54 protein-coding genes and 1 pseudogene (2 of these 55 cut by a window edge) are annotated in these 57,671 nt (G+C 37.0%); 15 read left to right on the top strand and 40 right to left on the bottom strand.

The features are described 5' to 3' along the window. The 5 genes in view from C7N65_RS09170 to C7N65_RS09150 are tightly spaced (at most 2 nt apart) and all read left to right on the top strand, a layout consistent with a single transcriptional unit that may run on beyond the window. Positions 1–155, top strand: partial view of a thiamine phosphate synthase gene (locus C7N65_RS09170; RefSeq protein WP_105994178.1) — the final stretch only. The gene continues 409 nt to the left of window position 1, outside the view; 155 of the gene's 564 nt are visible here — the last part of the coding sequence; its start codon lies beyond the left edge, outside the window; it ends in the stop codon at positions 153–155. A gap of 2 nt (positions 156–157) precedes the next feature. Continuing rightward, complete coding sequence (locus C7N65_RS09165) at positions 158–1,288, top strand: NAD(P)/FAD-dependent oxidoreductase (RefSeq protein WP_105994177.1); 1,131 nt, start codon at positions 158–160, stop codon at positions 1,286–1,288. Beyond that, a complete protein-coding gene (thiS, locus tag C7N65_RS09160) occupies positions 1,272–1,472 on the top strand; it encodes a sulfur carrier protein ThiS (protein ID WP_105994176.1) in 201 nt (66 codons plus the stop codon). The genes C7N65_RS09165 and thiS overlap by 17 nt, the downstream gene beginning before the upstream one ends. 1 nt (position 1,473) lies before the next feature. Then, positions 1,474–2,241: a thiazole synthase gene (locus C7N65_RS09155; protein WP_105994175.1), complete on the top strand. Its 768-nt coding sequence runs from the start codon at positions 1,474–1,476 to the stop codon at positions 2,239–2,241. Beyond that, entirely contained in the window at positions 2,241–3,269 is a 1,029-nt protein-coding gene (locus C7N65_RS09150) for a ThiF family adenylyltransferase (RefSeq protein WP_105994174.1), read from the top strand. Before C7N65_RS09155 ends, C7N65_RS09150 begins: the two co-directional genes overlap by 1 nt. 124 nt (positions 3,270–3,393) lie before the next feature. On the opposite strand, the gene C7N65_RS09145 is transcribed toward C7N65_RS09150, so the two are convergent. Beyond that, a complete protein-coding gene (locus tag C7N65_RS09145) occupies positions 3,394–3,579 on the bottom strand; it encodes a hypothetical protein (RefSeq protein ID WP_105994173.1) in 186 nt (61 codons plus the stop codon). Between the two features lie 329 nt (positions 3,580–3,908). On the opposite strand from C7N65_RS09145, the gene C7N65_RS09140 reads away from it, so the two are divergent. Beyond that, complete coding sequence (locus tag C7N65_RS09140) at positions 3,909–4,361, top strand: arginine repressor (protein WP_105994172.1); 453 nt, start codon at positions 3,909–3,911, stop codon at positions 4,359–4,361. Between the two features lie 98 nt (positions 4,362–4,459). Here C7N65_RS09140 and C7N65_RS09135 read toward each other — a convergent pair whose 3' ends face one another. From C7N65_RS09135 to C7N65_RS09110, 6 genes are all read right to left on the bottom strand, one after another. Continuing rightward, entirely contained in the window at positions 4,460–5,131 is a 672-nt protein-coding gene (locus C7N65_RS09135; RefSeq protein WP_105994171.1) for a Crp/Fnr family transcriptional regulator, read from the bottom strand. Between the two features lie 210 nt (positions 5,132–5,341). Further along, positions 5,342–6,766, bottom strand: a complete 1,425-nt coding sequence (gene arcD, locus C7N65_RS09130) for an arginine-ornithine antiporter (RefSeq protein WP_105994170.1) — start codon at positions 6,764–6,766, stop codon at positions 5,342–5,344. Positions 6,767–7,039: 273 nt separating this feature from the next. Continuing rightward, positions 7,040–8,275: an arginine deiminase gene (arcA, locus tag C7N65_RS09125; RefSeq protein WP_105994169.1), complete on the bottom strand. Its 1,236-nt coding sequence runs from the start codon at positions 8,273–8,275 to the stop codon at positions 7,040–7,042. Between the two features lie 481 nt (positions 8,276–8,756). Next, the gene (locus tag C7N65_RS09120; RefSeq protein WP_105994168.1) at positions 8,757–9,443 is read right to left on the bottom strand and encodes a hypothetical protein; all 687 of its coding nucleotides are present in this window, start codon (positions 9,441–9,443) and stop codon (positions 8,757–8,759) included. Beyond that, positions 9,444–10,595 (bottom strand): thiolase family protein, encoded by a 1,152-nt coding sequence (locus tag C7N65_RS09115; protein WP_105994167.1) that lies wholly within the window; start codon positions 10,593–10,595, stop codon positions 9,444–9,446. It abuts the gene before it with no gap. After that, the gene (locus C7N65_RS09110; RefSeq protein WP_105994166.1) at positions 10,595–11,971 is read right to left on the bottom strand and encodes an AMP-binding protein; all 1,377 of its coding nucleotides are present in this window, start codon (positions 11,969–11,971) and stop codon (positions 10,595–10,597) included. The genes C7N65_RS09115 and C7N65_RS09110 overlap by 1 nt, the downstream gene beginning before the upstream one ends. A gap of 270 nt (positions 11,972–12,241) precedes the next feature. Here C7N65_RS09110 and C7N65_RS09105 point away from each other — a divergent pair, with 270 nt between their 5' ends. From C7N65_RS09105 to C7N65_RS09095, 4 genes are all read left to right on the top strand, one after another. Next, positions 12,242–12,829, top strand: coding sequence for an HTH domain-containing protein (locus C7N65_RS09105; RefSeq protein ID WP_234019075.1), 588 nt, complete (start codon positions 12,242–12,244; stop codon positions 12,827–12,829). A 55-nt stretch (positions 12,830–12,884) separates the two neighbouring features. Further along, positions 12,885–13,127 carry a hypothetical protein gene (locus tag C7N65_RS12730; protein ID WP_234019074.1) on the top strand — a complete coding sequence of 81 codons (243 nt, stop codon included), beginning with the start codon at positions 12,885–12,887 and terminating at the stop codon, positions 13,125–13,127. Positions 13,128–13,465: 338 nt separating this feature from the next. Then, positions 13,466–14,794, top strand: a complete 1,329-nt coding sequence (locus C7N65_RS09100; protein ID WP_105994165.1) for a YSIRK-type signal peptide-containing protein — start codon at positions 13,466–13,468, stop codon at positions 14,792–14,794. Between the two features lie 315 nt (positions 14,795–15,109). After that, entirely contained in the window at positions 15,110–16,933 is a 1,824-nt protein-coding gene (locus C7N65_RS09095) for a YSIRK-type signal peptide-containing protein (protein ID WP_158698115.1), read from the top strand. 103 nt (positions 16,934–17,036) lie between these two features. Here the strand turns inward: C7N65_RS09095 and C7N65_RS09090 are convergent, their stop codons facing one another. From C7N65_RS09090 to C7N65_RS09070, 5 genes are all read right to left on the bottom strand, one after another. Continuing rightward, positions 17,037–17,816, bottom strand: a complete 780-nt coding sequence (locus C7N65_RS09090; protein ID WP_105994163.1) for a glucose 1-dehydrogenase — start codon at positions 17,814–17,816, stop codon at positions 17,037–17,039. 17 nt (positions 17,817–17,833) lie between these two features. Next, positions 17,834–19,102 (bottom strand): MFS transporter, encoded by a 1,269-nt coding sequence (locus C7N65_RS09085; protein WP_105994162.1) that lies wholly within the window; start codon positions 19,100–19,102, stop codon positions 17,834–17,836. After that, on the bottom strand, positions 19,103–20,713 hold the full coding sequence (locus tag C7N65_RS09080) for a xylulokinase (RefSeq protein WP_105994161.1): 1,611 nt from the start codon (positions 20,711–20,713) through the stop codon (positions 19,103–19,105). A 267-nt stretch (positions 20,714–20,980) separates the two neighbouring features. After that, positions 20,981–22,096, bottom strand: coding sequence for an ABC transporter permease (locus C7N65_RS09075; protein ID WP_105994160.1), 1,116 nt, complete (start codon positions 22,094–22,096; stop codon positions 20,981–20,983). Then, a complete protein-coding gene (locus tag C7N65_RS09070; RefSeq protein ID WP_105994159.1) occupies positions 22,086–22,826 on the bottom strand; it encodes an ABC transporter ATP-binding protein in 741 nt (246 codons plus the stop codon). The genes C7N65_RS09075 and C7N65_RS09070 overlap by 11 nt, the downstream gene beginning before the upstream one ends. 166 nt (positions 22,827–22,992) lie before the next feature. On the opposite strand from C7N65_RS09070, the gene C7N65_RS09065 reads away from it, so the two are divergent. From C7N65_RS09065 to C7N65_RS09055, 3 genes are all read left to right on the top strand, one after another. Further along, positions 22,993–23,250, top strand: a complete 258-nt coding sequence (locus C7N65_RS09065; protein ID WP_105994158.1) for a hypothetical protein — start codon at positions 22,993–22,995, stop codon at positions 23,248–23,250. Positions 23,251–23,360: 110 nt separating this feature from the next. Next, the gene (locus C7N65_RS09060) at positions 23,361–23,657 is read left to right on the top strand and encodes a hypothetical protein (RefSeq protein ID WP_105994157.1); all 297 of its coding nucleotides are present in this window, start codon (positions 23,361–23,363) and stop codon (positions 23,655–23,657) included. Positions 23,658–23,672: 15 nt separating this feature from the next. Further along, entirely contained in the window at positions 23,673–23,930 is a 258-nt protein-coding gene (locus tag C7N65_RS09055; RefSeq protein ID WP_105994156.1) for a hypothetical protein, read from the top strand. Between the two features lie 57 nt (positions 23,931–23,987). Here C7N65_RS09055 and C7N65_RS09050 read toward each other — a convergent pair whose 3' ends face one another. The 13 genes from C7N65_RS09050 to dhaK form a co-directional block, all read right to left on the bottom strand. Beyond that, complete coding sequence (locus C7N65_RS09050; RefSeq protein WP_105994155.1) at positions 23,988–25,133, bottom strand: glycosyltransferase family 2 protein; 1,146 nt, start codon at positions 25,131–25,133, stop codon at positions 23,988–23,990. Between the two features lie 313 nt (positions 25,134–25,446). Further along, complete coding sequence (locus C7N65_RS09045) at positions 25,447–26,934, bottom strand: aldehyde dehydrogenase family protein (RefSeq protein ID WP_105994154.1); 1,488 nt, start codon at positions 26,932–26,934, stop codon at positions 25,447–25,449. Positions 26,935–27,141: 207 nt separating this feature from the next. Further along, positions 27,142–28,074, bottom strand: a complete 933-nt coding sequence (locus C7N65_RS09040) for a ketopantoate reductase family protein (protein WP_105994153.1) — start codon at positions 28,072–28,074, stop codon at positions 27,142–27,144. Positions 28,075–28,234: 160 nt separating this feature from the next. Continuing rightward, positions 28,235–29,560 carry an APC family permease gene (locus C7N65_RS09035; protein WP_105994152.1) on the bottom strand — a complete coding sequence of 442 codons (1,326 nt, stop codon included), beginning with the start codon at positions 29,558–29,560 and terminating at the stop codon, positions 28,235–28,237. Between the two features lie 524 nt (positions 29,561–30,084). Next, the gene (locus C7N65_RS09030) at positions 30,085–31,185 is read right to left on the bottom strand and encodes an acyltransferase family protein (RefSeq protein WP_105994151.1); all 1,101 of its coding nucleotides are present in this window, start codon (positions 31,183–31,185) and stop codon (positions 30,085–30,087) included. A 243-nt stretch (positions 31,186–31,428) separates the two neighbouring features. Next, positions 31,429–33,927, bottom strand: a complete 2,499-nt coding sequence (locus tag C7N65_RS09025) for a CDP-glycerol glycerophosphotransferase family protein (RefSeq protein ID WP_105994191.1) — start codon at positions 33,925–33,927, stop codon at positions 31,429–31,431. Positions 33,928–34,167: 240 nt separating this feature from the next. Next, complete coding sequence (locus tag C7N65_RS09020; RefSeq protein ID WP_105994150.1) at positions 34,168–35,895, bottom strand: glycosyltransferase; 1,728 nt, start codon at positions 35,893–35,895, stop codon at positions 34,168–34,170. Positions 35,896–35,920: 25 nt separating this feature from the next. Then, a complete protein-coding gene (locus tag C7N65_RS09015; protein WP_105994149.1) occupies positions 35,921–37,603 on the bottom strand; it encodes a CDP-glycerol glycerophosphotransferase family protein in 1,683 nt (560 codons plus the stop codon). A 239-nt stretch (positions 37,604–37,842) separates the two neighbouring features. After that, positions 37,843–38,868, bottom strand: a complete 1,026-nt coding sequence (locus tag C7N65_RS09010; protein ID WP_105994148.1) for a zinc-binding dehydrogenase — start codon at positions 38,866–38,868, stop codon at positions 37,843–37,845. Further along, on the bottom strand, positions 38,861–39,577 hold the full coding sequence (locus C7N65_RS09005) for a D-ribitol-5-phosphate cytidylyltransferase (protein WP_105994147.1): 717 nt from the start codon (positions 39,575–39,577) through the stop codon (positions 38,861–38,863). The genes C7N65_RS09010 and C7N65_RS09005 overlap by 8 nt, the downstream gene beginning before the upstream one ends. Positions 39,578–39,849: 272 nt before the next feature. Beyond that, positions 39,850–40,212, bottom strand: coding sequence for a dihydroxyacetone kinase phosphoryl donor subunit DhaM (gene dhaM / locus C7N65_RS09000; protein WP_105994146.1), 363 nt, complete (start codon positions 40,210–40,212; stop codon positions 39,850–39,852). Between the two features lie 4 nt (positions 40,213–40,216). Continuing rightward, positions 40,217–40,795: a dihydroxyacetone kinase subunit DhaL gene (gene dhaL, locus C7N65_RS08995; protein ID WP_105994145.1), complete on the bottom strand. Its 579-nt coding sequence runs from the start codon at positions 40,793–40,795 to the stop codon at positions 40,217–40,219. Between the two features lie 18 nt (positions 40,796–40,813). Continuing rightward, a complete protein-coding gene (gene dhaK / locus C7N65_RS08990; protein ID WP_105994144.1) occupies positions 40,814–41,779 on the bottom strand; it encodes a dihydroxyacetone kinase subunit DhaK in 966 nt (321 codons plus the stop codon). Positions 41,780–41,963: 184 nt separating this feature from the next. On the opposite strand from dhaK, the gene C7N65_RS08985 reads away from it, so the two are divergent. Continuing rightward, positions 41,964–42,215 (top strand): hypothetical protein, encoded by a 252-nt coding sequence (locus C7N65_RS08985; protein ID WP_105994143.1) that lies wholly within the window; start codon positions 41,964–41,966, stop codon positions 42,213–42,215. Between the two features lie 61 nt (positions 42,216–42,276). Here the strand turns inward: C7N65_RS08985 and C7N65_RS08980 are convergent, their stop codons facing one another. From C7N65_RS08980 to C7N65_RS08965, 4 genes are all read right to left on the bottom strand, one after another. Next, positions 42,277–42,627: a zinc ribbon domain-containing protein YjdM gene (locus tag C7N65_RS08980; protein WP_105994142.1), complete on the bottom strand. Its 351-nt coding sequence runs from the start codon at positions 42,625–42,627 to the stop codon at positions 42,277–42,279. A gap of 109 nt (positions 42,628–42,736) precedes the next feature. Continuing rightward, positions 42,737–44,329, bottom strand: a complete 1,593-nt coding sequence (locus tag C7N65_RS08975) for an ABC transporter permease (protein WP_105994141.1) — start codon at positions 44,327–44,329, stop codon at positions 42,737–42,739. A gap of 1 nt (position 44,330) precedes the next feature. Further along, positions 44,331–45,230, bottom strand: a complete 900-nt coding sequence (locus C7N65_RS08970) for an ATP-binding cassette domain-containing protein (protein WP_105994140.1) — start codon at positions 45,228–45,230, stop codon at positions 44,331–44,333. Positions 45,231–45,467: 237 nt separating this feature from the next. Next, positions 45,468–46,118 (bottom strand): NDxxF motif lipoprotein, encoded by a 651-nt coding sequence (locus tag C7N65_RS08965; RefSeq protein WP_105994139.1) that lies wholly within the window; start codon positions 46,116–46,118, stop codon positions 45,468–45,470. A gap of 314 nt (positions 46,119–46,432) precedes the next feature. Between C7N65_RS08965 and C7N65_RS08960 the strand changes: the two are divergent. Beyond that, positions 46,433–47,813 (top strand): annotated as a pseudogene (locus C7N65_RS08960) (amino acid permease). Positions 47,814–47,938: 125 nt separating this feature from the next. Here C7N65_RS08960 and C7N65_RS08955 read toward each other — a convergent pair. The 11 genes from C7N65_RS08955 to C7N65_RS08905 all read right to left on the bottom strand — a co-directional run. After that, positions 47,939–48,931: a D-lactate dehydrogenase gene (locus C7N65_RS08955; RefSeq protein WP_105994138.1), complete on the bottom strand. Its 993-nt coding sequence runs from the start codon at positions 48,929–48,931 to the stop codon at positions 47,939–47,941. A gap of 523 nt (positions 48,932–49,454) precedes the next feature. Next, positions 49,455–49,925 carry a Na+/H+ antiporter subunit G gene (locus C7N65_RS08950; RefSeq protein ID WP_105994137.1) on the bottom strand — a complete coding sequence of 157 codons (471 nt, stop codon included), beginning with the start codon at positions 49,923–49,925 and terminating at the stop codon, positions 49,455–49,457. After that, the gene (locus C7N65_RS08945) at positions 49,903–50,199 is read right to left on the bottom strand and encodes a monovalent cation/H+ antiporter complex subunit F (RefSeq protein ID WP_105994136.1); all 297 of its coding nucleotides are present in this window, start codon (positions 50,197–50,199) and stop codon (positions 49,903–49,905) included. The genes C7N65_RS08950 and C7N65_RS08945 overlap by 23 nt, the downstream gene beginning before the upstream one ends. Then, positions 50,196–50,684, bottom strand: a complete 489-nt coding sequence (locus C7N65_RS08940; protein ID WP_105994135.1) for a Na+/H+ antiporter subunit E — start codon at positions 50,682–50,684, stop codon at positions 50,196–50,198. The genes C7N65_RS08945 and C7N65_RS08940 overlap by 4 nt, the downstream gene beginning before the upstream one ends. Beyond that, a complete protein-coding gene (locus tag C7N65_RS08935) occupies positions 50,684–52,180 on the bottom strand; it encodes a Na+/H+ antiporter subunit D (protein ID WP_415918792.1) in 1,497 nt (498 codons plus the stop codon). The genes C7N65_RS08940 and C7N65_RS08935 overlap by 1 nt, the downstream gene beginning before the upstream one ends. Further along, on the bottom strand, positions 52,167–52,514 hold the full coding sequence (locus C7N65_RS08930; protein ID WP_105994133.1) for a Na(+)/H(+) antiporter subunit C: 348 nt from the start codon (positions 52,512–52,514) through the stop codon (positions 52,167–52,169). Before C7N65_RS08930 ends, C7N65_RS08935 begins: the two co-directional genes overlap by 14 nt. After that, the gene (locus C7N65_RS08925) at positions 52,511–52,936 is read right to left on the bottom strand and encodes a monovalent cation/H+ antiporter subunit B (protein WP_105994132.1); all 426 of its coding nucleotides are present in this window, start codon (positions 52,934–52,936) and stop codon (positions 52,511–52,513) included. The genes C7N65_RS08930 and C7N65_RS08925 overlap by 4 nt, the downstream gene beginning before the upstream one ends. Further along, positions 52,923–55,406 (bottom strand): DUF4040 family protein, encoded by a 2,484-nt coding sequence (locus tag C7N65_RS08920; RefSeq protein ID WP_105994131.1) that lies wholly within the window; start codon positions 55,404–55,406, stop codon positions 52,923–52,925. The genes C7N65_RS08925 and C7N65_RS08920 overlap by 14 nt, the downstream gene beginning before the upstream one ends. A gap of 47 nt (positions 55,407–55,453) precedes the next feature. Beyond that, entirely contained in the window at positions 55,454–56,002 is a 549-nt protein-coding gene (locus C7N65_RS08915) for a tyrosine-type recombinase/integrase (protein WP_322107537.1), read from the bottom strand. Positions 56,003–56,167: 165 nt separating this feature from the next. Then, a complete protein-coding gene (locus C7N65_RS12550; protein WP_158698114.1) occupies positions 56,168–56,854 on the bottom strand; it encodes a hypothetical protein in 687 nt (228 codons plus the stop codon). 11 nt (positions 56,855–56,865) lie between these two features. Further along, positions 56,866–57,671, bottom strand: the 3' portion of a protein-coding gene (locus tag C7N65_RS08905; protein ID WP_105994128.1) for a hypothetical protein. Its footprint extends 55 nt past the window's final position; only the last 806 of its 861 coding nucleotides appear in the window; the start codon falls outside the window, past its right edge; it ends in the stop codon at positions 56,866–56,868.

Genomic DNA, 57,671 nt, shown 5'->3' with positions numbered 1-57,671 from the left:
CAGTTTTAACCGTAGATATTCCAGTGATTGCGTTAGGCGGTATCAACTTCGATACTTTATCTGAAGTGCCTCAAGGCTTCTCAGGTATCGCAGCAATTTCACTCTTCGCACATCACGATTTACACACACTAAGTTCATTAAAGGAAGGTGAATAACTATGTATGATGCAGCAATTATCGGTGCTGGTGTAATGGGTATGTCCATTGCACGTCATTTAAAAGACAGCGGTCTGAGTATTGCATTAATAGATAGAGATATTGAAGGCAAACATGCATCTTATAAAGCCGGAGGCATGTTAGGGGCACAAAATGAATTTACCGAAGACAGTCCCCTGTTTCGTCTAGCACTCGCATCACGTTCAAAATTCGGTGCCTTAAGCAAAGCTTTATTGGCTGAGACCGGTATTGATATCCAGTACCAGAAAAACGGTTTAATCAAATTAGCCGCGACTAAAGCAGACATCCCATCACTTCAACAACAATATGCATTCTTGCACGACAATGATCCGGATGTCTGTACACTATCAGAATCAGACTTAAATCAATTAACGCATGGTTTAGTCAAAGGTGCAGAAGCAATGATGTTTGTGCCGCATGACCATCAAATTAATGCGAATCATTATACGAAAGCACTGCATGCCTCATTGAAAGATGAGCCGAACATCGACCGTTTCACCAACACCAATGTCACTGCCATCCACCGTGTCGGCGACGGTTATGAAATCGAAGCAGAACGTAATGGCCGCCGCACAATTACACGCGCCTATAAAATTATCGAAACAGCAGGTGCATGGGCAGGCAATGTTACTGAACAGCCTGACATTCAAGCAACTGTCAGCGGTGTTAAAGGCGAAGTCTTATTAGTCGAAAATGAAAGTTTAGATTTGAAACAAACTTTGTTTATGACCAACGGCTGTTATATCGTACCGAAACCGCCCCACCGTTTCCTAATCGGTGCCACAAGCTATTTCGATGATTATTCTGTCGGTGTATCTGATCAGGGCAAAACATGGCTGTTGAATCAAGCCATAGAACGTGTTCCAAAACTTAAACACAGCAAAGCACTCAAACATTGGTCAGGTGTCAGACCATGGACAGAAGGCGAACAGCCGATTATGGATGAAGTCCAAGACAACTTATGGATTATCACCGGCCATTACCGCAACGGTATTTTATTATCACCGATTATCGGAGAATTGATGGCAGAGTGGATTATCACAGATACTTGTCCAAAAGCTTTAGAACCATTTCATAAAAACAGGAGGGAACATTATGAAGTGCATCATTAACGGCGACCCTTTCACATTCGATGAAGCTTTAAGCATTCAAAGTATTTTAGAACAGCTTGAACTTGATCCGAAACGTGTGATTGCGGAGCATAACCAAAACTTAATACAACGTGATGACTTTGCGCATCAAATGGTACGCGAAGATGATCGTTTAGAATTATTAGAATTTGTTGGAGGCGGATAAAATGTTAAAAATCGGACCTTATGACATGGAATCAAGATTATTACTCGGAACTGGAAAATTTGATAATGAAGAAGTACAAACAAAAGCAATCGAAGCTTCAGGCACAAACGTACTGACATTTGCGGTACGTCGCATGAACTTATATGACAAAAACCTGCCTAACCCGCTTGCGAATGTCAACTTGAAAGATTTTGTGACTTTCCCGAATACTGCTGGTGCTAAAACAGTTGAAGAAGCAGTACGTATCGCAGAAATTGCCAAACATGCGGGTGTGTGCGACATGATTAAAGTTGAAATCATCGGAGATGACGAAACATTATTGCCTGACCCGATTGCGACATACGAAGCATGTAAAATCTTATTAGAACGCGGCTATATTGTATGTCCTTATATCTCAGAAGATCCTGTACTCGCAAAACGTTTAGAAGAATTAGGTGTACACGCTGTAATGCCGTTAGCTTCACCTATTGGTACAGGCCGCGGTATCAATAACCCGCTTAACTTAAGCTATATCATTAAAAATGCGAATGTACCGATTATCGTAGATGCTGGTATCGGTTCTGCTAAAGATGCAGCTCAAGCAATGGAACTTGGCGCAGACGGCATCTTATTAAACTCAGCTGTTTCACGTGCAAAAGATCCTGTGAAAATGGCAGAAGCGATGAAACTTGGTGTTGAAGCCGGGCGTTTAAGCTATGAAGCAGGCCGTATTCCAGTTAAATATACAGCACAAGCTTCAAGCCCTAGCGAAGGTTTAGGATTCCTATGATGCATCAGTCAGACAATACGCCTGACATCGATGAACGATATAGCCGCCAATCCCGCTTTGCGCCCTTTGGCGCACAAGGTCAAAAGGCACTTGAACAGACACATGTCATGGTGATGGGTGCCGGTGCACTCGGAAGTCATCTCGCAGAATATCTCGTACGCATGGGTGTCGGCACATTAACTATCGTCGATATGGATATTGTTGAAATGTCCAACCTGCATCGTCAAACACTCTTTGATGAAGCAGATGTGAAGGAAATGCGCCCTAAAGTCTTCGCACTCGAAAATAAATTAAAAGCGATTAATTCAAATGTAAAGATTCATCCCATCTACCAAGAAATTACGACGACCAATATCGAACGTATGATTTCAGAAGCACAGCCTGATATTTTAATGGATGGTATGGATCACTTTGCGATTCGCTTCTTATTCAATGAAGTCTGTCACAAACTGAACTTGCCTTGGATTTACGGCGCAGCTGTCGGAGGTAAAGGTTCTGTTTATGCGATTGACTATACAGGGCCTTGCTTGCGTTGTTTAATGGAAGAAGCACCAGAAACCGCAGAAAGCTGTGCAATCAACGGCGTTATTCCGCCTGTGATTATGCAAGTCGTCAGCTATCAGATCGCAGAACTGATGCGCTTTGTTTCAGGCAAAGGCTTCTCAGGCAAACTAATTACCGTGTCACCTTTTGATTTGAAGCAGCAAAGTATGGATGTCAGCCGTATGAAAAACCCAGATTGTCCAGTATGCGGTAAAGGGCAATATGACTATCTAGGCCAACATCAGCCTAAAAACATTGAAGGCAGCTGTGGAGACACGTATGTCTTTCGTTTCAAACCAGAACACTTTGACCATGCGGAATTATTTCCCGGGAAAATCAATAAAGCCAATCCTTACGTTAAACAATTAGAGGTCAATGGCTATCACGCAACATTATTCAAAGACGGGCGTATGAATGTACATCATTTAGAAGATGACAACACCGCAGAATCGTTATATCAAAACTTACTAAAAACAATGAAATAATTTTTTAAAGAAGTGTACATTAAAAACCAAGGTGTGCACTTCTTTCCTTTTATTAAACCACTATAATTAATACCTCAACTTAAAAATATGTATAAAAAAAGCACCTTAACCATTTGTTAGATGCTTATTTGGGCTTTACTCCGAAAAAAATGTATTGTATTTCTTCATCGGTTAAATGATATGCTTCTTCAGGTAATTTTGGGTATTCAAACGGTGCATCTTCTATAAATCTATCTTTTGTAGAATTAGCCGCTTCCTCAATTATTTTTGACAACCTATCAAGTTTTTCGTAATCAAGTTCATTATTCATTACTATCACCTCATATCTTCGATTTAATTATACCTCTTTAAATTTTATAAATACAATCCTATACAGGTGACTTAAGTGACCGTTTTGTTTATTCCAATAAAGACTTATAATATAACAAGCCATCATAATGTTACCAAGTATGGAGTATCCTATAATACATAGTCGAAATTTATAACCATTTGTTCAAGCAAAGTGATTTTCTATAAGTCAGCTGCATAAACAATGAAATACTTAGTAAAAATATTGATGTTATATGTGAAAATGATTTGAGTTCATTCACCTTATAGAATACAATTAAACTGTATAATTATTAATTGAGGGATGAAGCTATGGAAAGAGAGAAACGTCTTGAATTAATTAAATTATTGCTAAAGAACAATCGTATTTCGACAGTGCGTGAGCTTGCAGAAATCATGGAAGAACAATATAACTTGATTTTCAGCATGACGACAGTCGCAAAGGACCTGCAGCAATTAAATGTGACTAAGGTTCCTAACGGCTCTGAACCATCTTATTATGTGTTGCCTGAAAAGAGCGCTGCGAATACGTTTCGAGAAGCTTTCAAGAAATATCGTGATGACAGTATCAATTCCATTATTGTGAAAGACAGCTATATTTTAATTAAGACAGAACCTGGTTTTGCGCGTACGATTAATTACTGCATCGACCAAATGCAGCTGCCGCATGTACTTGGCACAGTCAGCGGCAATGACGTCATTATGATGTTGATGAAATCACATGAAGAAGCAGAATATATCCGCTATTTATTGTTAAAACCATAAAAGCAAAGGAGGATCAGATGCACACTTATGCACCTGATCCTCCGTTTTATTGTCTCATTGTTTTACTGTTTTCTTATTTCATCATTATATTGTGTTGTTTATAGTGATTTACTAACTGTCCACGTTTGATGATTCTTCAGTACCAGATTTCTCTTGCTTAAATCTCTGATGATATGACTCGCTTTTTCTCGTGATACGCCTGCTAATTCACTCAACAATGTGACAGTCATAATTTTATCCATTTCATAATAAGCGCCATGATCGGTACCTACTGTTTCGCACATAACACGCAATGTATTGACGACCTTTTGTTCAGCATTGCGTCCAAGCAGTGCCATATTGCGCTCGATACTTTGCTGTGCTTCCATACGCATTAAGTCATAGATTTTAATAAACGTATCTTCATTATTCTTGCACAGGTATTCGATGACGTTCTTTGGTACTCTGACGATTAAACTGCTCGTTAAAGCGGTACAAGATTCATGGTAATGGTCTGAATGGAATAAATGATTCAATGGAAACATAGTGACCGGCTTATTTAATAATAGGTAGTCATCTCCGTTTTCATTGAGCAGCTCTCTAGAAACATATCCCTCTAATAGTAAATAAATGCTGTCTGCTTCTGATCCTTGATAGTATATCACTTGTCCCTTTTCATAATTTCTCACATAAATCTCAGAAAGATGAGGAACAATCAGTCCTGAGGGTACTTCTAGTATTTTAGATAGTGCTTGTATCGATGTTTGGTAAGCTTCAGTACTATTGCTCATACACGTTCACCTCATCTCTTTATCGTTTAATAATGAATGTGCGTTCGTTTTTTCGCAAAGGCTCAAAAAGCCTTGCAAGCATTGTTATTATTGTATCATATTCAAAGCAGTCCACACATTCTTATGTATAAAAACAGCAGCCTACAGGAGGTGGAGTAACCTGTAAGCTGCCATTTCTGATGTTATATCAGGATCATGCGCAAGGGAGCTTTAAAAGACACTTACCGCACCGCTGAATAATCTTATTAAACCTAAGATGGCAAAGATTACAATGAATCCCATTAACACATAGTCTCTTGTGATAAGTTTGATACCGTTGTTCTTTTGAACAAACATGTAAACGAAAAGTCCTGGTACATATAACAGCATTGTCAACAGCAAGTAGTCCACACCCGCTGCGTAAATGAGCCAGATAGCATATATAGATGCGATAATACCTACGGCCATTTGCACTGTGCTGTTGTGATCTTGTTGTAATGTATATTTGAATTGATAGAATGCACTGAATGCGTAAGGTACCAAGATGGCACTAGATGCGAGTGAGAATGCGAATTGGTACGCACTATCAGTGAATAACATACTTACTAAGAATAATTGTACTAAGATATTCGTGATTAATAATGAGTTGACAGGTGCGCCGTTTGCGTTTTGTTTCGCAAACCATTTAGGGAACATTTTATCTTTTGCAACGATGAATGGTAATTCACCTGCAAGCAATGTCCAACCTAACCAAGCACCAAGTACTGAGATGATTAAACCAATGTTTGTCACAACTGAACCCCAAGGGCCGACGATGTGTGCTAATAATGCTGCCATTGATGGGCTGCTTAATTCAGAGATTTGGTTTTGTTCGATAACACCTTGTGCAAGTACTGTTAATAAGAAGTAGATGACTAATACAATCAATAGACCAAGTACTGTTGCTGTCCCTACGTCTTTTTTAGTTTTCGCACGGCCAGAGAATACGACCGCACCTTCAATACCTGTAAATACCCAAACAGTGATCAACATTGTACTCTTAACTTGTTCCATGATATTAGAGAAGTTAATCGGTAATGCAATGTTGTCTTTCATTCCTGCAAATCCAGCCATAAAAGTGTCAAAGTTGAATGCGACAATCATACATACAATCGCAAGGAAGATAGGAATCAATTTAGCCACTGTTACGATACTGTTGATTAATGCGGCAGTTTCGACTCCGCGCAAGATTAGGAAGTGTACACCCCATAGTAAGATGGAGGCTACGATAATACTAGGTAGTGTGTTGCCGCCTTTGAATACCGGGAAGAAGTTGCCGACTGCTGACATCAGCAACGTAGCATAAGCGACGTTTCCTAAGAATGCTGCGAACCAGTATCCCCATGCACTAGAGAAACCGACGAAGTCACCGAAACCTGCTCGTGCGTAACTGTAAATACCACCGTCTAAATCCGGTCGTTTATTTGTTAAATTCTGGAAGACGAATGCGAGTGATATCATACCGACTGCGGTAATAATCCAACCGATAATAATCGCCAATCCGCCGGCATTGCTGCCCATGTCTGAAATAATATTGAAGGCACCGCCGCCGATCATTGAACCAATGACCAAACCGATTAAAGCCGTTTTATTGAGTTTATTTTGTTCTCCGCTCATTTTCAAAACTCCTTTAATGCTCGAGATTGCCTCAAAGCATGTCTTGTCAATTTATTAAATTTTTTGACGCTATACTGCTTTAATTGATGTTAAGGGCATGTGCCTCTTGCTTATTTTCAAAATCATAGGCCATGTTTTAAACACGTTGCCGTGAATAGGTATCATTTTTATTTCAAAGCAGTATTTCAATCTAAAGGCAAAGCTTTAAGTGATGACGTCGAACCACTTCTATTGATGCAATCCTTACCACTTAAAGCGTTGCTGTATTCAGATTTAGATATCTTCACGGTATAGCGGTTGACTCATGCAACGTGGGCCCCCGCGTCCGCGAACCAATTCACTACCAGTGATTTCGATAACTTTAATACCTTTGTCGCGTAATAATTGGTTTGATACATAGTTACGGTCATAAGTGACAACAACACCTGGACGGATAGTTAATGTGTTAGAACCATCATTCCATTGTTCACGAGGACCAACGATTGGGTCGCCGTTACCAGTAGGAATAAATTCGATGTGATCTAAGTGCAATGCGTCTTTTAATGTTTCTTTCAAGTCTGTAGTACGTGTGATAGTAATATCTTTTCCATCTTCTGTTGGTTCAAGAGTGAAGATATTCATATCGTCGCCTTTTTTCTCGATAGCTGAGTGAATTGTGAATTTATCGTAGTCAATCATTGTGAATACTGTGTCTAAGTGCATGAATGCACGTGTATTCGCAATTTCGATAGCTACAACTTTTTTGATTTTAGATTCAGGGTTCGCAAAGATTTGGCGTGCTAATTTTTCAATTGCTTGTGCTGATGTTCTTTCAGAGATACCTACTGCTACAACTTCTTCAGAAAGTACTAATTCGTCTCCGCCTTCAATGTTGTAATCAGAGTTTCTGTCTAACCATACAGGTACATCTGCATCTTTGAATCTTGGGTGATGTTTTAAGATATAAGTGAAGAAGATAGATTCTCTGCGACGTGCCGGCCAGAACATACGGTTGATTGTCATACCATTTCCGATTGATGCTTGCGGGTCACGTGTGAAATAAAGGTTAGGCATTGGGTTCATATAGAATGGATAAGAGTCATCTAGGTATTCCACTAAGTGTGATTTACCAGTTTCAACTTCTTCTTTACGTACACCTGCCATTACTTTTTCAACTAAGTCTTTGTTATTTAAACCATCGAATAATTTTCTAACTGCATCTTCATGTCCTAATAATGTGTCTTCAGATTCAGCTAAAACGTCTTCAATGAATTGTTTACGCACTTCAGGATCTTCAATCGCTTCTGCTGCTAAGTCTTCTAGGTATACAACTTCTACACCTTCATCGCGTAGCACTTGTGCAAATTTATCATGCTCTTCTTGTGCTACTTTCAAGTACGGGATATCATCAAATAACAATCCTTCTAGATACTCAGGTACTAAATTTTCTAATTCTTTCCCAGGGCGTTTAAGCAATACCGTTTTCAATTTACCGATCTCACTGTTTACTTTAATTGGATGTTCATTCATTTGTGAAACCTCCTTGTTTTATTTATCTATATTGTAAGCCCTTTCAACTAATGCTCATGTGAATTAAATCACATTATAAGTGTTATATATTTCACACTTATTCTTTTATTCATTGCATGTTTTTGCATATTTAATACATTTTCATGGGTTTTACATGCATAAAACCGAATAATCCCTTGATTTACAGAGTCATAATTCTCAAATAAAATATTTTATTCATTTTTTAGAGAATATATGCATTATCCTTATTCGATTTCACTTATGTGGCTGAATCAACACCATAAACCCACAATCCTAGTGAGGGCACAAGAATAAAATTGAGCATTACTTTATAAACAACCCCTCCTAATGTGGCTATACCCTGCTAACGCAGAAATACAGATAATTTACATTATTTTAAAATTGCACATTATATAGCTTAAAAAAACAAGAAAACCACATGTGTAATTTTCTTGTTGAATCTTTCCTATTGAATTGTATGTCACACTTTAATCCACACTTCAACACAAGTCTCCGCTGCTTGATTAACGATTTGAATCTTAATCAATGAACGCTCTTCTTTCACGTTCATCCATAATTGATCTGTTCGATGCATCATCTGCTTGAATTTCACTTCTATTTCTTGAACAGTGTTTAAACTTTCTTGACGCTTAGACAATGTCTCTAATGCGGCCATCACAACATAGTCGCCCGGAAGAATGTGGTTATGAAGATGAATCGGGTTATAATCATTCACTTGTTTCAAATAATCTAATACATCTTCCCAGTCTATAACTAAAGGAATATATTGTGATGATATTGTTGAAGGGTTGCTTGGTTGTTTGGCCTTTTGTTCTATTTTAGATGATGAATCAGTCTGTTCAATGAATGTTGTTGTTATTTCCATACATGTTTTATTGTCACGCAATGATATCATTGTAAGTACATAGCAGTAGTGTATAAACTGTCGAAGTTTCTTTTGTGATCTGCATATTAATTCTGCTTTGTAGCTTTCCCCTTCAATTAAAGGTGCATATTGGCAGATGACTTTGTTTCTTAAAATCAAAGGTGCTTGGTGCTTTTGTTGAAATGCATCAAAAGCATGCCAAATCTTGGTCAGATAAAAGGCATCTAGATTTAATGAACGATGCACTGATTTCGGCGATTGCCATATCAATGTTTGTTTCATTTAATCTTCCGCCTTTTTAAATAAGGTTGCGATACCTAAACCGCCGCCGATACCGATTGCGGCCAACAATTGATTGCCTGGGGAATAAGCTTGAATAGAAAGCAGACGTGCTACTAAATTTGCACCGCTGGCACCGTAAGGATGCCCTTCTGCTAAAGCACCGCCGAATGGATTGACTTTTTGTTTATCTAATCCTAATAAATCTATAGAAGCTAATACTTGCGAACTGAATGCTTCATTAAATGCAGTCCAATCTATATCCGCAACTGACAAATTGCGACGCATCAATAATTGTTCTGTTGCTGGAACAGGACCAATTCCGAGTAATTTTGGATTCACCCCTGCCGTTTGTGCATCTGTAAATTTAAGTAAAGGCTTTAACCCTAAAGCCTCTGCTTTTTCTTGCGACATAACCAGCACTAGCGCGGCACCATCGCTTTTCGGACATGCATTCCCTACTGTAATAGTTCCGTCTTTAAATAATGGTTTTAAACGTGATAAACGTTGTACTGTCATCTTTTGTTTTGGTGATTCATCTTGCGTTACTTCTTTTCCATGAACCGTTAACGGTATGATTTCTTGCTGGATTTGTGATTGATAGGCAAAGTATTGATGATGACTGCGTGCAGCCCATGCATCTTGGCGTTCTCGCGAAACTTGATAAACTTGTGCGACATTTTCAGCTGCTTCTAACATACTCGGATCTCCCATAGTTTCTGGTGTGAACGGTGCACGTTCATAAATCTCTGGAGGATGTTTCTCATACAGTGATTGCGGTTTTTGAATTTTCCAAGGTGCACGACTGACAGACTCGACACCGCCAGCTAAATAGATGTCGCCTGCGCCAGCTTGTACCATTCGGCATGCGATATTAACAGCTTCTAAACCTGAACCGCATTGGCGATCTACTGTCATACCAGGGATATGATATGAAAGCCCTGCATGCAGCAGTGATTTGCGTGCGATATTACCGCCGTTGCCGACTGTATTACCGATAATGACATCATTAATATTTTCTGCAATAGCAGGATGCAGCTGTGTCATATGCTTTATCAGAGGTTGAAGCAAGTCTTCTGGTTCTAAGTGTTTGAATAGGCCTCCGTATTGCCCTATAGGCGTACGTTTAGCCTCAATAATCACTGCTTCTCTCATTATGATTGCCTCCCGTATTTTTCAATCATTTGCTGACGTGCAACTTTACCGCTGGAAGTCCAAAGCATTTCTGGAACTTTAATAAATCGCATCGGTACTTTGTAACGTTCTAAATGACTGCGTAATATTTGTTTCACTTCACGAATCTCTAAATCTGTTTCTGATTGATAGTAAGCAATCAGTACTTCTCCAAGTTCATAATGCGGCACACCAATCACCATAACATGTTGAATCGGTGTCGTGTCAGTAATCACACGTTCTACTTCTTCTGGATAGACGTTCATACCGCCGACAATCACCTTATTATTTACACGACCTTCTAAAATCAGTTCTTGGTCATCTGTCATTCTGGCATAGTCTCCTGTCGCAATGGTATCTCTGCTTGAAATAGATTCAGCACCTACATAACCTGAAAAGACCATTTCGCTTTGTACGTGCAGCTGGCCAACTTGTTTTGAATCAGGCAATTGTTTTCCGCTATCATCTGTTAAAATGACTTTCACGCCTTTAAATAACTTGCCGACATTTTTCGGTGCGTAATCTGTTACATGATGATATGAAATAAAACTCGCTTCACTTGTCCCGAAGAATTCTATTACTTGCGCATTCGGCAGTTTCTGTTTGAATTTTTGAATCGTATGCGGTTCTAACTTTGCGCCTGAAGATAAAAACGTTACTGACACTTCGGTTAATTGTTTCGCATCAAACTGTAATAGCTGTTCTAGTACCGAAGGTACAATAAAAACAGCCGCACCATTTTGTGCTTGTAATTGATGCAGCAGCTGCACAGGGTGATAATCCATCTGCATATAGCATGTCAATTCTGAATGATATGCATACATCATCGCATAAAGCGTTAAAGAATGGGCCAATGGTCCCGGTGCGATAATACAAGAAGGCTTCGTCTCTAAAATTGCATCGTTGGCATCATAACTGACATCCCATGAATGACGGTTGCGATAATAGGCTTTAGGCATGCCAGTTGTGCCTGAAGTAAAACCAATGTGCAATAAACCATCTGGCGGCATATGCAATTCATGCAGTTCCTCTGAACCCTCTGCTTCATTTAATTGTTCCAGTCTGACTGTATGTACATCTTCAATCTGTTTATCCGCAATCACTTGCGTCACTTCGTAATGCGCTAAAATTTCATGCAGCTGTTCTGATGTCCATTTTGAATCTAATACCACAGGCAAATGGCCTGCTCCTTGAATTGCTTGATAAACACGCATAAATTGAGCAGGATCTTGTATTAAAATACCGATACGTTCATGTATTGCCCATTGCTGTATAAACGGTACATCTGATTTCAAGTAATGAATCAGCTCTGACTGTGTTAATCGGCTTGCTTCAGTTTGAACCACATTCAAAGACATGGTCGTTCCACCTTTCTCTTTGTTATAAAATAATCATTTTTATTTTAGCATATTCCCTTTAAATCAATCTTAATTAGTACAAAATTTAATATAAAATACTTTTGATTCCTTATATCCACGTCACTAAAACTATTGTATACTAACCTTGAATAAGAATTTAGCAAAAGTGTTTTTACAAATAAAATAAGATGACCCACATCCTATTTCATTCACATACAATGTTTTATCCTCTCAAACTAGAAGTATCATCTTAAGAAATGGAGGTCGTTTATGGAACAAGCACATAGAATATTGAGCATCTATACACGTCTGATTCAGCAAAAAGTGGTTAATAAGCACGAACTTTCAAATGAATGGGGTGTCTCTTCGAGAACAATACAGCGTGATATCGACAATATTCGGAATTTTCTATATGACACCGATGAATGGCATGGTTACCGAAAAGAAATCACCTATAATCATAGAATGGGAACCTATGAAATGGACAGTTCGATTTCCAACCACGAAGTTTCACTATATTTCTTGCTGGCGCTATTAGAAACCGTTTCACCTGAAATCGATCAGCATCTCTACAATTATTTAGAATTACTGATTAAAACCTTCCATACCCAACATGAAACAGAATTACGTACACATTTATCCAAACTAAAGGTTGTTAAGCGGTATGAACAGTTAAGTAATATTGTACTTGCTTCTAGAGCGATTCACACCTCTCGCAAGCTCTATGTGGATTCAGATAAAGAAATCACTCCTATCGGAATCCAGTATAATAACTTCACTTTCAAATTAATGTATAAGATAGACGATCAAATTCAATCCACAGATTTAAACCAAAAAAAATATCACTCTGAGTCCTAACCATTTCCATGCTCAATCTATTTATAACACGATTCACTGGGTTACGTTTGAACTTGTGCCTGAGCTTTACCAATTAATCCGTCATAAATATCCGCATGAAATTATTAAATTAGTAGATAAAAAGTATTATGTCATCCGTATCAAAATGTGTGTAGAAGACGCGATTAACTTTTGTTTCACTGCAAGAAATCAAGCACGGCTCATAGGACCAGAAAGTACGTATCAAATTGTGATGAAGGAATTATTAAAACTCCAAGAGTCTTATCTGTTTACGCGTTTAAGCAACAGCGAATATTAATCTGCTAGCTGCAAGTACTCAAACCAATGAGTATCTGCAGCTTTTTTCATTTTCAGTTCTTTCCTATATATATGTAATATTTTTATATTTATCTGCCACATAAACGTCAGAGACACTGTTAATACACCATTATTAATCATCAGGTCATCTGATGACATTATGTGTCATGCTATGTGGATAAGAGCAAAACAATTCAATAAAAAAACGCATTCATTTTTCTAATAAATGAAAATACGTGTCTATAGGCGTTGTGTAGAATTAATACATAAGCAATTTATATTTATTTCATCTTTGTAAGTCTATCAATGTATACTCACTTTATTTAGGAGGATTGGAAAATGAAAAAGAAACAAATATTTTCTTTACGCAAATTTTCTGCGGGCATTGCATCAGTTTCATTAGGGACACTTGTATTTTTAGGGGGAAGCCAAGCTGTAAATGCGGAAACACAAGACTTGAACCAAGCAACTCAAGAAGCTTACAACACGATCAATAACTTGCCTAGTCTGTCTGACGCACAAAAAGATGCGTACAATCAGCAAATTTTAGTTGAAAGCGGACAAAACAGTACACAAAAATTTGATGCTATCTTAGCTGACGCGCAAAACATGAATTCACAAAATGCACAAGCACAACAAGCTGCAGCTGAAGAATTAAATCAAAAAACAGCTGATGCTTACGCAGTCATCAACAACTTGCCTAGTCTGTCTGATGCACAAAAAGATGCATTCAACCAGCAAATCTTAGTTGAAAGCGGACAAAACAGCACGCAAAAATTTGATGCTATCTTAGCTGATGCTCAAAACTTGAACGATCAAAACGCACAAGCACAACAAGCTGCAGTTGAAGAGTTAAATCAAAAAACTGCAGATGCATACGCAGTCATCAACAACTTGCCAAACTTGTCTGATGCACAAAAAGATGCATTCAACCAGCAAATCTTAGTCGAAAGCGGACAAAACAGTACACAAAGATTCGATGCTATCTTAGCTGATGCTCAAAACTTAGATGCACAACAAGCACCATCTGAAGAACAAGCTCCAGCCGAAGAACAAACACCAACTGAAGAGCAAGCACCTGCTGAAGAGCAAGCACCTACAGAAGAACAAGCACCTGCTGAAGAGCAAGCACCTGCTGAAGAGAATAAAGCAGAAGACAAAACAACAGATGAAACTACAACAAAAGAAGATAAAGCAGCTGAAGAGAATGCAAAAGCTGATGATAAAGCAGAAGCACCAAAAGCTGACGAGGCGCAATCATTAGATGAAAAAGCTGAAAAAGCACATGAAGCAATCGACAAATTAGAAAACTTATCTCAAAAACAAAAAGATACTTTCCATACACAAGTTGCCAAATCCCAAAAAGAAGATAAAGGTTCTAAAATCGAAGCTATCTTAGCTGATGCTAAACAATTAAATGATCAAGCTGCACCTAACAGCACACAAGCTGATGCTGTGAAAGATGCAAAAGCACCACAAGGTGATGCTAAAGAACAAACAGCTGCTGAAGCAACAAAAGCTGACAGCAAAAAAGAAGAAAACAAAGCGAAAGAATTACCTGCGACTGGTGAAAATGATCAAGTATTATTCGGATTGCTTTCAGGTTCACTATTTGCAAGTGCAGGAACTTTATTCTTATTGAATGCACGTCGTCGTAACGAAAAATAATTAAGTATAATCTCTCTATTTGTAATAAGTCTTAAAAAATAACTCCCCAATATCCCTTTGAAGTCTGGCAAATGATTTGTCAGGCTTCTCTCTTTGAGAGCATTTTTGACTATTTCTCTTATAACTCAACTATAAGTGTCATAATATGTCACTCTATGAATGAAAACAAGCGTTAAATTTACATAGAATTTTCATAATATTTTGTATAGTGCACATATCCGTCTATGTATGTTGTGTAAAATAGTTACATATCTATATATTATCCATATATTTATCACTGTTACTATGCATAGTTACTATAGGAGGAATAACACCATGAAGAAAAAACAACTATTTTCTTTACGTAAATTATCAGTCGGTATCGCATCTGTATCATTAGGTACAGCATTAGTATTCGGAGGAAGCAGTGCACAAGCTGAAACTCAAAGCAGCCCTGCTCAAGCTGCTTATCAAAAAGTAGACGCTTTACAACACTTAACACCTCAAGAAAAAGCAAACTTCAAAAAACGTATCGAACAAAGTGCTCAAACTCAACAACCACCTGTTGAAGCAGTACTTAACGATGCAGTTCAAGCAGACCAAGCAAATGCTAACCAAGCTGCTGTTAAAAAACAAGTTCAAACTGCTCAAAATGTAGCTAAAGAACAAGTTGAAAAAGCACAAGCTGAAGTTAACAAATTAGCTAACATCTCTAAAGAAAACAAAGCTATCTACAATGCTAAAATTGCTAAAGCTGGCGTAGCTGAAATCCCTGGTATCGTTAAAGATGCTAAAGCAGTAGATGCTCAAGTTCAACTTGCTAAAAATGTTGCTAAAGAACAAGAACAAAAACAAAAAGCTGCAGGTCAAACTCAACGCGCAATCGACGCATTGAAAAACCTTTCTGCTAAAGAAAAAGCTGGTTTCCACAAACAAGTTCTTAGAAACGTTGAAGTTGGACAATCAACTGAACCAGTTCTTAAAGACGCTAAACAATTAGATGCAATCAATGGTGCTACAGCTAAAATTGCTGCTTTACACAACTTAACTGACCAACAAAAAAATGGTTTCTACGATCAAGTGAAACGTAATGCACAAGTTGGCGCTGCTGTTGAATCTGTAGTTAAAGACGCTACACAACTTGATAAAATCAACGGCGAAGAAAAAAATGTTAAAGAAAACCATTCACAAGACGCACCTAAAACTACTAAAGATTTAGCTCAATACGCTTTCGATACTATCAGCGGTTTAAACGACTTAACTGATCAACAAAAAGGCGCATTCAACAAACAAATCAACAGCGACATCGCTAACAACAACTCTGCTAACCTTGAAAACATCTTAAACAACGCTAGAGTCTTAAATGCTAAAAACGCTAAAGACAAAAACGTTAAAGAAGATCATTCACAAGATGCACCTAAAACTACTCAAGATTTAGCTCAATACGCTTTCGATACTATCAGCGGTTTAACTAACTTAACTGATCAACAAAAAGGCGCATTCAACAAACAAATCAACAGCGACATCGCTAACAACAACTCTGCTAACCTTGAAAACATCTTAAACAACGCTAGAGTCTTAAACGCTAAAAATGCTAAAGACAAAAACGTTAAAGAAGCAGGTTCTTCACAAGCTCTTTCTAAAGCTGTTTTAGATAAAGCAAACGCTGCACACAAAGCTGTAGCCGCTTTGAAAAACTTAACACCTGCAGAAAAAGCTGCTTTCCAAACTGAAATTGCTGAAGCTGCACACCAAGGTAAAGATTTACAAGCAATTGTTAAAGCTGCTAAAGATGCAGATGCTTTAAAAGCTAAAGTTGTTAAAAAAGATGATAAAAAAGCACCTGCTAAAACTCCTGCTAAAGATGCAAACAAAGCAGATAATTCAGGAAAAACTACTGGTAACACTACTGGTAAAGACCAAGTAACTAAAGACGGTAAAAAAGCACCTGCTCAAGGCGTAAAAGCTCCTCAAAAAGCTGCAGACCAAAAAGCTGCACCTAAAGCTGCTGCTGCTCAAAAAGCTAAAGACGCTAAAAAACAATTACCTGCAACTGGTGAACAAGATCAAGTATTATTCGGTTTACTTTCTGGTTCAGTAATCGCAAGTGCTGGTACATTATTCTTATTAAATGCACGTCGTCGTAAAGAAAACGAATAATCAATTCATTATTCTTTCCATAATTTAACCCACCTATAACAAAACCCGACTGGGAAATGGTTTAACACCGTTTCTCGTCGGGTTTTCGTTTATTTCTTTTAATTTAAAGTGCTGTGTAGCCTCCATCAATTGTAAAAACACTACCTTGTGCAAATGATGATGCATCTGAGGCTAAGTAAACAACTATGCCGCCTAGTTCTTCAGGTAAACCAGGTCGTCCCATAGGAGTGAAGCCTATCCAATCATCAATCATTGCTCCTCCTTGTTCAAAAAATGGTTTAGTCAATTCTGTTTTCATATATCCTGGTGCAATCGTATTTACTTTAATATTATATTTTGACCATTCCATTGCCAAACTTTTAGTCAACATAATTACGCCTGCTTTTGAAGCATTGTATGAACATTGTTCTTGCGGTTTATTAGCAATAATACCTGACATGCTTGAAGTATTAATAATATTGCCATAGCCCTGTTCAATCATTTGACGACCAACTGCTTGAGCAACTAAAAATACTCCATTTAAATTTAAATTAATCACTTTATTCCATTGTTCATAAGTCATTTCTTCCGCTTTAGCATTTATAGTCATTCCAGCATTATTAATCAAAATATCAATTTTACCAAACTCATCTACAACATCATCCACCATTTTTTGAACATCATCAGGATTTGTAACGTCTACTTTTAATGATGTTGCCTTAACACCCTCAGTTTCTCGAATAGTTGTTGCAGTAGCTGCAGCAACATCTTCTTGGATATCTGCAATCACAATATTTGCACCTGCTTGTGCAAGTGCTGTTGCCATCGCTTGTCCTAATCCCATTGCTCCTCCAGTTACAATTGCTACTTTATCATCTAATCTGAACTGTTCTAAAATATTCATATAAATCACCTTTCTATTTATTTTTGTAGTGATGGTTGCTTAACTTTCATAAAGAAGGTCAAAACAAATCCTATACAATAGATAGCCGCATAGACCCAAATTGTTGTTAAAGCATTACTAAACATAAGTACTATTGTTGCTATTGCAGGTCCTAAGAAGTTACTTAACCCTGCTGATAAATTGTGAATTGAAACAGCTGCACCTTTATGTGTCGGCTCAAGTGTAGGGAAAATTGCGGACATCGGTACAAATGCTGCTACGGCAAATCCAAATGCAACTGCAACGATACATGTTATCCAAAAATTAGGTCCGAACCATAACGGTACATAATAAAATGCTAGTGTAGAAACTGCCATACCTATACAACCAAACCACCTTATTTGCTTAACCCAACCAATCTTATCACCAACAATTCCCCAAAATAGGTTAGTAAAGATTGTCACAATATACATGAAGCCCCAAATTTGAAGCCATTGAGATGTACTGAATCCAAAGTCATCAGTAAATACCGATGGCATGAAAGCAACTAAACCAAATAAAGAAAGCTGATTAATAATTCGAACTAAACATGTAATTGCAATTTGAGGGTTGCGTAATATTGTCACACCTCGAAGTATTTCACCAAACATCTCTTTAGCATTGAGTTTATCACTTTCTTTAACTTTACCTTTTTGATCTTTAACTAAGAAAAATGCCATTAATCCGCCTATTGCAATAAAGATTATTGAACTCCACAGTGTTCCCATGAATCCAATAAATGGTATTGTAAAGCTTGGTAAGTAAGAACCTAATACTCCAATACCTACTGAATACATAGCCCAAAACCATCCCATTGCAGATGCAAGACGTTGAGGTGGAGCCGAGTATGTAATCCACACAACAAAGCTATAGATAAACATCGGATAAGCTAATCCTCTGATACTATACATGATTACCATCATCATATAATTATGTGTCTCTAAGCCCAACACTAAAAATCCTACATGGAACACTATCCATGTTATAAATGCAAAAGTCATCAATCGTCTTGGACTGAATACTTCTGCTAATACACCAGATAACCATGATGCAATCGCTACAACTAGCCCGTACGTTGTGAGTACTGTAGAAGCTTGGCTAGCACTGAAGCCTATATGTTGTATGTACTTAGATAAGAATGCTTGTTCAATACCATCACCGGTCATGAATATAGCGACTGCCACATAACCCCATATTAAAGTCATGGGCAGTCCTAAAAACTGTTTCGATTGATTTCTCTCTATAGTTTTCAATTTATTCACCTTCATCTATTTTTCTGACTTAAAATCTTCAAAATATTGCTCCGCATTTCTTTCAAGCTGTAAACCTGCTTCAAATCGTTGAACATAGTTTTTAAAGCTTTCGATATCTTCTTGTTTAGGATTGATGACTAGGTCATCTGTGCCTTTGAATGCTTGTTGATTAAGATAGTCCGATAACTTTTTATCGTTTCCGTCTACTAAGTAGCGTGCAAGCACAGCGATACCCCAAGCACCGCCTTCACTTGCCGTCTGCATGACACTGACCGGACTTTCTAACGCTGCAGCTAAGAAGCTCTGTGCAACGCGTTCTGTCTTGAAGATACCGCCATGTCCAATCATACTGTCTATTTCAAGTGCTTCATTTTGTTTTAATAAATCAATACCGATTTTCAACGTACTAAACGCACTGAAGATATGTGTTTTCATCACATTCGCTAAATTGAATTGACTGTCTACACTGCGGATGAACATAGGATAACCTTGTTTAACATCAGTAATGAATTCACCAGATACATAGCCATAAGAAAGCAAGTGACCTAAAGCCTCATCACCTTCTAATGCTTTCTCAAACATACGTGTAAACAAGTCTTCTTTTGTATATTTTGCATCCATGGTATCTAATACTTCCGCAAAGATGTTCATCCATGCATTGATATCAGAAGTACAGTTATTGGCATGAATCATTGCGACCTCATCGCCAGCTGGTGTTGTGACTAAATCTACTTCAGGATATAAACGTTTAAGCTGATGATCTAATACAATCATTGAGAAGATGCTTGTTCCGGCAGAAACATTACCCGTTCTTGGTGCTACACTGTTCGTTGCGACCATTCCAGTGGCCGCATCCCCTTCAGGTGCACACATAGGACAGCCCGATTCTAACTCATGATTCGGATCAATGAGTTTTGCGCCGATTTCTGTGAGATACCCTGCATCCTCACCTGATGTTAAAACCTTAGGCAGCACATCACGCACTTCTTGTGTATAGCCTTGTGCATGATACAGCTCATTAAAATGGTCTAATAAATCTTCACGAAAGGCATGTGTCTTCGGATCAATCGGGAACATACCTGAAGCATCGCCCACACCTAATACACGTTCTCCAGTGAGATACCAATGTACATAACCTGATAAAGTAGTCATGTAACGGACTTTGCTAGTATGCGGTGCATCTTGAAGTGCTGCATCATAAAGCTGCGCTATACTCCATCGTTCAGGTATATTCACTCCGAAAGCTTCTGTTAATTGTCTTGCGGCATCATGCGCATTATTATTTCTCCAAGTACGAAACGGAACGAGTAAATCATCCTTTTCATCAAATGCAAGATAGCCATGCATCATCCCACTGATACCTAACGATTGAATTTGTTTAACCGTTGTACCATATTCTGCTTTAATCGCATCTGTCATGGCACTGTAACTGATTTGCAGGCCATTCCATACATCATTTAATGAATAGGTCCAAAATCCGTCTTTAAACACGTTCTCCCATTCAAACGATCCCGTCGCTATTGTTTCGCATGCTTCATTCACCGCGACTGTTTTAATACGTGTCGAACCTAATTCAATACCTACACTGATATTGCCTGCTTCAATTTGTTGTTTGATAGTATTCACTGTATCCACCTACTCTTAATTATCAATTTAAGGCAAACTCTATGTATATGTTAGCGTTTGCATAAATATTAGAGTAACAAGTAAGCGTTGTCAATATAATCACACTCCAATGTATATATTTACACAATAACTTTCTAGTTACTTTATATTTTGTATGCATATTTAAGTTATAATCACTTATTTTGTTTTTTTATTTAGAGTGACCACAAATTAATGAGAATCATAAAAAAGGCCTGCCCCCTATCAAAGAGGCAGACCTGATTTATCTTATACTTTTCTATAGCGTTTTAATCCTACAATGTTCAGTGTCGTAAAGACGAGAATAAACAACAGCAACATTACCACATCAAACCAGAAGTCTCCGATACCTTGTGCTTTAATCATGATTTTAGTTAACGCATCTCCTGCATAACGTAATGGGAATAAATATCCGATGCTTGCGATAAAGCGATTTACATTATCAAGCGGAATAATACCCGAGAATAATACTTGCGGAACTACAATTATCGGAATGAATTGCAGCATTTGAAATTCTGAATTCGCAAATGTAGATATAAATAATCCCATAGATAATGCGGCGAAGGCGATAAGTATATTAATCAGCAGTACCCATAATAAATTGCCTGCCATCTCGACTTTCAATAAGTAAATCGAGAATAAGACAATAATCAATGTTTGCACGACCGCAAAGATACCATAGCCTGCGAGATATCCAAAGACAATCTCGCTGCGCTTAACAGATGTCGCAAGGATACGTTCTAATGTTCCTGAAGTACGCTCTCTTAATAAAGCAATACCTGAAATCAAGAAGACAAATAAGAATACAAAGAATCCCATTAAGATTGGGAACATTTTATCAAAATAACTGCTGTCTTGATCACCGTATAAATAATGTGCTTTTAATGACGGTGTCTCTGATTGTGATGTTGATTGTTTAGGCTTGTCTCCAGGCATTTGAGCCATTTTTGTTTGGATAGATTTCATTTGATGTTCGACTGTCTGCATCTTCTCTTTTTGAAGCGCACTTGCGAGTAGTTGTTTTACAGCTGACGTTTTACTTGGGTTTTCATTGGTGTAAGTAACTACTAGCTCATCATCTTTCTTCTCAACATACGCATCTAATTGATGTTGTTCGATTATATCTTGTACCTTGTTGGTCTTTTGGTACGTATGTGTATGTGCTTTATCATCAGGCAAAGCATTAACAAGCTCATGCGGTACGTCTTTCGCAAAACCAATTTCTAATTGTTCTTCGTTATCGCTGTTAAACAAGAAGAACATTATCGTAAGGATGACTAAAGGGACAAGAAACATCAGTGCCAATGTTCTTTTATCACGTACTAAGTCAGTAATAACACGTTTTAATATCGCTTTAAATCTCATGTCCTTTCGCCTCCTCTGCTTTTAAGAACACTTCTTCGATACTTTGTGCATTAAACTTTTGTTTCAAGTCATTTGGAGAACCTAAGGCAAAGATTTCTCCATCCACTATCAATCCGACTTGGTCGCATCGTTCCGCTTCATCCATAACATGTGTAGTCATTAGTATGGTTTGACCTTGTTTTGCGAGTTGGCGCAACTCATGCCAGATTTTTTGACGCAGACTCGGATCAATCCCTACAGTCGGCTCGTCTAAAATCAACAAATCCGGATGCCCTAATAATGTGACTGCTAATGACAGTCTGCGTTTCATACCGCCTGAAAATTGATGGACAATTTGCGTCAATTTATCTTCTAAATCCACCAGTTGCATATAGCGCTTGATTTCATCATTGAGCTTTTGTCCTGACAAACCTTTCAGATTCCCAAAGAATACTAAATTCTCTTTTGCGCTTAAATTTTCATAAAGAGCAAGAGTCTGTCCCATATAACCGACATGGCTTAATACCTTTCGATTCGGCATAGGCTGGTCATAGATTTCAGCTTTCCCTTTATCTAAAGCTTCCATCCCCATCCAGCATTTAATTGCGGTCGTTTTACCTGATCCGCTTGGACCGATTAGTCCCATAATTTGACCTTTCTTTAAAGCAATCGATATATCTTCAAGTACTGTTTGTTTACCAAAAGCTTTATGTGCATGCGCTAACTGTGCAACAACCTTATCCAATTGCATCCCCTCATTTCTTCACTTTGCATCTCTTACCTTCATTATAATAGATTTGTGCATAAACGAAATGCTTATGTGCTTTGTATTAAAATCTGATTGATTTGCTTAACCTATAATCTGGCTTTACAATGAATGTAAGTGTTAAAGCACATTATGAAAGGAGGATGTATCCATGTCTCCAGTTTTAAGTTGGATTGTTTCACTTATCATTTTTGCGATTGTTATCGGTGCTGAAGCAACGTTAATGAAACGCATTAAAGGCGACTTTAACTTAATCGTTCCAGTCATTGCAGTCTTATTAATGACAGGCCTGTTTATCACAAATGTATTGAATATTCCATTCTTTATACTCTTTATTATTGTCAGTGGTTTCTTTGTATATAACTTATCAGACGGTACAGTCAAAGGGTTTAAAGGCTTTCAACGCTAAATCTCTTCAACATATCCAATCAAATTGGGTATGTTTTTTTATGCATTTCTGGCTGTCTTTTGAATTATGATACGATAATCATAGTAAAAGTGGTAAGGGAGGGTAGCATCATGCGTCTTGCGTTTAGTCTTGTAGGTGTTGTTGTATTGTACCTAGCGGCATTCTTTTCACAGAATTATATTATCCAGCATACCAACAAAAAGTATAAGTTTTTGATCCCTATTCTCTTCTTGATAATTATGCTGGTCTTGCTTTTAACAAAAATCATTACATTTTCTACATTTATCATTTTTTCAGTAATAGGTGCCTTGCAGCTTTTTGGTTTAGAACAGCAACTCAAGCGTAATAAACAAACCAAAGCTTTGGCTAAGAAGAAAGAACATAGCGAGAAATCAAATTTTAAATAAAGGAGCATCTTAAATATGACAGAAAATGTTATGCACTGGGTTATTCCGATTCTGACACTGATCATTGCGGTCATTTTACAAAAGCTGGTCGCATCCAAACTTGGAGGCAATTGGAAATTCATCGTTCCTGTCATTTATTTAATTGTGATGATCGGCTTTTACTTTGCCCATCTCTCATCACTTTCTTCAACAATCATTTTAATCGTATTAGGCGAATTCTTTATCGTGTACCAAGGTTATAAATCCGACCGTTCACATGATGAAACAGCCTAAAAAACAAAGGAGAAGCGACACATACACTGTATGGCTTCTCCTTTGTTTATCAAATCTTTAAAAATTCATTTGTTTTATTCTATGTGCTTGTTCTGTCTTTTCATCTGCTTCTCTTTGTTCACGCTCTTGCAAATTCGTTTTATAGGATACCGGCTCTTCTGGTTTAGCCATTGCGTGATGCAGCGGTTCAATATTGCGATGACGTTTATCTCTGCTGTTGACCGCATAGAAATGTTCTCTGCGTTTCTTTTCTTCTGATGCTTCATTTAGATTAGAATCTTGCTGAAGATATTTCGGACGGTTCTTCACTTCATAATAAATACGTCCGATATATTCTCCCATAACACCGAGTGAAATTAATTGAATACTGCCTAAGAATAGAATCGCAAAAATAGTTGTGAAGTAACCTGGCGCTTTAATGCCGTTAAATAGGATTAACAAGAAGTTGATTAACAGATAAATGATACTGATACCAAAGATACCAATACCGAAATACATAATCGTACGCAGCGGCTTATTGTTAAATGAAATAATACCGTCTACGCCGTAATCCAATAGTTTAAAGAATGACCACTTAGAATCCCCTGCAATACGCTCTTGGTTTTCATATTCAATTGTTTCGGTTTTATAACCGACCCAAGAGAATAATCCTTTAGAAAAGCGCTGTGTTTCATCTAACTCAGCCAATGTTTTGACAACACGCTGGCTAAGCAAGCGGAAATCGCCGACACCGTCTTCAATCGGTACATCGACAAAGCGGTTAATCAATTTATAATAGCAATGCGTCATCAATTTGCGCATCGCTTTCTCGCCTTCTCTATTACGTTTTGCGATAACCTGGTCTGTACCATTTTCTAAATACTTTTCAATCATTTGCGGAATCAATTCAGGCGGGTGCTGTAAATCACCGTCTAAAATAATGACCGCATCTACATCTTGGCTTTGTTCCAAACCAGCATACATTGCTGCTTCTTTGCCGAAGTTTCGGCTGAATTCGATATATTTTACATGTGAATCATACTTACTATAATCTTTCACCATTTCAATCGTACGATCTTTACTGCCGTCATCCACAAAGAGCAAATCGTAATCGTAATGTTTCGCTTTAGAATCTTGGTCTAATACTTTTCTTAGTTCTTTGTATGTGTAATTGATAACATCTTCCTCATTAAAACATGGGATTAACATTCTTACTTTAACCATTCTATAGCTCCGTTCTATTTTAAAATGTCGCCACTTAATATACATCATTTTGGGTTATTTCATACTATACCCGCTTTCGAACATTAAATTTAAACATCTCTTGCATATCTATGATTTTGATTCACATTATACGTGATAGCTCTAGGTTTTTTCTAATAAAACCTTACATTTTTACAGAAACTAAACATTATTAATCTCATTGAAATAATAGACTTAGAACAAAGCAAGAAAAGCATAAAAAAAAGCCCGAAGGCAAGGGCTGTACCGTTTACCTTTGGGCTGAAAAGCTACCTTTTTAAAGAATGATCGGCTCTTAATATAAGCCTTTTGTTTGGTTGCTTGTATCGATATAGATATTTTTAACTTGTTGATAGTTTTGGATGGCTGCTTTGTAAGTTTCACGGCCGATACCTGATTTTTTATAGCCGCCGAATGGTGCGCCTTCAGGTACTTGGTTGTAAGTGTTAACCCACATACGACCTGTTCTTACTGCACGCGCAACTTTTAATGCACGGTTGATGTTTTCTGTGAATACACCGCCTGCAAGACCATATTCTGAGTCGTTCGCAATTTGAATTGCTTCTTCTTCGTCTTTTACTTTAATTACAGTTAAAACAGGTCCGAAGATTTCTTCTTGTGCTAATTTGTTATCGTTATTGTCTACAGCAATAATAGTCGGTTCAAAGAAGTAGCCGTTCGCTAATTCGCCTTCTGTTTTACGGTTGCCGCCGACTAAGATTTCAGCACCTGATTCTTTTGCATAATCTACATAGCTTTGGATTTTATCCATTTGAGCTTTACCTGTTTGAGAACCCATTTGGATATTTTCATCTAATGGGTCGCCGACTTTAATACGTGCGAACGCATCTTTAAGACGATCCATTAATTTATCATAAATGCCTTCTTGTACAAGTAATCTTGAACCTGCACTGCAGACTTCGCCTTGGTTGAATAAGATACCTAATTGGATACCTTCAACAGCAACATCTAAGTTTGCATCATCTAAAATAATGTTGGCTGATTTACCGCCAAGTTCTAATGTTGCAGGAACAAGACGTTTTGCTGCTGCATCCGCAACTTGATAACCGACATCTGTTGAACCAGTGAATGATAATTTGTCGACACCTTCATGGTTAAAGATCGCATTACCAGATTCAGAACCTTTACCTGTTAAGACGTTGACAACGCCGTTTGGTAATACTTCTTGGAAGATTTTAGCTAATTCAATTAAGCTGAGCGGTGTAGAAGATGATGGTTGAATGACCACTGTATTACCTGCCGCAAGTGCTGGTGCTAACTTCCATGCTGCTAATAACATTGGGAAGTTCCATGCAACTACTGCGCCTACAACACCGATAGGTTCATGACGTACAATACTCATGACATCCTCGCTCATATCATTGACTGTTCCTTCATCTGTATCGATGACACTTGCGAAGTATTCGAAGTGGCGTGCTGCTAATGGAATATCAATTGTTGATGTTTCACGGATTGGTTTACCGTTGTTTAATGTTTCAATCATTGCGAAACGATCTTTTTGTTCGCGTAATTTATCTGCGATTTGACGCAATAATTTCACACGTTCTTCTTTTGGTGTTTTACTCCAGCTGTCAAAAGCTGTTTGTGCAGCTTTTACTGCTTTATCTACATCTTTTTCAGATGCTTTCGCAACTTTTGTTAATACTTCCCCTGTTGCTGGATTGGATACTTCAATTGTACTTCCTGAATCACTTGGTACAAAATCACCATTAATAAATAAATCATAACTGTCTTGGATATAATCTCTAACATTTACACTCATGATTGAAATCCTCCTCATAAAGTTGATTGATTTATAGCTCAAGGCGATAGAAATAAGACATTCACCTTGTTAAAACCGTAGGTAATTCGTTTTTCGTTGTATTTTAATTATCACATAACTAAATATGTTCGTCATATAATGTGCTTACAAACTGAAATACAGCGAAAAACTCTGCCAAAACAGCAGAGTTTAAAAGTGTCAATCAGATTATTTAACATGTGTTAATTCTAATTGATGCACAAGATGTTTCAACATCGCATTTGTTGGTGTCGGAATACCGACTTGTTCGCCATAAGCTTCGATTTGGCCATTAAGGTAATCTACCTCTGTAAGACGGCCGCTGTATAAATCTTGATGCATAGACGGATGATGCAAACCTTGTTTATCAGCTGGATAAGCCCCTTCGATTTTATGGATAATTGTATCGTTATCAAGTTCAATACCTTTGGCTTTTGCGACCGCAACAATTTCACTTACAACAAGTTGCACCATTTCTCTTGATGCTTTGTATTGCGCAAACTCGATCAGATTTTTATCTAAGATTGTACAAAGCGGATTCAACACACAGTTCAACGCTGCTTTATACCATACTGACTGCATGACTTGCTGACTGATTTTAGGATTCAAACCTGCATCTTCAAAGACTTTATTGATTTCATGTGTACGTTCGCTTTCTTTGCCGTCGATACGTTGGAAATCAATTGTACCTGTACCTTCTAATAACAATTGACCCGGTCCTCTTAATCCGGCAGTCCACATTGTTACTGCAAGGTAGATTTGTTCTGGCGGTACTACTTTTGAAAAGCGTTCATCATGTCCTAAACCGTTCATCATTGTTAAGACTGCTGTATCTTTTGTAATGGCACCTTTTTCTTTTAATTGCGTTAACATTTCAATAGAATGCATCGCTTTCGTTAAAATAATCACTAAATCATATGAATGTTCAACATCATCAGGTGTAATCATATTGGCATCTACAGTATACGTATCTGTTTCTGTTTGAATTTCAAAGCCATTTTTTTGAACAGCTTCTACATGTGGTTTCCAATCATCGATAAATGTAACATCATAACCTGCTTGTTGAATTTGTGTCCCTACACGGCCACCCATAGCGCCTGCTCCGGCAACTGCAATTTTCATTTGAATCTGCTCCTTATTTTGTTATTTCGATAGAAGTAGTGCTATCGAATCTAATGGTGTTCATTTACATTCTAGCACAATCATTTTGTTTTGTTAGAATTTTATGACAACTACAAGTTAAAAATAAGCCGGCTAAATGCCGGCTTAACTTTACTAATTATTAGTTATTTTGTTCTTTCTTCTTCGTATAATAATAGATTGGAATACCTAATAATGTAATCACAATACCGATTATCGCAAGTAATGTTTGTGTGAACAATGTATTGATTAAAACAAAGATACCGGAAACAATTGCGATTAAAGGCACAATCGGATAAAGCGGTACTTTGTATGGACGTTCCATTTCAGGTTCTCTTCTTCTCAACAGAATGACTGCCACGAATGCCATTGTGTAGAATGTCCAGATTACGAAAATCAACATATTCGTAATTGTATCGAACGCACCTAATGACATCATAATATAAGCAATAATTAATTGTACTAAACCACTGGCCCAGGGTGCTTGGCCTGGTGTTAATTTTAAGAAGAAGTTTTTGAACGGCAATCCATTACGTTCAGCCATTGCATACGGTACACGCATACCTGTCATTAAATAACCGTTAAGTGCACCATAAACTGATACCATAATACCGATTGTGACAATCTTGCCTCCGCCATCACCGAAGATCATTCTTGATGCTTCACTTGCGGCGTTTAAGTTGCCGCTGATTTCTGATACCGGCAATGTCATTAAGAAGACAGCGTTGATTAATAGATAAACAACCATTACTGCCCCTAGTCCGATTGTAATCGCACCCGGCAAGTCGCGTTTAGGATTCTTCAACTCTCCTGCAATAGTTCCGACGTGCATCCAGCCGTCATATGCGAACATTGTTGCAAGCAAGCCTGCACCTAACGCTGTAAAGAAGCCTTGATGCTGACCTGAATCAATCGGGAAGAGTGAGAATTCAACTGTCGTATCTTGGAAGAAGCCTACGGCTACAATCAAGATAATCGGAATCAATTTGATCACGAGCGTAATAGACTGAAGCATTCCGCCAGCCTTTGAACCTAAGCAGTTAATGAAATAAATCGATAACGCCGTCAACATTGCGACAGGAACAATTAAACTGTCTTTCATATCAAACAAGTTTACAAATTGTGTCGCAAAGACGATTGCTAACGCTGCAATATTGGCCGGGAAATAAATAAATGCTTGCGCCCAGCCTGATAAATAACCCCAGAAGTTGCCGTAAGTATACTCGATGTATTTGATAAGTCCGCCTGTTTCTGGGATTGCGGCTGCTAATTCAGCTGCCGTTAAGCCTGCACAAATGGTCACCAAACCACCCAGCAGCCATACAAACATTGCCATACTTGTTGAGCCTGTCGCTTCGGCTACACTGGAAACTTTGAAGAAGACGCCTGCGCCTATGACAGTTCCCATTACTATAGAAATCGCTGAGAAGAAACCTAAATTTCGTTTTAGCTCATTCTGATTACTCATTTCTATCTATCCTCCATTTACTCATACATGATAAGCAACTAGAGAGACGCCTTACATTATTAAGACAGTATGTCGCAGCAAAAACAAAAGACCGCTCGCACAACTTCTATCCGATGAAATAAGATCGATACCATCTGTTGTGTTACACAGCCGCTCATTTTACTAACCCCGTTGAATTCGCTGTTATACTGAAAAATAACTCCTATTTGTCTCTGGTTACTTTTTCCCCTTCTATAATGTGTGAACAACGCATTCTTTTACAGTTTAACGTACGCCTGTATAATCGGCAATAACAATATGTTTAAACCTATTTCAATCACATATCATTAACATCTTAATACTATATCGCCATCCATTTTATTTGTTATTTTTGCATCTCCTTTTAAAATTGACGGCTTTTCAAATTTCTTACACAGGTTGTATTTCCACTTATCACGACATATTAATCACAAAAATTTTTATTTCACACATATAAAATGAAGGCACCCTCTGCTGCACAAGCCATTGGATACCTTCATTTTCAGTTATATTTTATTTTCTAATGTCGCAGCTTTTTCTTCTTTCACCGCATAGTTATTCAATACCATTGGATATAAGGTATTTCTTCCGACAATGATTCGGATATAAGGGAAGAAAGACATGACAATCGCAAGTCCCACACAAAAGCCTAACGTAAAAATAGTAGTCAGAGGGAAGAAAAGCACTGGATATTTAACAAATGATGCTAAACCTCTTGAAATATGTTCTACAATAATTTGATGCGACAAGTAAATGAAAAACGATATCTCGCTGATCATATAAAACGCTGTTAAGTGGAAGCGTCCTAACATTTTAGATAAGGCAACCACAAGCAAGAAAAATGCGACTGTAAAGATAAATAAGTCTGCACGATTCGACTCGTTTAATTTAATTTCTAAATAGAAGAAGTCAAACGCAATCACTAACGCGCTGAGTACTAGTATTAAAACAACATACCAAATTTTAGCTTTAACATAGGCCATCACTGTATCGTAGTACTTTCCTAAATAAAAGCCGACAACAAAATAAAAGAGCCAGTTTAAAATAATCGTACGATTATACGGCGGATAAAACTGATCCCAAAAATGCAAATACGCTGTACTGTAATACATTAGTACTGCATGCGTAAAACTGATAATCAGCGATATCACTATCGGCAGTAAGGGCTTCATCTTGTTTAGAACTTTGTAAAACAACATGTGCAAAACAAAGAATTGGAAAATAACCAACACAAACCATCCGAAGAATTTTCCTTCCAGCAATATGTTAATCAACAAATATTTCAGTGTGAAATGCTTGCTCGGGTCAAAATAAATTTCAAAGATGACAAATAATGCAAAACAAAGATAAGGCACTAAAATAAACTTGATACGTTTGGTCAAAAAGTTCTTGGGTATGTAATTAGAGTAGCGCATGCCCAGCAGCATCTCAGATAGCATGATGAAACATGGTGTTGCACTTAACAAAATCACTTGTGAATAACTGACGGCTTTCTTTTGAAATTCAGAAATATGCGGATCATTGATAAAGCCTGTCATCACATGCACAATTACAATAATCACACAGAAAATGGTCCGTGCATAAGTCAGTTCTATTTTTTTCTTCACTTTGACGACTCCTTCACACAAATTTTTTAGACATTTTCTTATTTCAGCACATAAAAAAGCCCTTAAATATCTCTAATGAAATATTTAAAAGGTGCTTACTTCTATACAAATGTACATAATCCTCTTTATTGTATGTAAAAATCAAAGTTTCCGCAATATAAATCGCAATATTATTAAGTTCTCCTCTATTTTAAAAGCACATAAAAAAAGGCTTGCACTCACGTACAAACCTTTTAGAAAATTTTATAGTAAATCATATAATTCTTGCAGTGCAATTTCATTGTGTTTTTGACCTTTAAACGTTTCATATGGCGGGATTTGACCATTCATAAAGCTCTTTATACTTTCACCTACAGCTGTCGGTGTATTCTCCGTCAGCATTCCAAAATCACCGTATCTCAATACATATCGGTTAGCCGGAATGTTAGAAGCTAATGTATGCACACCGATTGTCAACGCTTCAAGCAAGACCATAGATTGCCCTTCATAATGCGATGTTAACGCAAATAAGTCACATTGGTTCATAATATTGAATGGATTGCGTTTTTGCCCGACTAAGAACACATGCGCTTCTAAATCTAATTTGGCAATCAGCTTTTCCAATTGGCCGCGCAAAGGTCCGTCACCTAAAATATAAAGCTTCGCATTTGGATTTTCTTTTACCACATCCGCAAAACCTTCAATTAAAATATCGAAGCCTTTCTCAGGAGATAAGCGTCCCATTGCCATCACTTTAAAGTCTTCCTCATTAAACGGCACACTCGCAATTTCGCCCTTATTTAAATAAGCTAAGACCTTTTGTCCTTTATGCATAAAGAAGTCTGTTGCTTCATCTTTTAATTGATTAATGCGTGTCAAATTAATGGTATTCATCGCTGAAGTAAATTTATCTTTAGTTTTAGATGTAGCTAAGTTTGCTTTATTAATACGACTTGTCTCTTCAGATACACTCACTAAATAATCAAAGCGATTGTAAAGACTGATGACACCTTTTAAATTTTGATAATGCGGACGAACACCATTTACTGTACGATTCATATCGCTCTTAATATCACTGTGCAAATAAATCAGCTTTCTCTTTGAGTTTGTGGCTAATAAAATCTTAGACCAGAACATAGAGTATCCGCTGAAATCAATCACATCATCAAACTCTGAAATACCGAAGATTTTTCTGAACTCGCGTTCAAATGCCTCATCAGGATAAACCGCTTCTTCCAGCACGGACTTAACCCCTCTGTTCTTCACAAAGGTATCTCTGTACTTCTCTAGCGTAGTTGCTAATAAAGGCCCTTTTCGTAAAATAATACGAACATTCTCATTCACTTCTTTTAAGTTGCTGATGATTTCAGGATTTTTCGTATTATTTAAAAAGATCGTCACGTCGTAGACATTGTAATCAATGTTCTCAAGCAGATTTATCGCTGAAGTCGTAATACCATTATTCTTCATTCCGCCTGGATACATTAATATTTTCTTTTTGTTATTGATTTGATTGCTAGTAATCGGCTGGAACATCTTTTCAACTAAACGTTGTGTGACCTTTCCATCTTCATATGGAACATAAAGAGATTTAAAGCGCGCATACTTGTCGCGATATACCGCTTCGTTATCTTCTGCCGCATTCACCGCAGATACTAAATCTTCCACATTATAAACAGAAGGGCCTGGTAATAAATCAGTCTCAATATATAAACCACGATCACTGTGATAGTCTTCATAGTCTGGCGCATAAAAGACAATCGGCTGATCTGTAACTAAATAATCAAAGAAAATACTAGAGTAATCGGTAACTAGTAAATCTACTGCACCCAGTAATTCATTCGTATCAAAAGCATCCGGTACTAAATACGGCTTCAATTCTTTATATTTCAAGGCTGTTTTATATACAAACGGATGTACTTTCACAATCACTTGATAATCTGTTTGTTTTTCAAGCTGCTGTACCATTTCATAAACATCTGCGACACTGTCTTCTGGTTGATTCACATTAGTACCACGCCAAGTAGGTGCGAATAATAACGTCTTTTTCTTCTTAAGCTTCAAACCGCTTTGTTTCAATCGTTTATGTACCGCTTTTTTATCACTATTCAATGTTAAGTCAATACGCGGATAACCGATCTCAGCCAAATCTCCGTTATATAACCCTTTTAGACTGAACGCTCTTTTGAATACTTCCGTCGTATGCGGATTAGGACTGATTAATATATCCGAACTCAAGAAGTTCTTAATGATATTTTGAGAACCGACTAAATTATCTTCTACATCAAGCCCCATTGCTTTAATCGGTGTCCCATGCCATGTATTTACATATACTTGATTCGGCTTTTTCGTAAAGTAAGCAGGAAACGTTGAATTGTTAATAATATATTTAGCAGTTGTCAGTGCCTCTAAATAATCATCACTTTCCTTAACAATAAAACGGACATGCTTTAATGATTTAAATTTTTTCGCATACTCTTTTTGTTTCTTCTGTGAATCTACGACCCAAATATGCTCAAGCTTTTTATATTGCTTATCTTGAAGTAAATACTTGAATACTGCATAAGGACTATCTGTCATACTCTTGCCATCTCTAGCTTGATACAACACTTGATAATCCTTCACTTCATTCTTCTTATAGAAATTGGCATATCTTGTTGTTTTTGCCACATATTTGCTTTTCAATTTTGACCTTACCGGCTGCTCAATAAACTTATATTTCCTTTTCGCTTGATTAAGTATAAACCCACTGATTTTATTCAATGAAAACACCTCTATCTCTCTTTATGTTCATATCATCGAAAACATTTGACTTGATATCTAAAAACATATGTAAAATATTAAACCCTCATGTTTTTTTGAAAATACATTAAATTTAATAATACATCTTAAATTTCACTTAAATCATAGTTTCTTTCATAAAATTATAACACTTATTGAAAGCATTTACATTCAATTATAAAAAAGAAGCTGAGTTCAGCTTCTTTTAAATATAGTAATCACTTACATTATTAAATTCTTATAACTTCCCTTTAAATTTATTCCTTGACGCAACCATCTTCGCTTGATTTTTCCTAACAATAATAAATCATAGCTTTTCGGTGTACTTCCCTCATAATTTGCTTGTAAAATACCGCAAACTTTTTCATCTTTCACACTTAATACTACAGGTCCTTCATCTAATATATAATTAAAATTGTTTGATGATATTTCAATTTTCTTAGAGTTTTTATATTTCATATTAAACTCTTTTTTCATATCTAACTCTGTTATATAGAAGGAAATATTATCGAAATCCTTAGTAAAATATGGTGTTACTCTGTAATACTTATTACTACATAGCCCTATAGTACTTGTTTCCTTTTCATAAATATACTTATTTCTTTTATTACCGATTCTTTTTTCGATACTAAAACCCTGACTACTTATTTCAAAGAAGAAATCCCATATTTTCTCTTTCTTTCCAAAAAAGACAAAATCATCTATGTTAATTTCAAATCTAAATACTTTACCATTGTTTAGTTTTGCTGGAAAATACATTAATCCTTTCTTATTCCTAGATACTAATTTCATGCAAACTTTTGACACTGCATTATTAGGATTAAAGAGTACTTTTTCAAGATCAATATCGATAATAGCCCTATTCTTTTCTATTACAAACCCTATCATTTTAATAATTGGTTTATGCAAGTCAGTTACTTCATAATATTCGCCATCATTAATAAATTGAACAAAGATTTTACCTTCTTCTATTTTTAGATCTTTAAATTTACAATCTACATATGACTTTTCAATAGTTTTGTATATTTTAAAATTTCTTTTCTTAGCATACGTAATTAATGGTACTAATGAAGGTGCAACTTTATCGTAAATTTCTTCAGGTATTAAATCTGCAAACTTCCCAAATGCATTCATCCAATCTTTAATTTGATCATCATTAATTTTAAGAGAGAAGTTTTTGGTTCTTGAAAATTCAAAATGTCTTTCAATAAATATTTTTAAAATATCAAGTTTATCTTCTCTATTAGAATCTAAAATTTCTTTGACAATCATAGACATTACATAGTAAAAGTCTTCAGGATGTACATAAGCAGAACTCATATGTTCTCCTTCTCTTTTTGTAGCGTAATAATAAGGTTGGTCAGCTAACACTGAAATATTTTCAGATTTTAAATACGCTTTCATGGTAAATAATTGATCTTCAGCACTTTTTATATTTTCTGGGAAATAAATATCATTATTTTTAAGCATATCTGTTTTGAAAAATTTTGTTGGACTTAACGTATAAATAATGCGTGTACCGACAAGGTCTTGTTTGCCGCTTGTTTCCTTGAACATCGATTGCGGAACACCGCGCCCATTGACCCCTTTCATTTTAACCAGTATTGTATCTGCTGGATATTCATTTATAAATGCTTCTACATTTTCTAAAGTGTTTGGTGAAATATAATCATCTGAGTCCAGGAAAAATATATATTCTCCTGTTGCTAATTTAATAGCTTCATTTCTCGGCTTACCCGGTCCTCCTGAATTTTCATCTAACTTTTGAATATTCATATTGAGTTTAGATTTATAAGAGCTTGCAATTTTAAGTGTATTATCAGTTGAACAGTCATCTACTAAAATCACTTCAAAATCTTTATGATTATAAGTTTGTTTAACCAACGATTCTAATAGCTCTCCAATATACTTTTCTGAATTATAGCTTGGTACTGCAATTGTAAACTTCATATTTTCTCACTACCTCCCTTATGTTTTACTTAAATATTCTTTCAACAACCCTCTTACTTGATTGTCCATCAGTATATTTAAAATGCTTATTCAAAAATGGTTCTACTTTTTCTTGTTCAAAGTCATTGTTTTCTAAAGCACTTAATAAGTCATCAAATGTTTTAACAATTTTACCTGGCACAAAAGATTCATATGGTTCATAAAAGTCACGTGTTGCAATATAATCTTCTAAATCAAATGCATAAAAAAGCATTGGCTTTTTAAATGTCGCATACTCGTAAATTAAGGAAGAATAGTCACTGATTAAAATATCAGTAATAAACAGCACATCATTGACTTCCCTGATGTATGAAATATCAATGAGATACTTTTGATATGCTTTAGGAATATTTAGTTTGTTTTTAACGAATGGATGCATTTTAAATAGCACAACTGAATTGTTTTCTTCACAATAGTTAGCTAATCTTTCAAAATCAATTTTAAAGAAAGGATAGTGTGCCGTATGGTGTCCATTTCCTCTGAATGTTGGCGCAAAAAGGATTACTGTTTTATTCTTTATAGGTAATTCATTTTGCATTTTGTTAATCACTTTATTTTTATAATCATCATCGAAAAATATATCTGTTCGAGGAATACCAGTTGGTAATATATATTCCTCTTTAATACCAAAGGCTTCACCATAAAATGGGATATCATGATCTGACGATACAATCGCCTTTGTATAATTTCGATGTGCTACTGAATCGAAAAATGGGCCACCTTGTTTACCAGTTCTGCTGAATCCTACAGTTTTAAAAGCACCTACCGCATGCCAAACCTGTATGAGTTCTTGTGTCTTTTTAAAATCTACAGTGTAAATTAATGGATGGTAGTCATCAATCAAGATATAGTCTGCTTTTCCTAGCAAAAATGGGAATTTGAATTTATCGATTATATTTCTTCTATCAGTAATATGTCGTTTGAAAATCTGATGGATTTTATATTTCTTGTCTAGGTTTTGTCGAAGCATTTCATCATAAATAAATTTAAAGTTACCTGACATATTCGATCTTGAATCAGATGTAAAAAGCACTTGGTTGCCTTTTCGTATATGCAAACATTTACCTAACTTGAAAATTGCTTTGAATGAGGTGTTACGAACGTTAAATGATATTTTACGATAGGCCAGTCTTATATTATTTACTAATTTCTTAATCCCTGTGAGTTTAGTATTAGAGTGCTTGAATTCAACATTAAATACAAATTCATTCACTTCTCTAGAAATGGCTGGTTTAATTTCGTAATAAATATTGTTAGAGCTGCCGCCTTTATGAAATATTTTTTTATAAAATGAAAGCATGTAATTGTACTTATCATTTTTAGTGCTTAACGCCTCATATTCTTTCCATTCTTCCTTTGAAAGTTGATAGTTATTAATCTCTAAATATTTTGGGGATATTTTAGCTACAACCTCATGTTCTTGATACATCACCAGTAAATATTGGTCTTCCGGCAGATAATTACCATCGTCTAGGATTGCAATATTGAATCGGCATTTAAATTGATTCCCATGCAAAGTAACTTCATTTGCTTCTAATACTTTAGTTTCAGTTAAATTTCTCAAAACGAATTTAGGATGATTAAATTTTCCGTTTTCTATACGACCTTCTACAAAAAATTGAACTCTTTCCCAGCTGAGTTGTTCTATCACAATAGATGTATTATTCAATTTTATTTTCTCCTCCAAGTAGTATTTACTTTAGTTTTATTAACTGTACGACCCCTTTCAGATTCAATGTTTGTAACAAATCTTTTAATGACTCGCCTTTATACCTAAAATTTTTAAGGTTATTTCATTCAATTAAAAATCTTTGCTTATTTCTAATAATCACTTCGATATTTATCGAAATATTCCGAAAATAAAAGACAGACCTTTTTAATATGCGTTTAATATTTTATAACTGCATTTTACATAATCCATTTCATTACTGTTTTTCCCCATGAAGTTGACAGATCTAATTCAAATGCTTTAATCGCATCATTAATTGTTTTGACTTCTATTTCATTACCTTTCAACAGTGAGAGTTTATCTATTAAATCGGGATATTTTCTATATAAATTCACAACATCCTCAAAATCTTTTGCACCGCTTCGGCTGCTCCCAATTAGAGTAATGCCCTTCTCTAATACTTTTCTTGTATTCACTTCTACACCATATTCACTTACTCCTAATAAGGCTATACTACCTTCTGGAGAAATTAAATCAATAATCTGATTGATTGCTTTTTCACTGCCTCTTCCTCCAACACATTCAAAAGCATGATCAAAAGTAAGACCTTCTGGTATTTCATTTATATAAAATGTTTCATCCGCAAATGAAAAATGACTTAGTTTAAACGAAGTTTTACCGAACACATATATTTTTGATTCAGGATACAATTTTCGTAATAAAGCTGCAGTGATATATCCAAGATTACCATCACCCCAAATTCCAAAACTATCTCTATTACTAATAGATTTCTTTTGGAATCGATGGATTGAATGTAAGCTTACAGTTACCAGTTCAGTATAAGATAATACACTTAGGTCCATATTTCTATCTAAAGCTACGACTCTGTCATGATCCATAAAAATATAATCTTGCATAAAACCATCAAATCCGCTAGATCGAAACTTGCTGCTAGGTAAATAATTTTCCGAAATAACATCATCTTTTTCCGAAGGTGTATTAGGTACCATAACTACATACGAGCCTTTTTCAAACTTGCCGCTATGATCAAACACTACTTCTCCGACACCCTCATGAGTAAGTGCCATTGGTAATTTTTTAGACATTACTTTTTCATCTCGTGTACCGGTATAATAACGTTGGTCAGCTGCACAAATACTCAGATATAATGGTCTAATTACGACTTTGTCGCTTATAATACTTTCATTATTATAAGATACTTCAATTTGTCTGGGAGATACTAACTGATAAACTTGATTAATCACCGTTGATTCCCCCTTTGATTATTGAGTTTGCAACTTTAAGATCATATGGGGTAGTGATTTTAATATTGTATAATTCTCCTTTGACAAGTTTTACTTGCTTATCCGATTCAACTAATATTTTGCAAGCATCAGTAAGTACTTGTTTACGCTCAGGCGACAAAGCATTATAGCTTGAACGCAATAGTTCAATATTAAATGATTGAGGTGTTTGTCCTTGATACATTTCGCTTCTTACCGGTATTGACTCTATCGAATTATTATCTTTTGAAGTTACTATCGTATCTGTAGCAGGAATTACTGTATCAACTGCTCCATATTTTAGAGCATAGTCGATATTTTCTTTAATAATTCTATAAGTTAAAAATGGTCTGACAGCATCATGAGTGACAATAACATCCTCTTGGTCTACTCCTTTTGTTTCTTCAATATAATTGATAATATTCATGATAGTTTCATTACGATCTGAACCACCGCTGACGACTTGGATTTTTTCATGATTCAAGCCGTATTTGTTCAAAATATCCTTGATATGAGAGACCCACTTTGTTGGTGTAGCGATAATAATTTCATCAAAATCATTTACAAGTAAAAACTTTTCTACCGTATGAATAATAATTGGCTTTCCATCTAAATCTAAAAACTGTTTCGGCAAAGGAACATTCCCCATTCTTGAACCGATTCCACCAGCTAATATTCCTGCATAAATCATTTAATACCACTCCAATTTTTTATTCAGCTTTCAATTTTCAAAGTTTACCTATGTATAAAAAATCAAAGTTATATGTATATTTTTTAAAAGATTATACACCGCTCTTTAAAATTGATATACTACTTAAAAATTATACCTAATTTCAGAGACACTTTAAAGTTTTTAATCGAGGAAATTGGAGGGTTTCTCTTTACAATATTGAAGTATGAAACTCTACCTCAAACAACAAAAAATAACGACGCACCTGTTCTCCACAAATGCGCCGCTTGCGTTTAACAATATTCATTTTCTACTGCTTCGATGACTTCTTCAAATGCTAGGCCTGTTGAGATGTTGACACTGGCTAGGAAACTGCCTTCAACGATAGGTGCTTCTACTTTTTCTACACGATATGCGCCTTCATACATTTCGATGGCCATATCTAAATTCATTTCGGCTGAGCCTAAATCAAAGAAACAAATTGCGTCGTCTTTTAAACCTTCTATTGCTTGTTGTATGGGTTCGAAGGATGTTCCGATAGTCCCATCGCTTCCGCCTACTGGAATAACTTGTACACCATCAGCCATTTGACCGATTAACTTTTTGATGCCGTTTGCGATTTCTTCGCTATGACTGACTACAATAAGCGTTGTCATTTACTTATTCATCTCCTATCAATGCATTTAAAATATATACACTGCTTTGTGCACCTGGATCCGTATAGCCTCTTGATGCTTCTTTGAAGTAGGCTGCGCGTCCTTTTTTTGCGACCAAATCTAATGTGTTGTCTGCTAATGTCTGCAAGTAAGCAATATCGACTTTTTCGCCTGCTTCAACAGCTTGTCTCGCTCTTTCGATGACATCGTACATGGTCTTCTCATCTAACTCGACTTTACCTCTTTGATGTACTGCTTCAGAAAATGCTTTTAATAATTCCGGTAAATTGTCTTCAGTAATTTCATCTTGTGCAACTTGAGCCATTTTAACGAAACTAAAGCCGTATAAAGGACCAGATGCCCCTCCGATCTTAGACATTAATGTCATACCTGTTGTTTTAAGTATATCTTGAACCGTTGTTTTGTCTTCCAAAGCATCAGGCAGCGCATTAAATCCTCTGACCATATTGACACCATGGTCGCCGTCGCCGATAGCTCGGTCTAGCTCAGTCAGTGAATCTTCTCTTTCTTGGAATGTTTCTTTTAATTGTATTAAGCGCTGTTTCAGCGTTTCTGCATTCATAAAAAATCCTCCTTGTGTTTATCCGAAATAGCGGCTTTTTGTCGGTGCTTGTAATGCGGCTAAGCGCTCATCATTACTTTCAAGCAGCGTTAATGAGAAGCCTTGCATATCTAATGAAGTCATATAGTCTCCGACAAACCAATCTTTGACCGCAATATCATGATCCGCAAGCACTTCATTCACATATTTCGCAGTAACATTTAATTCAGATAACGGTGTACCGCCCATACCATTTACCATCACAATCACTTCAGATGATTGGATTTCTTGTTGGAGAGCTTGCACTAATTCCGTCACAATTGTTGTAATCGGTTGTACCGCTTCTCTTTTTAATCCGCGTTCGCCATGAATACCGATACCGATTTCCATATCCCCTTCTTCTAAATCAAAGCCGTATTTGCCTGTAGAAGGTACCATCGGCGGTGTTAAAGCCATACCGATTGTGCGCATGTCTGAAAGCAGCTGTTCTGTTTTCTTAACAATGGTATCTAAATCTTCCCCTTGCTCAGCTAAATAGCCTGCATATTTGTGCACAAAGACAGTACCTGCGACACCGCGGCGCATATCATGATCTTCTACAGCGATATCATCGCGTACAATCACTTTATTGACTTTAATGTCTTCCATTTCAGCCATTTCTTGTGCCATTTCAAAGTTCATGACATCTCCAGCATAGTTTTTAATAATCAGCAAGACACCATCGCCGTTATCTACTGCTTTAATCGCATCTAAGATTTTATCTGGTGTCGGAGAAGTAAAGATTTCTCCGCATACTGCCGCATCAAGCATACCCTCTGCGACATAGCCTGCATGTGCCGGTTCATGACCGCTGCCGCCGCCTGATACCAAAGCCACACCTTTTTGTTTTTTATCTTTACGTACTACTACTGTTTCTGAAATCACTTCATTGTCTGCGTTTGATAATGCGAAACCTTCCAGCATATCTGAAAGTATTGTCGTTTTATCTTGAATTAATTTCTTCATCTTACACAACCCCTTTAATGTAAAGATACTTTCTTTAATTTCATGTATACACTTCTATTATATAGTTTGAAGTATTATTATTCATGTAATAAGAAGTTAATGTCTCGTTTTCATCTTTTAGTATTCATGTTATATTACAAATAAGACAAAATTTAAATTTTGTATCAATCGGAGGTGCATCACAATGCAACATTATGCGATTCGACACCCTGTTGCCAAACGTATTGCGGATATCATAACGATTGTCAGTTTTATCGCTATGATTGCACTGATTGCATTCAATTTTTATTTCCATTCGCATGCCGACGGTTTTAGTGCTGGTTTCCACTTGAATAGTACGGCTCAAATATCATGGCTCATTGCATTATTAATAATCAGTATAGCCAGCGATATTGTCAGCACGATTTTAAAACGTCAAAAACTTGAAACAATGTAAACAAAAAGGACAACCTCTTGTTCATATAAAATGAATAAAAGGTTGCCTTTTTTTAATACTGTTATTTAATTTTCTTCACGTAAATGGATTTCAAACCGATTTGGCCGAATCCTGGAATTTTACAATCGATATCAAGCCCATCATCAGGATCCACTAAGCGGATACCTTTTACTTTAGTTCCTTGTTTGATTACATTTGAAGCGCCTTTTACTTTCAAGTCTTTAATGACTGTGACCGTGTCTCCATCTTGCAATTCTTGTCCGTTGGCATCTCGGACTTTCAAAGCTTCCTCTGCTTCTTCCACTGAATCTTGTGTCCATTCATGTCCGCACATCGGACATACAAATAACGCACCATCTAAATACGTATATTCCGAACCGCAGCTCGGGCAATTAGGTAATGTTTGTTCCATTTTCTCCTCCATGATCAGTAATAGCCCTCTTAATCTAACATATTTCTCACTAAAAAGATATATCCTTTAATAGAATCAGATAGATTTGGATTGACTATAACTTAGATAATCAGCCAATATCTTTGCGTTTGAATCCAATGACTCCGAATACAATCAGCAGCAATCCGATAACCAGCATCATCAACGTTGCCGCCCAATCCATATCCGCAATCGGCAAACGCGGCACATGGCCAAAAGGTGTTAAATCTTTCATCCACTGTTTCACATTGAGCAGTTGTCCAAGATAAATGACGAAGAAGGTATAACCTAAATACAAATACACTAATAAACTTGTCTTTTCAATCCAACCGATAACCAACACAGCTAACCCTAAGAATATTAAGATAGCAGGTATAAAGACCCAGCCTGCATACATAATCTTATCGAAAGCAATCGGTGTCTTCATACTGGATGCTGCACCAACGTACATACCTAACGCAGCAAAGCTGATCATCGCAATACTATTGAACAGCCCAATCCAAATAAAACTCATCACATAGTGTACGCGTGAAACTGCATGCGACAATACAATTTCTGTATGGCTTAAGCGCATTGCTTTTCGGATTTTAAATACGGCCATTAAGACTGGTATCGTAGATACCATCCCCATAATTGCCATTAAAATCGGCACAAATTGTTCGGCATAGTTATCTCCTTTACCTGTCAGCATACGCTGCAGCATCGGATTTGTCTTAAAGAAACTTTCCAAGTCGCCAAAGACTGAGCCATAAGACAATCCTAAGACCAGCATACCGATACTCCAGACAATCAACCCTGTACGCTGCAAGCGCAGTTGAAGCCCTAAAGGTGACTTCAATAATGATGATGCATGTGCATGTCCTTTACGTTCAGGCAGCAAGCCTGCTTGGGCATCACGCTGACTATTCAAGACAAATGCTAATACACATAACGCTGCGGCCAATCCCAACAATGCATAAACCGGCCACCAATTGTTCTCGCTGTAGACAGCAGTTTGCAAAATCCATCCAAGCGGCACAACATCAGATAACCAAGACAGAGATACATCTCCAACAGCACGAAGCAAATACATGATTAATAATAAGCCCATACTGATCCCCATCGTTTGGCTATACGTTGAAGCCAGCTGAGCGATAACTAATGTCATCATGCCCAGCATAAAACCGGATGCAGTTAAAGATAAGCCGTAAAGCCAAGCACCTTCAGCTGTAAAATGATCAATACCAGTAAACATCAGTCCTATTGCGATGACACAGCCTAATACAGCATTAATCAAGACTTGTTGGAATACTGTACTTAAAATCACTGCATGGCGTCCAATCGGCAAAGCACTTAATAGTTCTAAACGCCCGTCCTCTTCGTCGCCTCTCGTATCTTTCGACACAAATAAGATATTCATTATGCCGACTAAAATTAATGTAAACAGCTGCATTTCATAACCGAACATGGTCGCAAGATTGACTTGGCTCAAATGCGCTTGGCCTAACATCGCTTCCATCGCAGGGCTTTTAAACATTTCAAATACAGGAATCAATTCCTTCTCATTCGGATATAAATTCGCAAATGATTGCGGAATAATCAAAGTTAAAACAATCAAACCCAGCAGCCAAAAAGCCGTTTTCCATCGATTGCGCTTCAAATAAAACTTCATAAGTTTGAATGTGTGATATGTCGCTTGTTTCATGTTACTCACCTTCTTTAAGGCTTTCTCCGTAATGACGCATAAACAAGTCTTCTAATGTCGGCGGCTGGCTTTCTAATTTCTTAATATTAAAGCGGCTTAAATATTGAAGCACATCCGCTGTTTTATCAGCATCTACTTGGAAGCGATAGACACCTTGTTGTGCACTTACATCATGAATGCCCTCTTGTGCCTCTAGCTGTGTAAGTGTGTCATCTGTTTCAACGGTATAACGCATACGTGTTAAATGGCGCATTTCATCCAGAGTACCGACTTCTACTAATTCGCCTTTTCGTATAATACCGACTCTGTCGCACAGCTGTTCAACCTCTGACAAGATATGACTGGATAATAAGACTGTCTTGCCGCGTGCTTTACACGCTTTTACATGTGATTGGAAAATTCTTTCCATCAATGGATCCAGTCCAGATGTCGGCTCATCGAAAATATACAAGTCCGCTTCCATACTCAACGCCGCAACTAGTGCTACTTTTTGTCGATTTCCTTTTGAATAGGCACCGCATTTTTTGCGTACATCTAATTCGAAATCTTTTATCAATGCTTGTTTGCGTTCATGATCAACTTGCTTTTGAAGACTCAATAGAAAGTCGATTACTTCTCCGCCAGTCAAGTTCGGCCATAAATTCACATCACCGGGTACATATGCAATACGTTCATGAATTGCGACCGGCTTTTTAAATGCATCTTGACCAAAGAGCTGCACACTGCCTTGACTTGGTTTCAGCATACCTAACATTGTTTTAATCGTTGTTGATTTACCTGCACCGTTCGGTCCGATAAAGCCAAAGATTTCTCCTTCATGTAGCGTCATATTCAAATGCGATAATGCTTCAAACTTCCCAAAACGTTTTGTTAAATCTTCTATCTCTACTACATATGACATCAGAATCACCTGCCGATTTTCTTTTTTAAAGCGATTTCAATAATTAACTTGTCTTCATTATACACCTCGCATTCAAAGTTTGCAGAAGGATATTAAAACAGAGATACACGGATTAAAACATGTCAGATTAAACATTATTTCCATCGTTTCAACAACCTGCTCAAGCATAAATGACTCACTGAAATAGAGCAGAAATGCAAAAAGAGCTGAGATTATCTCCCAGCTCTTTTATATGCATTATTTAAATGCACGTGTATCAATTTGTTCGTCTTCCACAAATCCTTTAATCTTTTTTTGTTCTCTTTCACTCATCGTATCACTGCCTTTTGCGATATCGCCGATTTCTTGTTTAGTCAGACGTTTGCCTTTTGAAGCTGCTAGTGCATTATCAATCTTTTCATCGATATCTCTTAAATACTGATTAGATGACATGATATAACGATTGATTTTATGCAGTTTGCCGTCATAGCCTTTAGGCATTCGATTTTCATTAATATAGTTGGCAAAGTTGTTATCGTTATCGCCTGCGAGTTGGCTTGCTTTCTTCAGCTGTTTAGCATCTTCTTTAGACAGTCCCTTATCCGAATGCAGTTTTTGTTGGTAATGTTCGTAGATACGTGTAATGTCATGATCTGCGTTCAAGTACGTTTGAATATCTTTTTTCATTTCTGCTTTAGATATTGTTTTGTTCTTCACGTCTTTTTTAAAGATTTTCGGATTTAAATCGAGTTTACTGTCTTGAGGTTCTGATGAGACTGCATCTTCTTTTTGTTCTTGTCTTTCAGGCGATGATTCTGTCTGTTTCTTTGTCGGCGCTGTTTGTTGAGCGCATCCTGCAGATGAAAACACTAAAAGTGCTGCGATAAGTGAGGATACGATTTTCTTCACTGTGACATTCTCCTTTTAGTCTGATTCACTCGAATACAACTTCTCTCCCAAAGTACGATTCATAACACTATTACCCTATTTCAGTGCTGTGAAAGGTCTTCATTAAGAAAAAATTTAAAATATAAACCGCTTTCATTTACATAATATTTAGAAAAAATTAAAAATAGACACGCATCTCATTAAAGTTAGTGTATAATACTTCCATACACAGATTCTATTCCGTGCAACATAAAAAGAAAATAGATGAAATGCAGCTGAGCAGTTTTCCTGCACGCCATCCATTCTCTGCATAAACTACAAAGAGGTGTAACATCATGGAAAACAATGATTTAAAACGCAGTATGACAAACCGGCACATTCAACTGATCGCCATCGGGGGGCGCTATCGGTACAGGACTCTTCTTGGGGGCCGGGAAAAGTATTGCGTTAGCTGGACCATCTATCTTATTAGCCTACATCATTATCGGGTTCTTCTTATTTATTATGATGCGTGCATTAGGTGAATTGCTGCTGTCTAACAGCGAATACAATTCCTTCATTGACATTGCTGAAGATTACTTAGGTCACATGGCCGGCTTCTTCACCGGTTGGACTTATTGGTTCTGCTGGGTCGCAACAGGTATCGCAGATATCACAGCCGTAACCAAATATATTAATTTCTGGTGGCCGAATGTTCCGCCGTACTTAACTGCCATTGTCACTGTTATTTTATTGCTGGCTTTGAACTTAATGACAGTTAAAGCGTATGGCGAAGTCGAATTCTGGTTTGCGATTATTAAAGTCATTGCGATTTTATTCTTAATCGTAATCGGATTGTATCTTATCTTTACAGGTTTCCAATCTCCGAACCATATCCAAAGCGGTTTTTCTAACCTTTATTCACACGGCGGCTTCTTCCCTAACGGGGTCATGGGCTTCTTACTTGCCTTCCAAATGGCAGTATTCAGTTTTGTGGGTATTGAGCTTGTCGGTGTCACAGCACGTGAAACTAAAGATCCTGAACATAACTTGCCGAAAGCTATCAACAGTGTCGGTATTCGTATTATCATCTTCTACGTTCTAAGTTTAATGGTAATTATGAGTATCACACCTTGGGATAAATTAGATCCTAAAGAAAGTCCTTTCGTTAACTTGTTTGTATTAGCAGGTATCCCAGCAGCGGCAGGTATCGTCAACTTTGTGGTCTTGACTTCAGCTTCAAGTGCCGCAAACAGCGGTCTCTTCAGCAACAGCCGTATGGTTTATGGTTTAGCTGTATCAGACAGCGCACCGAAATCACTCGGTAAAGCCAACCGTCATGGTGTGCCTTACAATGCATTGATTTTCTCTGGTGTGGTATTATTCTTAGCTGCTTTATTAAACTATGTGATTCCAGATACTGTATTCACAGTTGTAACAACAGTTGCGACTATCTTCTTTATCTTTATTTGGACTATCATTTTAGTGTGTTATATCAAATATCGTAAACAGCATCCAGAATTGCATGCCCAATCAAAATTCAAAAACTTCTTCGGTGTTACTGGATCATATTGTACCCTTGCTTTCTTCGTGATTGTCATTGCGGTATTATTCCTTGCTGAAGATACGAGAGTTGCTTTATACTTCTCACCATTCTGGCTCATCCTGTTATGGATTGCTTATAAAGCAGGCAACTTTAAAAATCGCGGTATTAAAAACTATCATTCCAACAATTAAATTGATTAACTTCACCCTCTCTGCTCAAATTGCAGAGGGGGATTTATTTTATGTATAACAAAAAGGCGAACCAGCATACGCTGATCCACCCTCTATATATTAAAATAACTTCGACTCACGATTGATTAGTTTAAACGTGTAGGTGTGTCGCCTTTTGTAATCACGTTTAAAGCTGCGTTTAATCCGCCTTCAACTAAGTTTCTTACCGCTTCATCAGAGAAGAATGCGATATGCGGAGTTAATTGGATTTTTTCATTTTCGATTAATTTTTTGAACGTTTCATCTTCTAATGCTTTACCTGTCCAATCAAATGTGAAGTAAGGCATTTCGAATTCATAAGTGTCTACAGCTGCACCTGATAATTTACCGCTGTTAACAGCATCGATTAAAGCTTCAGTATCGATAACTGCACCACGTGCTGCGTTGACTAATACTGCGCCGTCTTTGAATTTAGCGAACATTTCTTTATTGAAGATGTGGTGGTTTTCTTTAGTAGCAGGCATGTGTAATGAAACGATATCTGCATCTTTGATTGCTTCTTCAATTGTATCTTTGTACTCTAAGAAATCTAATGAATCATTTGGATATAAATCATAGCCTACGACTTTAGCGCCGAATCCAGCAAAGATTTTACCAGCGAATGCTCCGATACGACCTGTACCAAGAATTGCTACTGTCATATTTTTAACAGGTTTCGCCATAATTGAAGATTCCCAAGTGAAGTTGTAATCTTGAACACGTTTTTCAATTTGCGGGAATTTACGCACTAAATTAAGTGCTGCTGCTACCGCATATTCAGCAATAGTTTCAGGAGAGTAGCTAGGAACGTTTGACACGATGATGCCGTGTTTTTTAGCTAAATCTAAGTCGTACATGTCAAAACCTGCAGTACGTTGAGCGATTTGTTTGATACCCATTTCTTCTAGTTTAGGATAGGCTTCTTTTTCTAGTTTTCCGAATTGCATTGTTGTTACACCGTCAAAACCTTCAAGTTGATCTAAAGTATCATAGCTTAAAAAGTCATCTGAGAATGAAACTTCTACATTATTCTCTTTAGCCCAATTCAAAGCTACATCTTTCTCATAATCGCGTGTACCGAAAAATTTAATTTTTGTCATAATTACTTCCTCGATTCTAAAAAAATTGATAAATTTGATTAATTCTTATCTCACTTAATATTCTATGTGAATTATTTCACAAAGTCAAGAGGTTTATTATAATTCTGAATAATCTGTTAACAATTATTATTATACGCTTTTTGTGCGTATTTGCGCATCAAATTATACCTCTATTAGATATTTTAATAATTAAGCTTCTAACATATAGTGTTGCCTTCACTTCATTACAGCAACACTTCATATTTTCCTAGTCCTAGACATCAGTCTTTATACAATAAATATATATGATACACTCAACATGAAATGGAGGTTGAATGATGAAGAGGAAGAAATTTTATCTCAAAGTAATTTGGTTTCTATTATAGTTTATCTTGTTTATGATTACAAAATCTTATCACTTTAGTATCCGTACTGTGATTTTTTTAGCACTTGTGTTCGGCGGTTATCTTTTGATTGACAGCTATTTCTATCGCAAAGATAAACACAAACAGAGAACAATAAAAAATAAAAATGAACGACTTTTTCAGTCGTCCATTTTCTTATAGCGTATAGTCGGTTGGCGATCGCCCTTTTTGAATGCTTCGGTTGCTTTACGTCTGCGTTCTGCGCGTAGTTTGCGATTCTTTGCGGCTTCTTTTTTGTTATAAGCAATATTTAATGATGCGCCTTTTTGTGTATTGTCTTTCATATACATATAGGAACCGACATTGTACGCTGTGCGTACAATCATTTGACCTGCTACAGGTGATGTCATATATAAGAAGAGAATCGTTAACAGCGTTCTGACACTGAAATAATCTCTTGTAAATAAAAAGTAGATAAAGACACCAATCAATGATAACAGCACAGATAAAGTCGAACTCTTAGTTGCGGCGTGTGCTCTTAAAAAGATGTCTTTGAATTTCAAAATACCTATCGCACTGATCAAAGCAACAATAGAGCCTAGCAGAATAAGGACAGCAGCAAATAAACTAGCGATTTCGCTCATTATCAAAGATTCGTCCCCCTTCTACAAAGCGTGATATACCGATGGTACTCAAGAAGGCCAAAATCGCAATGATTAAACTCGCATCTAAGAAACTCAAACTGTCTAATACGATACTTAATAAACCTACAATCGAAATAATCATCGCACCGATACTATCAAATGCAACAACTCGGCTGGGTGTTGTCGGTCCTTTGATGACACGAATCAATGAGATAATCACTGCAATCCCAAAGATAATCAAGGCCGAGCGAATCATCCAATCTATTATGATTTCAATCATTTGAGCACCTCCCATATCAAACGTTCATATTTCTTAATCTGTTTCGTCAAAATAGCTTTGTCTCTTTCTGAAACATCAATCGCGTGAATAAAGAAACGACTGCCATCAGGCGACACCCTCAACACTAATGATCCCGGCGTCAGCATAATCAGTAATGTTAATAAAGTAATCGCCCAGTCTCGTTTTAAAGATGTTTCATAAATCAATAACCCTGGGTTCATATCATGCGACTTGAATAAAATGTATACAATCGTTGAAATACTGGAAATCAATAACTGTACGTTATACACCACTATGAATTTGAAGATGACCCAAACTTTCTTTAAATAGAATACGCGTTTAAAGAAGAATCGGTGAATCAAATACACAATCATAATACCGATGAGGTATCCAGAAATAAATGTAGATAAATGAAACTTATCTTCATCTTGGAAAAGTGTCCATAAAATCGCGATTAATATATTCAACGTTAATTGGGCTAACATCAGTCCACCTCCAAATGAGGGACTACCGCTTCTTGATAATCACCTGGATTTAAATTCATTTCTGCTGCTTGATGGGCAATATCTAAGAACCATTCTGCACCAAAGCCCATCACTATCGTCGCAATGGTCAATAGCAGCATTGCTGCGATTTTATGCGGTAGAATAGTTTGTTTCTGCACTACAGGCATCCCTTCTCGACCAAAATACATATAGAAGAATACTCTGAGCAAACTATACATGGCAATCAAACTAGTAATAATCATCACTACTACACCTGCAACATAACCTTGTGCAAGTGCACCTTGGATAATCAATAATTTCCCAGGAAATCCGCTGAATGGCGGTACGCCGCCAATCGATAGCGTAAGGATAAACAATACAATACCTAACGACGGATGGGTGTGGATCAAACCGCCCATTTCTTTATAACTTCTTGTTTGGCAAATCACCACGAAGACACCCATAACAAGGAATAACAGTGTTTTAATTATCATGTCATGGCCGGCATAGAAAATGGCACCTGTAATACCAGCTTCATTAAGTGCACTGATACCTAATACTGAAAAGCCGATAGATAAAATAACTTGGTATGCCGCAATTTTCTTCACATCTTCGTACCCTAACACACCGATTGCGCCGATAATCATTGTAATAATCGCCATATAATACATTAATTGGTGTGTCACATCCGGCTGCTGATCAAAGAGCAAGACCATTACACGTATTAACGCATAAACACCGACTTTGGTCATTAATCCCGCAAACAGTGCTGCTAATTCCGTATTGAGTGCCGCATAAGCTTTCGGCAACCACATAAACATTACTAGTGCTGCCTTGCCTCCGAAGACAAATATCATAATAATAGCGACCATAGTCATCGCCGGAGGCTGGTTGCTCTCTGTAATACGCATTGATAAATGTCCAAAGTTCAAAGTACCTAATGTGCCGTATAAATAAGCAATACCGATTAAGAAGAACCATGAACTTACTACGTTCATCACTACATAAATGACACTGGCACGCAATTGTTCAAGTGTACGTCCAAGTGTTAATAGCACAAATGATGAGATCAGCATGATTTCAAACATGACATACAAGTTGAAAATATCTGCTGTTAAAAAGCTGCCTGCCACACCTGTTAACATAAACAAAATGAATGATGGCAGGAAGTAGCGGTTGGCTAAATGTTCACGTTTACCAAAGCCGAAGAAAATCACTACTGTGACTACTAAGTTCGCAATCATCACGAAAAACAGGCCTAATGTATCTCCGACAAACTGGATACCGAATGGCGGCTGCCAATCACCAAAGTTGATGACCAGCGGGTTATGTTGGTAAACATACACTAATAAATAAACAGAAATCAGTGTATTAATCACTTGCACAGTGATGGCAATACGTCTTGTGACCATTAAACGTTCTTTGAAGAAGAACAATACGAGTCCGGTAACTAAAGGCAGCAGCAACGGTATAAGTAATAAATTATTCATCAACATCATCATCCTCACCGCGCAAAGCCTCAATTCGGTTGACTCTCGTCACTTTATAAGTTCTGTACACCAACACTAATAAGAAAGCAGTTACCGCAAAACCAATCACAATCGCTGTTAAAATCAATGCTTGCGGTAAAGGATCTACATAGTTCTTGCCTTCTCCGTTAATAATCGGGACATTCGTTCCATCAAAACCGCTCATAGCCAATATGACTAAGTTTGCGACATGTGTATAAATCGCAGTGCCTAAAACAATGCGGATTAAGTTTTTCGATAGAATCATATACGTGCCTGCAAAAGTTAAAATGCCGATAATGGTAATCAGTATAATATTCAACTTTTATCACCACTTATCGCAAGCATAATCGTTGTGATTGAACCGACCACTGTTAACAAAATACCAAATTCAAACAACGTCACACTCGAAAGGTGTATCTTCTCTAAATAAGGCAATGTCACATAAATATCTTCATGCGAAAGCATAGGGTGACCAAAGAAAATAGGTGCAATCGCTGTAGCAATAGATAATAAACAACCAGAAATTGTTACAGCACGAAAGTCGATTGGGAGTGAACGTACAACCTTTTTCACATCGAAAGCTAAAAACATTAAGATAAAGGCCGAACTGAATACTAAGCCGCCAATGAACCCGCCGCCTGGATTGTCATGTCCAGCTAAAAAGATATAAGAACCGAACGTTAAAATAATAAAAACTGCGACTTTCGAGACGGTCTCTAATACAATGTCATTTTCTTTCATTTGAATCACCCTTTCTAATATTGAATTTGATTAAGGAATATATTCCTAAACCGACAATCATAATCACTATACCTTCAAGCATAGTATCTAAAGCTCTGAAATCTCCTAATATCGCATTGACGATATTTTTAGATCCTGCAAGCTTATAACTATTTTCATAGAAGCTGGAAATCTTTTGGAAAGCTTGTTCTTGCTGCGCAATAATCACAAACGTCACTACAAACGCTGACATTAAAAAGGCAATGACTAACTTAATCGCTTCTTTGCCTTTATGTGCTTTATCTCGTCTGACGTTCGGCAAATGATAAAAGACCAGTAAGAATAAAATCGTTGAGATGGTTTCAATGACTAACTGTGTCATTGCTAAATCAGGTGCTTTCATCAGCACAAAGACAATCGCAATCGTATAACCGATGACACCATTGATAATAATCATAGCCATCCGTTCGCGCAGGAAAACCAGCGCAATCGATAAAAAGGCAATATTTGCTGCAACTAAGATTTCAAACCATGTAACAGGTTTGATTTCAAAACCTTCCACATTAATCCATCCCACTCGAATCAATCCGTAAGCCATCATACAGAAGAACAAGAAATAAATAATATGCAAGTATTGGTTCAGTTTGTTATTCATCATGCCTTGCATACCAAACTTACTTATACGTTCACTGACATTTAACATGCCTTGATACAAACTATTGATGGATAAGCCGGTTGGAATTTTGTTATAAACCTTCATCCAGCGTGTACGCCATAATAATAAGACACCCAGCACATAAATCGTAAGTGTAATCCATAACTCAGGACTTAACCCATGCCAAGCCGTAATATGCGGAATGTATTTCGATACGTAGTCTGTTTGTCCTATGTCGCGTAAAGCGGGTTCAATCAAGTACGTACCTAACACGTTAGGAATGATAAAGAACAGTGGCATACCTAATGTAATGACCACAGGCGCAATGTAAAGACCTAACGGCTCATGATCCGGCAGTTGCGGCAGCTGATCTTTCTTCAACTTTCCGAAAAATGTGTCTTTAACCAAACGCAAGCTGTAAATAAACGTCAAGATACTTGCGATGACCCCGATAATCAGTGTTACTGTCGCAAAGACTTGGTCAAAGACAGAAAGTTGTTTGGCACTCACTAATGTCGCAAAGAACATTTCTTTTGATAAGAAACCATTGAATAACGGCAAGCCCGCCATTGCCATGGCACTGATTGTCATCATGACTGCTGTTACCGGCAGTACTTTGCGCAATCCGCCTAAACGTATTAAATCACGTGTCCCTGTCTCATGGTCGACAATACCGACACCCATGAACAACACACTCTTGAACATTGCGTGGTTGATTAAATGGAAAAGTCCCGCAAATAAACTCACTACATAGAAAGCTTGGAAGGCTTGTGCATGATAACTGTAAGCCAGCATTCCGAATCCGACCATCGACATAATCATGCCGAGTTGACTGATAGTAGAATACGCTAACAGACCTTTTTGGTCTCTTTGGCCGACGGCCACAAAAGAACCGACCAGCAAAGTCGTAATACCGATGGTAATCACAATATAAGCAACCCATGATTCATATCCTAAAATAGGTGTGAAACGAAAGAGTAGGTATAAGCCTGCTTTTACCATCGTTGCGGAATGCAGATAGGCACTGACAGGTGTCGGTGCTTCCATCGCATCCGGCAGCCAAATATGGAATGGAAATTGAGCAGATTTAGTAAATGCACCGATTAAGATACAAATGACTGCTAAGGGGAACCAAGGAGACTGATATAACATTTGACGCATCGGAATTTGAACAAGTTCCGAAATCGTATTTGTCCCTGTAATATTGAACATTAAAATAAAACCGACCAGCATGAACATACCGCCAAAAACGGTAATTAAGAAGGACTTCATTGCACCTGCTTGACTTGATTTTCGGTTATACCAATAAGCAATCAGCAAGAAAGAAGCAATGCTGGTCAACTCCCAAAACACATACAGCAATATAGTATTATCTGCTAACACTACCCCTAACATCGCAAACATGAACATCAGCAAATAAACATAAAACCTAGGCAAATCATCATGTGCTTTAGAAAGATATGCGTTGGCATATAATACGATACCTGTACCGATGATCGTTATCAGCAAAGCAAATATCAGTGATAGTCCGTCTAATCTAAAAGTGAAATTGACGTCAATGGAAGGCATCCAAGGTATAACCACTTCTAATACCTTGCCCGATGCAACACGAGGAAGCTGTGCTATAAAATAAATTGCACTGACTAACGGCGCAAACAAAGCAATCCACCCTGCTTGTCTGCTTAATAACGTCCGATACCTGCTTGTATTATGTGTAATTTCTGTTTGCGCCTGCTCTGAGGCTGTGGTTAATCCAGCCGAGCGGCTGGGTAAATTCGTAATGAGCACTAAAAGCATAATGAGGATAATAAAGGCAAACAGCCAAATGAGGCTCATAAGAAATAAGACTCCTTTCTATTTGTGAGTTTGATTTTCTTATCGTTCTAAATATCTAATTGGATCATAATCGTACGATCTTGTTTAGGAATATCTATAAATTTAAGTGTCTCAGACAACGTCTGATGACCGAGGTATTTTTGTATCACAGTAAGCGGCGTACCTGATTGATACGCATGATAAGCAAACGTTTTGCGCAGCGACTGCAAACCGATATGAGAAAGACCATTGCGGACAGCGGCATCATGAATAATACGATAAGCTTGTTGGCGAGATAAAGCGCGCTTCGTCTTCGCAGACTTAAACAAATAATCTTCAGGACCGATACATTCAGATTCTATATAACGTGCCAATGCTTCACACAAATGTTTTGAAAGCGGCACTACAATTTCAGATTCCTTTTCATGCGGCCAAACTTTGATAATCGCTGGGTTGGAGTCACTCTCCATAACATCTAACCCCTTCAGACCAATCAACGCACTGATCTTGATACCCGTATGTATCGCTAAACGAAATAATAAATAATCACGCTGATTATGCTCTGACAACGTTCGGCACATCGCTTCAATTTGTGCTTTATCTTTAATAGGCAACACACATTCCAAAAGCAGCCACTCCCTCAATTAATTTAAATATCCTAATGATACATAAATATTATAATTCATATTTAAGTAACATTAAAGACAGAAAGCCTAATTTTTAAAATCTTTTCACATTTACTTATTTTCAAAAAACAAAAAGCGAGCCGAAGCCCGCTTCCATTAATCTAATCTAATAATTGGTTGTCTTTCATTATTACCTAATACAATTTTACTCGCCACTGCATCTACTTGTTCTTTAGAAATCCCTTGTTTCTCCAAATCAGAAACTTTGAATTGACTTGCGTACCCTTGATTAATTTCATCGTTATAATTAAGAACTGCAGCTTGAGTACCACCAATAATTACGTATTCACGTGAAATACCAACATACGTAACGTAAGGACCGCAAACTGGACTCACTTCATAAAAATCCATTCCATTAGGTGCACCTGCTATATTGAGTGCTTGTTTTCCTTTAATCAATCTGATTTCATTTACCTTGAATGTATGTGTTTGACCTTGCATGATTCCAGTATACTTACCTTCTAATACTTCTTGTCCGCTAATAAAGCGTTTATTTAAATTAGGATTTAACAGCATCAAAGCCACATTATGCTTTATTTCTTCTTGTGTTAAAGGTCCTGTCTTTTGTACATCAACTGTTTTAGCTTCTGTCTTTGTTTCTTGTTTAACATTTTCCTTTTTCTCTTCTTTTTTACTGTCTTCAGCTTTCGCTTTATCTTTTTCAGTTGTTTTAGTTTCTTGTTTCGGCTTTTCTGTTTGTTTACTCTCTTCGTCTTTATGTCCGCACGCTGAAATTAATAATACTAATAAACTTGCAATAGTGATGATTCTAAGTTGTTTCATGGCTTATCTCCTTAATTTTCAGGTACGTATTGTAACGTATGCGGTGTTACTTGGTAGACATGTTTTGCCAGTGCATCTACTTTAGCTTGGTTTAAATTAAGATTCTCTAAATCTTTCACTTTAAAGATTTGTGTGTCTGCTTGTTGAGTGAAACCATTATAATCAAGGTCAAAGTTTTGCGCCATGCCGTCTTGATCACTGATGTTTGATGTTCCGATTACAATTTCGTCATTACTAATACCCACTAGTATACGCTTTTCGTTTTCTTTCTGCGGTATCAAATAGTAGTAATACATACCATGAGGACTGTTCTTTAACTGAGGAACCCATCCAGAACTGAAGAGTACAAAATTAGAAAAGTGTTTCGCTTCTCCATCCACTGTTGTGTAAGATTTACGTTCTAAATCTCCAGCTGTCACAAATTTTTTGTTTAATTTGCCATCCATTAACATCATCGCAACGTGTTTACGATCTAATGCCGATTCAGCACCAGGAAAAATTTGTGCAGGGTCTTTGGCTTTGCCTTTGACTTCTAAAGATGGTTCATTATTGTTTTGTGAAGATGTGTCGGTTTTTTCAGATGTTTGTTTGTCAGATTCGCTTTTTTGATGGTCTGTGTTTGATTTTTCTTTTGTTGTTTCTTTTGTGTGTGTTTCTGTTTTTTCTTCTTTAACCACAACTTTTTTCTCTTGTTTCGTATTGTTGTCTTTGTTAGTTTGGTTTTCGTCATTAGATGTTGCGTCTTGTGACTTGGATTCGGTTGGTTGTTCTTTTTGATTATCTGCTTGCTTGTGTGTATCTTCTTTATGGCCGCAAC

Source organism: Staphylococcus simulans, assembly GCF_002994445.1.
GTDB lineage: Bacteria > Bacillota > Bacilli > Staphylococcales > Staphylococcaceae > Staphylococcus > Staphylococcus simulans_B.
The sequence above is the reverse complement of the archived record's forward strand: the minus strand, read 5'-3'. Positions and strand labels throughout refer to the sequence as shown.

Coding starts and splice junctions, on each gene's coding strand:
- C7N65_RS09165 (WP_105994177.1), top strand. CDS start 158: ATGTATGATGCAGCAATTATCGGTGCTGGTGTAATGGGTATGTCCATT.
- thiS (WP_105994176.1), top strand. CDS start 1,272: ATGAAGTGCATCATTAACGGCGACCCTTTCACATTCGATGAAGCTTTA.
- C7N65_RS09155 (WP_105994175.1), top strand. CDS start 1,474: ATGTTAAAAATCGGACCTTATGACATGGAATCAAGATTATTACTCGGA.
- C7N65_RS09150 (WP_105994174.1), top strand. CDS start 2,241: ATGCATCAGTCAGACAATACGCCTGACATCGATGAACGATATAGCCGC.
- C7N65_RS09145 (WP_105994173.1), bottom strand. CDS start 3,579: ATGAATAATGAACTTGATTACGAAAAACTTGATAGGTTGTCAAAAATA.
- C7N65_RS09140 (WP_105994172.1), top strand. CDS start 3,909: ATGGAAAGAGAGAAACGTCTTGAATTAATTAAATTATTGCTAAAGAAC.
- C7N65_RS09135 (WP_105994171.1), bottom strand. CDS start 5,131: ATGAGCAATAGTACTGAAGCTTACCAAACATCGATACAAGCACTATCT.
- arcD (WP_105994170.1), bottom strand. CDS start 6,766: ATGAGCGGAGAACAAAATAAACTCAATAAAACGGCTTTAATCGGTTTG.
- arcA (WP_105994169.1), bottom strand. CDS start 8,275: ATGAATGAACATCCAATTAAAGTAAACAGTGAGATCGGTAAATTGAAA.
- C7N65_RS09120 (WP_105994168.1), bottom strand. CDS start 9,443: ATGAAACAAACATTGATATGGCAATCGCCGAAATCAGTGCATCGTTCA.
- C7N65_RS09115 (WP_105994167.1), bottom strand. CDS start 10,595: ATGAGAGAAGCAGTGATTATTGAGGCTAAACGTACGCCTATAGGGCAA.
- C7N65_RS09110 (WP_105994166.1), bottom strand. CDS start 11,971: ATGTCTTTGAATGTGGTTCAAACTGAAGCAAGCCGATTAACACAGTCA.
- C7N65_RS09105 (WP_234019075.1), top strand. CDS start 12,242: ATGGAACAAGCACATAGAATATTGAGCATCTATACACGTCTGATTCAG.
- C7N65_RS09100 (WP_105994165.1), top strand. CDS start 13,466: ATGAAAAAGAAACAAATATTTTCTTTACGCAAATTTTCTGCGGGCATT.
- C7N65_RS09095 (WP_158698115.1), top strand. CDS start 15,110: ATGAAGAAAAAACAACTATTTTCTTTACGTAAATTATCAGTCGGTATC.
- C7N65_RS09090 (WP_105994163.1), bottom strand. CDS start 17,816: ATGAATATTTTAGAACAGTTCAGATTAGATGATAAAGTAGCAATTGTA.
- C7N65_RS09085 (WP_105994162.1), bottom strand. CDS start 19,102: ATGAAGGTGAATAAATTGAAAACTATAGAGAGAAATCAATCGAAACAG.
- C7N65_RS09075 (WP_105994160.1), bottom strand. CDS start 22,096: ATGAGATTTAAAGCGATATTAAAACGTGTTATTACTGACTTAGTACGT.
- C7N65_RS09070 (WP_105994159.1), bottom strand. CDS start 22,826: ATGCAATTGGATAAGGTTGTTGCACAGTTAGCGCATGCACATAAAGCT.
- C7N65_RS09065 (WP_105994158.1), top strand. CDS start 22,993: ATGTCTCCAGTTTTAAGTTGGATTGTTTCACTTATCATTTTTGCGATT.
- C7N65_RS09060 (WP_105994157.1), top strand. CDS start 23,361: ATGCGTCTTGCGTTTAGTCTTGTAGGTGTTGTTGTATTGTACCTAGCG.
- C7N65_RS09055 (WP_105994156.1), top strand. CDS start 23,673: ATGACAGAAAATGTTATGCACTGGGTTATTCCGATTCTGACACTGATC.
- C7N65_RS09050 (WP_105994155.1), bottom strand. CDS start 25,133: ATGGTTAAAGTAAGAATGTTAATCCCATGTTTTAATGAGGAAGATGTT.
- C7N65_RS09045 (WP_105994154.1), bottom strand. CDS start 26,934: ATGAGTGTAAATGTTAGAGATTATATCCAAGACAGTTATGATTTATTT.
- C7N65_RS09040 (WP_105994153.1), bottom strand. CDS start 28,074: ATGAAAATTGCAGTTGCCGGAGCAGGCGCTATGGGTGGCCGTGTAGGG.
- C7N65_RS09035 (WP_105994152.1), bottom strand. CDS start 29,560: ATGAGTAATCAGAATGAGCTAAAACGAAATTTAGGTTTCTTCTCAGCG.
- C7N65_RS09020 (WP_105994150.1), bottom strand. CDS start 35,895: ATGAAGTTTACAATTGCAGTACCAAGCTATAATTCAGAAAAGTATATT.
- C7N65_RS09005 (WP_105994147.1), bottom strand. CDS start 39,577: ATGATTTATGCAGGAATATTAGCTGGTGGAATCGGTTCAAGAATGGGG.
- dhaM (WP_105994146.1), bottom strand. CDS start 40,212: ATGACAACGCTTATTGTAGTCAGTCATAGCGAAGAAATCGCAAACGGC.
- dhaL (WP_105994145.1), bottom strand. CDS start 40,795: ATGAATGCAGAAACGCTGAAACAGCGCTTAATACAATTAAAAGAAACA.
- dhaK (WP_105994144.1), bottom strand. CDS start 41,779: ATGAAGAAATTAATTCAAGATAAAACGACAATACTTTCAGATATGCTG.
- C7N65_RS08985 (WP_105994143.1), top strand. CDS start 41,964: ATGCAACATTATGCGATTCGACACCCTGTTGCCAAACGTATTGCGGAT.
- C7N65_RS08980 (WP_105994142.1), bottom strand. CDS start 42,627: ATGGAACAAACATTACCTAATTGCCCGAGCTGCGGTTCGGAATATACG.
- C7N65_RS08975 (WP_105994141.1), bottom strand. CDS start 44,329: ATGAAACAAGCGACATATCACACATTCAAACTTATGAAGTTTTATTTG.
- C7N65_RS08970 (WP_105994140.1), bottom strand. CDS start 45,230: ATGTCATATGTAGTAGAGATAGAAGATTTAACAAAACGTTTTGGGAAG.
- C7N65_RS08955 (WP_105994138.1), bottom strand. CDS start 48,931: ATGACAAAAATTAAATTTTTCGGTACACGCGATTATGAGAAAGATGTA.
- C7N65_RS08945 (WP_105994136.1), bottom strand. CDS start 50,199: ATGATTGAAATCATAATAGATTGGATGATTCGCTCGGCCTTGATTATC.
- C7N65_RS08940 (WP_105994135.1), bottom strand. CDS start 50,684: ATGTTAGCCCAATTAACGTTGAATATATTAATCGCGATTTTATGGACA.
- C7N65_RS08935 (WP_415918792.1), bottom strand. CDS start 52,180: ATGTTGATGAATAATTTATTACTTATACCGTTGCTGCTGCCTTTAGTT.
- C7N65_RS08925 (WP_105994132.1), bottom strand. CDS start 52,936: ATGAAAGAAAATGACATTGTATTAGAGACCGTCTCGAAAGTCGCAGTT.
- C7N65_RS08920 (WP_105994131.1), bottom strand. CDS start 55,406: ATGAGCCTCATTTGGCTGTTTGCCTTTATTATCCTCATTATGCTTTTA.
- C7N65_RS12550 (WP_158698114.1), bottom strand. CDS start 56,854: ATGAAACAACTTAGAATCATCACTATTGCAAGTTTATTAGTATTATTA.